The following is a 57671-nucleotide window of genomic DNA, read 5'->3' as shown; positions in this document are numbered from 1 at the left end:
TCACGTTCTGGGGCCCCACGAACCATTCGATTCGCCGCTATATGCTAGACAGGGAGATTACAAGAATAAGCGATATGAGTAAAACATTCTGTAAACAAATTATCCTCATGCACGTTGTGAAGAAACGGATCATGAAAGACGAAATGAATTTCCGAATTCCGGATGTTACCGGGAAAATTGTCGGTGCCACAGAAATGACCACGGCAGGCGGCGTTACTCTACTGGGTTACCGGGAGAAATCAGAATACGGGGGTGTTGCCGACGCAGGAGCCGTTACCCTGTACCTGTTCTCGAAGAATGCCGAAACCCAAATACCATTAGCCTCTCCGGACATTGAAACGCTGACCGGGGTCGTCCATTCTTTGAATTACAATTACACATTAGGAGACCTTGTCCCCAAAACAGAACTTGAAAAAATTGAAAAACTTTAAATCGACAAGAATATGAAATACATATCTATCATTATCTGCCTTGCCCTATTTTCCTGCCACGATGTAAAAGTAGGATATTTAGAAACAGAGGTCGCCCAATATAATCCGAACGTACTGGAGGTCACGAAATCCCAAGATGCGAATGAACCCCTACACGTGGTCTCTCCCCCCATCGAGGGTGTGGAAGGAACTCAACCCATCTACATCACAATCCGGCAGGTGACAACAACCGATGGCGACAAAGTAGCTTTTCTGAAAGAGGTTACGGTCCGAGGAAACGGTGCTTTTGACATTCCCGTTTACAACAATATCCCGGCAGGAACTTATCAAATCAGCTTACAGGTGGAAAACGAGGACCACTCAGCCATTCTCGAAGACATTTTTACCATCGTGGTGAAAGAATAAGGCACATTAAATAATCGTAGTACACAAAATCGGGGCATATCTTTTTGACAAGTATATCCCGATTTTCGATCGAAACCAATACCTTTGTACTAAAGATTGTATGAGGAATCACCAATTTTTTATAATGGCATGGGGTTACTTTTTTCATGTTGACAGATCGCTACTTCCATGAATCAAGTCAATCCCAAGTCATTATACTTATATCATGTTTCATCAAAAAGACTAAAATCTAGAATCTATACTCATTATCCCATTGCTAAACCCTCTCACAGAAATAATACAGTTTCCGGGAATAGTATTTAAAAGCAAAATATCATCAAAATCAGAATAATTCCTATATACGATAATCCCCAACAACAAATTGAAATAATAGCTTGTAATAAATCAAAAAAATCATACCTTTGTATTAAGGATTGAGCGGAGAGCCGCCATAAATCCGATTATGATGTTGAGGTTAAAATCCGACATGGTTTAGGAGTTGCGAACCAGGCTTATAGCCATTAAACCATGAAGATTGCAACACTCACGTTTGTTACACGTATATTCTTTTCAGAATTATACTTATAGCGGCGTGGGGTTGCTTTTTTCATGATGGCAGACGCAACTCCCATGAATTAAGTCAATCCCGAGCCGTTATGCCATACTCCGGATTGACTTGCTCGGTCCGGATTTTTTATTGACCGGGATATAGAAACAGGAATAGCCGGAACCTGCATTGATCCGGCTATTTCCCCTGTTGATTTTTACCCCAACATCAAATAAGACAATTTAGAATTTTCATCGTTGACTTGGTTCAGACCAACACGAAGTCCGGACTTACATTTCACAATTGCAACCAGTGAAAAGACTTCGTGCAGGAAGGGGGACGATCCATTTTCCCCCTTCCTATTTCTATTACAGTATCTTCTACAAGCATCCATCTCGACGCTCGTCCCTGATTGCTCCACGGGTAAACTAGGGATAAACTATAACAAGTGCCAAGTAATGACAAGGCAAGAACACGGCAAATACATGAGAGATTGTTCTTGCTATGTTCATGCTATGAAGATGCTGTGTTCTTGTCATAGCCTATCGATAGACAAAGGATAGTGTATTGTCCTGAAAAAAGTTTACAGTAAACTTAGTAAACCAATGTCAGAATTAAATTTTCCCCCTGTTCGTCGTCGTTATTACGCCGTGAAGACGAAATTATCAGCGGTACGAGATCGAATAATCAATGAAATGGGTTACGCGGAAGTTCTAGCCAAGTACGAGGTCAAACCCTCGACTTTTCACGTTTGGCTACACAAGTATAAATCTCGCGTTTTATCGGAAGAACAACACAAACGTTTATCTTCGCGTAATTACAAAATGTTATACCCGATGACCGATCAAGAACGCGCCGAGCTGGAGTCTTTACGTCAGGAAGTAGAGAAACAGAAAATACTAGTGGAAGCTTACGAGTTAATGCTAGAGTTAGCCAGGGAACGCCTGCATGTTGATGTAAAAAAAAACTACGAGGAGATGCTATTAGCGGGATTGTCGAGAGACAAAAAGAGCGGGGAGGTAAAGCCGTGACGGAACACCTTTGCAATTCCCTTGGCTACAGCAAGCAGGCTTATTACAAGAGCCTCCGTGCCGATCGTGGAGGCGAGGAACGCGAGCGTTACGTTCTTTCCATCGTCCAGGATATTCGCCGTGACATGCCTAACCTCGGGGTTAATAAATTGTGGAACATGCTGGGGTCTAACGGGCTTCCCGTCGGTCGGGATTGGCTTTATCGTTTACTTCACCTTCACGATTTAATGATAAAACAGAAGAAGTACCGGGTCATCACGACGGATTCCCGGGCGTGGCATCGCCAGTACCCGAACCTGGTGAAAGGGCTTCGAGTTACCCGCCCCAACCAGGTATGGGTCAGTGATATCACGTACCTGTCAACGAGTGCCGGTTTCGTGTATCTCTCGCTGGTAACCGACGCTTATTCCCGGCGGATCACGGGGTGGGAAGTTCACCCCACCCTGGACTCGTCCGGTCCCGTGAAGGCGTTGTGCCGGGCGTTGGCAACGCTACCTCCCAACTTTAGCGATAAGCTTGTTCATCACTCGGATCGGGGTGGGCAATACTGCTCCTCGCTGTACACCGGGATATTGAAAGAACACGGTATTCAAGTCAGCGTGACACAAGATGGCTCCCCTTACGATAACGGTATCGCCGAGAGAGTGAACGGGATTTTGAAACGGGAATGGTTAAACGATATGGTCTTGAGAGATATTGACCAGGCGAGAATGCAAGTGGAGAGAATCATCGGGATATACAACACCAGAAGACCACACATGGCTATCGGGTTGAAAGTTCCGGACCAGGCACACCGCGATAAAAAAGAGTTATTCGCCAGGGTCATGTATTGACGCCAAGTGTTATTGGCATCCCGGGAATTCCCGGGATGCCAATAAAAAAGTAAAACTATTACAGGAATTACAGTTTTTTGAAGTAAACTTGTAACAGAAAATAGAATTGAAAATGCTTTATACAATTTATTGAATGTCAAATCTAGTAAACCAATTTTAGGAAACTACATAGCCAACGGGATAATATAGCATGAAGTGACGGAGGGGTTCATTTCAATGTAATCAACTTATTTACAGAAACTCCCTTCCCCTTCGGGTACTCCCTCTATAAACAGAGGGAGAGCTGGGTAACTCTCCCTCTTCGGGAATTATTTCTAATCCTATAATCTGTGTAATAAAATCAAGGCGTTAGCATTTGCCTCACAACCGCATATAAGCATCAATCTCCCGGAACTGATCGGACGAATAATCCCCCAGCAAGTGTTTCGCAAAGTGGAACCACATCTTCCGTTGATAGAAAGCCTGTTGTATGCCCATAAAACCGTGAGCTTGTCCCGGTAAAATCACCAAGTCAAAATTCTTTCCCGCTTTCAACAACGCATCTGCCATACGCAAGGTGTTCGCCGGATGCACGTTATTATCCACGTCACCGGTCACCAGCATCAAATACCCTTTCAAATTCTTCGCCAGCTCGATATTCGTCGGGATTTTCGTCTCGAACTTGATCTTCTCCACGGAAATCGTGGTATCTTTCCCCGTGATGGAATCTTTCACGGTTTTCTTCTCGAAAGATTTAACCTCCCGAACCCCGTGATGCGTCTCTCCCCACCATTGGTTATAAATATTATTGTCATGATTTCCTGCCGACGAAACAGCCGCCGTGTAGAAATCGGGATAAGTACATAATGCCGCGGTAGACATGAAACCTCCACCGGAATGTCCGAAAATACCCACCTTGGACTTATCAATAAAAGAAAAACGATCAGCCAACTGTTCGATACCACACTTATCATCCGCCAACGGGTAATCCCTCAAATTATTATACCCGAACGTGTGATACCATTTATCCCGCATCGGGCTACCTCCCCGGTGACCGAAAGTTACCACCACGAAACCGACTTGTGCTAGACCAACATTATAAGCTGCCGTCACGGAAAACTCCAACGGAATCGCCTCAGTTTGCGGCCCGGGATAAACATACGAAATAATCGGGTAACGCCGGGTTGAATCGAAGTCAAAAGGCTTCCACATAAAACCGTACAAATCCGTATGCCCATCGGCAGCCTTCACAGTGAAAGGCTCCGGCATCTTCCATCCCGTCTCGTAAAGCCGGGTCAAATCGGGTGATGCCAATTCCAGAATCACTTTTCCCTTGTTATCCCGCAACACGCTCCGGGGTTCCAAGTCCGCACGGGAATAATTATCTACGAAATAACGTCCCGACTTCGAAAAATAAGCCTCATGAGTGGCCTGTTCGGGAGTCAGCACCTCCACTTGACCATTCCCGTCAATCCGGGCTTTATTCACCCGGGCATAGTAGGGACACGCTCCCTTCTCCTGCCCGTAAGCCCCGAAATAAATGGTACGTCCCACGGTATCAATCTTAACCATCTTCCCGGCCGTCCAATTTCCGGCCGTAATCGCGTTCTTCAGATTTCCCTCGCCATCGTAATGATAGAAATGCCCGTGACCTGTTCTCTCCGACCACCAGATAATATCTTCCCCCTCGTTCAACAAGGAAAGATGGAAGAAATCATTATTGAAATAAGGCTTACTAATCTCGTTAATCAACACCTTCACCTCCCCCGTTTTCAAATCCACCTTACAAAAATCGATCTCGTCACAGGTTCTCTTTTTGCGCAGGAAATAAAGACTGTTGACCTTTTTTCCCGGGGTAAACAATCTCAACGTCTGATCCGGCCATTTCTCAACCGGCACTTTGATCAATTTCTTATCGGTCGTGTCCACCAAGAATAATTCCTCGTGTTGCACCTCCTGATCCCCGGCCATCACGTACTCATACTCGTTCAACGTCGGACGGGAACTCAAATTATTAACCACATAAAGCGTTTTAATCTTTCTCCGGTCCGAGCGACGCACGTAAAAACGTTCAGAATTTTCGAACCAAGTCACCCGGGCAGACTCCCGTTTACTCGTGGTATCCGTATCATCGTATGCATAAGAATATTTCAATGTCCCATCCGTCGTGATCTGGGTTTCCACGGAATCTTTCACGGAAAGCATATACAGGTTATGACTTTTCGCGTAAACGATATAAGTACTATCCGGAGAATACGTCCCCACCAACCCGTTCGATTTCTTGGGAGTTGTATCCGGTTTCTTTCGGGCAGAATCTATTTTCACCAACCGATTGGTATAAATGTTATACTCGAAACGGAAAGTATCCACCTCGAACTTCAATGTCTTCTCATCTTCCTTAAAAGCCAATGCCCGCACGGGTAGTTCTTTGTAATTCACCGGTCCGTGGGTATACTTGCTGATCTCGGCAGTCATAAATTCCCGATCGAATAACTCCCGGTGAATCTTCGCCTTCGGGTCAACGAAATAATAACGGGTTCCATCGCCCGTTTTGTAACTATACCAAAACTTATCGCTTTCCTTCAAAAAACGAGGACTTACTTTCGTTGATCCTACCAGTTTTTCCGCGTTCCCACGCATAAAACGTTCGGCTTCTTTGTAATTAGCTTTCTGCGCGAACCCGGCCAGCACGAAAAAGCAGGGTACGAACCATAAAAAACATTTGATCATCATTTATTCCTTTAAATTTGTTCTATTGGTCTTTGTGAAAGCGAAATTAATTATATCCTTCCAAAGATTACCTTTCTATCGAAATCTTAATAAATATTTAACAGATTCAGATTATTTAAACTAATCATCTTCTACACAAACGTTTGAATATGCTACAAAACATAACCTCTGACGCCACGATTTCATTTTTTATAGCTATTTTTGCACGTGTATAAACATGCTAATATTTTCATTTACTTTAAATAAACAGGACAAGGTGATAGAAGTTTTCCCGATTGATAAAAAAGTAGAGCAACTCTTTAAAGAAGTCAGCCGAAGAATATTCCGGTTACAAAACGGAAGAAGTCTTGACAGCATGGAACGGATAGGAGCCGACACGCGGGGACAGATCGGGGCAAGTTACCTCTCTCTCAAAAATCTGGCCGGACAATACCAACCCGATTTAAGATTGGCACAACTATTGTGGGGAACAAAGAAACGAGAAGAACAAATCGTTGCCTGTTTTTTATTCCCGGTTCACGAGTTGATTACAGAAAAAATTACTCAATTATTACAATTCTGTTACAACTTCGAGATCGCGGAATATTTCGGGACATTGGTTCTTTCGAAACGGGAAAACGTGGAACAAATGGTAAATGAATATTTAAATTCCGATCATCCCAATCTTCAAGTTGCGGCACTAACCGCCATCGGCAGGAGCCGGATTGATCGAAAACTAAACTCCCCATTTACCGATAGTTACATTCTAAACATAGATCGTAACAAGTTCACGGACACGAACGTACAAAAGGTATACGATCGTGTAAGCATATGCTTGAGAGAATAGAAAAACAAGAACGTGTTAATAAAACATAAACGGACAAGGGAAAGGAGAAATTGGTTCTTTTATATCAAAATGTTTCCTACTTTTGTGCCGAATTAAAGAAAAAAAGAATTAATTAATTTCTAACATAAATTTATTGCTATGGCAAAATTAGATTTAAGTATTTATGGAATCACGGATGTGAAAGAGATCCTTCACAATCCCTCATATGAAGAATTGTACAAGGCAGAAACAGACCCGAAACTGGAAGGGTACGAAAAAGGATATTTGACCGAGCTTGGCGCAGTTAACGTGATGACCGGAATCTACACCGGACGTTCACCGAAAGATAAATTCTTTGTAAAGAACGAGGCCAGCGAGGATTCTGTATGGTGGACTTCTGACGAATACAAGAACGACAACAAACCTTGTTCGGAAGAAGCATGGGCAGATTTGAAGGCAAAAGCCGTGAAACAATTGTCCGGCAAAAAACTGTACGTGGTTGACACGTTCTGCGGGGCCAACGCGGGTACCCGTTTGAAAGTTCGTTTCATCATGGAAGTTGCATGGCAAGCTCACTTCGTGAAGAATATGTTCATCCGCCCGACAGAAGAAGAACTAGCGAACTACGGGGAACCGGATTTCGTTTCTTTCAACGCTGCAAAAGCTAAAGTTGAAAACTTCAAAGAATTAGGCTTGAACTCCGAAACAGCTACCGTTTTCAACTTGAAAACCAAAGAGCAAGTAATCTTGAACACTTGGTACGGTGGTGAGATGAAGAAAGGTATCTTCTCTATCATGAACTATCTGAACCCGTTACGCGGAATCGCATCTATGCACTGTTCTGCCAACACGGATATGGAAGGTAAGAACACCGCTATCTTCTTCGGTTTGTCAGGAACAGGTAAAACCACATTGTCAACTGACCCCAAACGTCTTTTGATCGGTGACGACGAACACGGATGGGATGATGAAGGCGTGTTCAACTACGAAGGTGGATGCTATGCTAAAGTTATCAACTTGAGCAAGGAAGCCGAACCGGACATCTATAACGCCATCAAACGTGACGCTTTGTTGGAGAATGTTACCGTGGACGCTAACGGAAAAATCGACTTCAATGATAAATCAGTTACCGAGAACACTCGTGTTTCTTACCCGATCTATCATATCAAGAACATCGTGAAACCGATCTCTAAAGGTCCGGCTGCACAACAAGTTATCTTCTTATCAGCTGATGCGTTCGGAGTATTACCTCCGGTATCAATCCTGACCCCGGAACAAACGAAATACTATTTCTTGTCCGGATTCACTGCAAAATTGGCAGGAACGGAACGCGGTATCACTGAACCGACTCCGACTTTCTCTGCTTGTTTCGGTGCTGCATTCTTGTCATTACACCCGACAAAATATGCAGAAGAACTGGTTAAGAAAATGGAGAGAACAGGAGCAAAAGCATACTTGGTAAATACCGGATGGAACGGAACCGGTAAACGTATCTCCATTAAAGATACTCGCGGAATCATCGATGCTATTTTGGATGGCTCTATCGACAAAGCCCCGACCAAAACAATCCCGTTCTTCAATTTCGAGGTTCCGACCGCATTACCGGGAGTTGATCCGAAGATCCTTGATCCTCGCGATACATACAGTAACGCAAATGACTGGGAAACGAAAGCAAAAGACTTATCAGAACGTTTCATCAAAAACTTCAAGAAGTTCGAAGGAAACGAGGCCGGAAAGGCATTGGTTGCCGCAGGTCCGAAATTATAATTCTAGGATTAGAACAGCAAAAAAGCACTTCGCAAGGAGTGCTTTTTTTTAGGACTTATACACGAGTTTACAGTAAACGAACTCCCTCCCCCCTTCGGGGTACTCCCCTTACTAATTCTAGATTTAATGATTGTAGATTTTAGATTTCCACCACACAAGGCCGACGCTTCTTAATTTTCTACTTTCAACTTTTAGTTTTTAGTTTTCTCTGGCAGAGGGAGAGTTGAAATACTCTCTATCTTCAGCAAGATTCACCAGCTCCTCCTCTGTTTATAGAGGAGGTGGCACGAAGTGACGGAGGAGTTTGAGTATGAAATATTATCATAAACAAAGCCCGACCTTGAGTGGCCGGGCTCTGAAATAGATATTTAATGCTTTGGATTTTTATCCCATATAGCCTTTCATGACACCCCGTTTGCTGTTACGCACGAACATAATGATCTCGTCACGTTCTTTGGATGCCGGCATCTCGGCCTCGATTCGTTCCACCGCATCAGAGTTGTTCAACCCGGATTGGAAAAGTATCCGGTATATATCCTGAATCTCGTTGATCTTCTCGTTCACGAATCCGCGACGGCGCAAACCGATCGAATTCACTCCCGCGTAGGACAAAGGTAATCTCCCGGCTTTCACGTAAGGAGGTACGTCCTTACCAATTAAAGAGCCACCTTGAATCATCACGTGACGACCGATATGTACGAACTGATGCACGGCAGACATTCCACCGATAATAGCGAAATCATCCACAACGACCTCTCCGGCTAACTGACAAGCATTCGTGATAATGCAATTATCCCCGATCTCGCAGTCATGCGCGATATGCACGTAGGCCATGATCAAACAATTGCTCCCGACTTTAGTTACGCCTTTAGCGGCAGTACCTCTATTTATAGTCGCACACTCCCGGATGGTCGTGTTATCACCAATCTCGACGATTGTCTTCTCTCCCTTGAATTTAAGATCCTGAGGAATGGCAGAAATAACAGCCCCCGGAAAAATCTTACAATTTTTCCCGATATGCGCTCCCTCCAGGATAGTGACATTCGAACCAATTCTTGTTCCCTCCTCAATGACAACATTCTTATCAATTGTCACGAAAGGCTCAATCACCACGTTATCCGCGATCTGAGCTTCAGGATGAACATAAGCTAACGGTTGTTTCATTCGTTTTTTTTATTTAATTACAATATAATAGTTACATTTTAAGTACAAGCTTATCACTATTTTTTCGTTTTTGCAACTTGGGCCATGAATTCACCCACTTCACAAACTAACGTTTTACCGACAAAAGCGTACCCTCTCATCGTCACGATCCCACGACGGATGGGAGCAATCTTTACCAGCTTGAAAACCAGCGTATCGCCCGGAACAACTTTATGACGGAATTTGATACCATCTATTTTCACGAAATACGTGGAGTAATTCTCCGGGTCTTCCACCTGATTCAACACCAGAATCCCCCCGCACTGCGCCATCGCCTCCACGATCAGCACACCCGGCATTACCGGTTCTTCCGGGAAGTGTCCCACGAAGAAAGGCTCGTTCATGGTAACGTTCTTGCAACCGATCACGATGTCATCCGTCACCTCGTAAATCTTGTCAACCAACAGGAAAGGAGGACGATGAGGCAACAAGGCTCTCACCTTATTCACATCCATCAACGGTTCGGCCGTCGTGTCCACGTCGGGACGAACATCTTCTCTCTCCGCCTGCGTGATGGCCTTACACATTTTCTTGGCCAAACTGGTGTTTGCTTTGTGACCCGGTCTCTCCGCGATAACACGTCCTTTGATAAAACGCCCACATAAGGACAAATCCCCGATAACATCCAGCAATTTATGACGAGCCGGTTCATTGTCAAAGTACAGGTCCAAATTATTCAAAATACCCTGCTTCACCTCGATAGAATCGTGGTTGAACAGTTTAGCCAGACGGTTCACCTCTTCTTGAGAAATTTCACGATCAACGATCACGATCGCGTTATCCAAATCCCCACCTTTAATCAGATTGTGCTGCAAAAGCATTTCCAACTCGCGCAGGAACACGAATGTCCGGCACGGGGCAATTTCTTTCGCAAAATCGGTTACTTTTTCAGAATAAGTAGCATACTGCATTTGCAAATAAGGAGAATCGTAAGCAACGACCAAATTTATATTATAGTCGGTATCCGGCAATAACGTGATTTTCGTCTGCCCGTCCTCGCTACAAAATTCCATTTGCTCTTTCACTGTAAAGTAGCGTCTATCCGCTTTTTGTTCTTCAAAACCTACTTTCTCTATCTCTTCCACGTAATATTTAGCACTACCGTCCAAGATCGGGAATTCTTCCCCGCTCAACTCGATCAGGCAGTTGTCAATTCCGCTCCCGTAAAGAGCTGCCATCGCATGCTCCATGGTGAACACGCACACGCCGTCTTTTTCAAGACAACTGGCACGATCCATTAATTTTACATATTCAGCCAAAGCTGGAATTTCAGGAGATCCCTCCAAATCCATTCGACGTATTCGATAGCCAAAGTTCTCTTCAGCTGGCTTAAAGGTCGCGGTCACCTGTTTCCCGGTATGCAAACCTTTTCCATTCAAAGAAAATTCACTCTTTAAAGTTCTTTGCTTTACTGACATTTTATTCTGATTTTAATTTATTTACTTCTTTCTCTAAATCTTTTATTTGCCCGTATAGCTCCGGTAATTTACGGAACATGACATAACATTTCTGGTATTTCGGATAATCGAATGCAGGCGATCCGCGCAGGACAGATTTTTCCGGTATGTTGGAAGTGATACCACTCTGGGCTGCAATCTGCGTCCCCGACCCGATATTCAAGTGACCGACAATTCCCACCTGCCCGCCGAACACGCAGTTCTCACCGACTTTTGTAGTCCCGGCAATCCCAGACTGGGCAGCGATAACCGTGTTACCTCCCACTACCACGTTATGTGCAATCTGGACTAAATTATCGAGTTTAACTCCTTTTTTAATAATCGTAGATCCCATGGTAGCCCGGTCGATACAAGTATTCGCACCGATCTCCACGTCGTCTTCCAGCAACACGTTACCGATCTGCGGGATTTTCTTGTAATGATCACCTTCCGGAGCGAATCCGAAACCGTCAGCTCCCAGTACCACTCCGGCATGAAGGATACAGGATTTCCCGACCACGCATCCCGTGTAAATCTTTACCCCGGCATAAATAATCGTGTTATCCCCGATAACCACACCGTCACCGATATAGGCCTGAGGATATATTTTCACGTTATTCCCGATTTTCGCACCTCTCCCTATATATGCAAATGCCCCGATGTAAGGTTTTTCCCCGATCGTGGCACTATCACTGATATAAGAAGGTTGTTCAATTCCTACTGGTTTCGGCTTCATATCATCATACATTTGCAGCAATGTTGCAATGGCATCATAAGCCGATTCCACCCGGATCAAAGTACAGGAATACTCGTGCGTGGGTTCGAATGTTTTATTCACTAACACGATCGATGCTTGCGTCGTGTAGATATAATGTTCGTATTTAGGATTAGCTAAAAAAGCCAACGTTCCCGGCTTTCCTTCCTCTATTTTAGATACGTTATTTACAGAAATCTCGGGGTCTCCATCGACAACCCCGCTTAATAGAGCTGCTATGTCCTTTGCTTTAAACTCCATAATTCAAAAAATTTCGGCAAACTTACAAATTTTATTTGGAACTATATAGAAAATGTGACAAATATGTTTCAATCCCATTATTTAAAAGCATACATATCAAGGCCTAAAGGCTTGTCTCCAACACGATTTCCATTGCCATGAAACCCCTTTCCCGGAAACGTTCGCACCGAAAAAAATATTCCGCCATCACCTATTTTCCACTGGAACTCTTTGGATTAAAAATAATTAATTGTATCTTTGCACTCGGTTATTAACAAACGAGGGGGCGATTAGTCCCCTCTTCTGTTATCTTAGATTAAAGAGTAGAATGAAAAGTACAGAGGAAATAAAAGACATTATCGAAACAATACTGCAGGGGACAGATTTGTTTCTGGTGGACTTGAAAGTATCTCCGGACAACTCGATCGAGGTCTACATCGACTCCCTGAAGGGCATTAACGTGGATTCCTGCGTAACCCTCAGCAAACAATTGGACGCAAAACTGGATCGAGATACCGAGGATTTCGAGTTAACCGTTTCGAGTGCCGGAATCGGTTATCCCTTCAAAGTAACCCAGCAATACGAAAAGAACCTGGGTAATCAAGTGGAGGTGAAACTGCAAAACGGGGGAAAACTACAGGGAATATTAAAATCCCATTCCAACACGGGAATCGTGATCGAATGTGAAGAAAAAGTGACCGTGGAAGGAAAGAAGAAGAAAAGCATCGTCAAAGTGGAGAAAGAGATTCATTTTACAGACATAAAGGAGGTTAAAGATATTGTTGTTTTCTAAATACATAAAATAAAAATGGAAGCCATTAATTTGATAGATTCATTCGCAGAATTTAAAGAGCTTAAAAATATTGACAGGGCAACCTTGATGAGAGTGTTGGAAGATATTTTCAGGAACATGCTTATCAAGCGTTACGGGACGGACGAGAATTTTGACATCATTATAAATATCGACAAGGGTGACTTGGAAATCTGGAGAAACCGCATCGTGGTAGAGGATGACGCCTTCGAAAACCCGAATACCCAAATTTCGCTGACGGAGGCAAAGAAAATCGATGCCGACTACGAGGTGGGAGAAGAGGTGACCGACGAGGTGAAATTCAAGGATTTCGGACGCCGTTCCGTGCTGGCTTTAAGACAAAACCTTTCAGCCCGGATTCTTGAACTGGAGAAAGATCACATCTTCACCAAATACAAAGAGAAAGTGGGCCAGATCGTGACCGGAGAGGTTTATCAGGTATGGAAAAAAGAGATTCTGGTTCTGGATGACGAAGGCAACGAACTGATTCTCCCGAAACAAGAGCAAATACCTAGCGATTTCTTCAAGAAAGGAGATACCATCCGGGCAGTCGTTATTCGCGTAGAAATGAGAAACGCTTCCCCGTACATTATTCTTTCCAGAACATCCCCCGTATTCCTTGAAAGATTGTTCGAGAACGAGGTACCGGAAATATTCGATGGCTTGATCACGATTAAAAACGTGGTACGTGTCCCGGGAGAACGCGCCAAAGTGGCCGTGGAATCATACGATGACCGTATCGACCCAGTGGGAGCTTGTGTCGGAATGAAAGGTTCACGTATTCACGGTATCGTTCGGGAACTGAGAAACGAAAATATAGACGTGATTAACTACACGAATAACATCCAACTATACATCACCCGTGCGTTGAACCCGGCCAAGATCAACAAGATCGAAATGGACGAGGAAAACAAGAGAGCGAACGTTTACCTGAACCCGGAGGAAGTTTCCTTGGCTATCGGTAAAGGCGGTTTGAACATCAAACTGGCCAGCCAGCTCACGGGCTACGAGATCGATGTTTATCGTGAACTTGAAACCGCAGAGGAAGAAGACGTTAACCTAGAAGAATTCTCCGACGAGATCGAACCATGGGTAATCGAGGAACTGAAACGCGTGGGTTGTGACACGGCAAAGAGCGTGTTAGAGTTAAGTGAATCAGAATTAGAGAGCAGGACTGATCTTGAGATAGAGACCATCAGGGATGTTCTCAAAATATTAAGAGCCGAATTTGAATAAGGAACGCTCAAGGTTATAATGCTTGTAAAATAAAATCTTAATATGGCAGTTAGACTAAGTAAAGTTGCTAGAGAATTTAACGTAGGTTTGTCCACGATAGTGGATTACCTGCAGGAAAAGGGGATTAAGATTTCATCTGATCCAAATGCGAAATTAACAGATGACCAGTACGCTTTGGTAGCGAAAGAGTTTTCTACCGATAGCGAGGCTAAAAAAGAATCCAATCGGGTAGATTTAAAAAATACACGGTTAAAAAAAGAAACGGTTACCATTGATAATATGAACAATGGTACGGAGGAACACGCTCCGGAATTTATATCTATAAAGGACGAGATTAAACTGGAAAATAAAATTAAGGTCGTAGATCACATCGACCTGAACAGACTGAATAAGCAACAGAAACCGGAAGAGAAGGTTGAAGAGGTAAAAGAGGTGAAGATCGAAGAAAAGAAAGAAGAGAAACCGGCAGAACCTCAGGTAAAAGAAACTCCCGTAATTGCACAAAAGCAAGAACGGGAAGAAACACAGGCTCCTGTTGCCAGACCTCCGAAAACAATCATCAAACAACCGAAAGTTGAAACCCGTCAAGAGGAAAAAGCCCCGTCTGAAGATCATTCCAACAGAGCCGACAGAGAAGTGAGCTACAAATCACCGACTCCGGCGATTAAAGACGTGAAGGTTGTCGGGACAATCGATCTGGATGCGATCAACCAGCGTACCCGGCCCCCGAAGAAGAGTAAACAGGAAAGAGAAAGGGACAAACGGGAACTCAAGAAAAAATCTTTGGTTCCTCCCAAGAATACGGATGACATCGTGATCAAGAAAAACGTCGTAATAAACGAGGTCGAGGATGATTCTGAAGAATCGGAAACTCGTAAAAAAAGGAAACGTATTCTGAAAAAAGACGAGAAAATCAACATTGAAGCTTCTAAAACCGCCAAACAGGAAGAGAGCAAGAAGAAAATAAAGAAGATAAAGAAAAAGAAAGCCAGCAAGGCTGAAATTTCTGAAGAAGACGTACAAAAACAAATCAAAGACACGTTTGCCCGTTTGGGGAACAAGGGAAAAACCAAGAGTTCCAAGCACCGGAGAGACAAGCGAGATGCCGTACACCAGAAGATGCAGGCTGAAATGGAGCAGGCAGAGTTAGAAAAGAGTATCCTTAAACTCACGGAATTCGTTACGGTTAGCGAGTTAGCAACCATGATGGATATTTCCGTGGCAGATATTATCTCGACTTGTATGTCTTTGGGCTTGTTCGTGTCCATCAACCAACGTCTAGATGCTGAAACCATTAATATCGTGGCAGAAGAATTCGGATTCGATGTCGAATTCGTGAGCGTGGATATTCAGGAGGCCATTGACGAGGATGAAGACGAACAGGAAGAACACGTGGAATCCCGTCCGCCGATCGTGACTGTTATGGGACACGTTGACCACGGTAAAACATCTTTACTGGACTATATCCGTAAAGCAAACGTGATTGCCGGAGAGGCAGGAGGAATCACCCAGCACATCGGTGCTTACAGCGTGAAACTTGCTGACGGTAGAACCGTGACCTTCCTAGATACCCCGGGACACGAGGCGTTTACGGCCATGCGTGCCAGAGGTGCCCAAGTAACGGATATTGCCATCATCATTATTGCAGCCGATGATAACGTCATGCCGCAAACCGTTGAGGCCATCAATCATGCCAGTGCTGCCGGAGTACCCATTGTATTCGCGATAAACAAAATTGATAAACCGGGAGCTAACCCCGACAAGATCCGGGAAGAACTGGCCGCCATGAACTACCTCGTAGAAGAATGGGGTGGTAAATACCAATGTCAGGAAATCTCAGCCAAGAAAGGCTTGAATGTAGAAGAACTTCTGGAGAAAGTATTACTTGAGGCAGAAATCCTAGAGTTAAAGGCTAACCCGAAACGGAAAGCGATCGGTTCAATCATCGAGTCCTCGCTGGATAAAGGACGGGGTTACGTGGCAACCGTACTCGTACAAAGCGGAACGTTACGCGTAGGAGACGTGGTACTCGCCGGACAATATTTCGGACACGTGAAAGCCATGTTCAACGAACGCGGAAGTAAAATGGAAGAGGCCGGACCATCCTGCCCGGCATTGATTCTCGGTTTGAACGGGGCTCCACAGGCCGGAGACAAATTCAACGTCATGGGTAACGAGAAAGACGCCCGTGCCTTGGCTAACAAACGGGAACAGTTACAACGCGAGCAGGGATTGCGTACCCAGAAACATATCACGCTGGACGAAATTGGCAGACGTATTGCCATCGGAAACTTCCAAGAGTTGAACATCATCGTGAAAGGAGACGTGGACGGTTCTATCGAGGCTTTGTCCGACTCTCTGATCAAGTTGTCGACCCCGGAAATCCAAGTGAACGTGATCCACAAAGCCGTGGGACAAATTTCCGAAGGCGATGTTATGTTGGCTGCCGCATCGAACGCTATCATCATCGGATTCCAAGTTCGTCCTTCGATGGGTGCCAGAAAGCTGGCAGAGAAAGAGGAAATCGACATTCGACTTTACTCTATTATCTACACGGCGATCGAGGAAATCAAATCCGCCATGGAAGGTATGTTATCCCCGGAATTCAAGGAAGAGATCACCTCGACCGTGGAAGTGCTTGAAACATTCAAGATTTCCAAGGTGGGAACGATTGCCGGATGTATCGTGAGAGACGGAAAGATTACCCGTTCTTCAAAAGTGCGCGTGATTCGGGATGGTATCGTGATCTTCACCGGAGAATTGGGATCATTGAAACGTTTCAAGGACGACGTGAAAGAAGTTTCCAAAGGATTCGAGTGTGGTTTGAACATCAATAATTACAACGATATTCAGACAGGAGATTTTGTCGAAAGTTTCGAAGAAGTGGCCGTGAAAAAAACATTATAAAAAATTTAACAATAAGCTAACATAGTTTCTCTCGATAATTTTGTACTTTGCATCACTAAATTTTAGAGAGAAATTATTTTAAAAACTAATTTAATTTATTCATGAAAAGACTATTAATTCTTACGGCAATATTAACCTTAATGGTTGGGGCTGCAAATTCACAGGTATTAAAACCAGTGAAATGGCAAATTTCTTTCAAAAAAGTAAGCGAAGGTGTTTATGACATTATCTGCAAAGCTACTATTGAAAGCGGATGGCATCTGTACGATACCAAATTACCGGAAAACGGACCTCTTCCCACAACATTCAACTTAGATGAAGACGAGACGAAAGACATTGAATTAGTAGGAGAATTTAAAGCAACTACAGAAGCTAAAACTGAAAAGAGCGAAGCCTTCAACATGGAATTGAAATATTTCGAAGGAACCGTGACTTTCGTACAACGGGTGAAACTGAAAAAAGACAAAGCTAAATTGGTAGGCTACGTAGAATACATGTCTTGCTCTGGCGGACAATGTATCCCTCCTGCCGAAGAAGAATTTGAATTCGAATTAACGAAATAATCAAAAGGCCGTCTTCGGACGGCTTTTTTTATCCCCCTTCCCCATTGATCAACTCGAAAGAATTAAAAATACATGTATCTCGACCGAATTCTCTTGTTCTGTATCATCTTCTTGTTGTTCACGTCTTGCAAAGAGAAGAAACCACCCGTTCAAACCGATTACTCGCTGGAAATTCCTCACACGTCACAAACATTGACCCTCTTGTTTTGCGGGGACATCATCCAACACCTTCCGCAAATATACAGCGCTCACGAACCATCGGAAAAAGACTACAAGTACCAGAAATGTTTCAAGTACATCGCTCCTTATTGGGCGGATGCCGATTTCGTCATTGCCAACCTGGAAACAACCCTTGGAAATAAAGACTTTTCCGGTTACCCCCGATTCTGTTCACCTTGGCAAATCGCCCGGGACCTTCATCAACTGGGAGTAACAACCTTTGTTACCGCCAACAACCATAGCTGTGACCAACTCGGGAAAGGGATCACCAATACCATCTATTATTTGGACTCATTAGGAATCCCACACACGGGAACATTCACAGATACCCTCAATTACAAAAAGAGACACCCGCTCTATCTTCAGAAAGACGGTTTCAAAATAGCATTACTCAACTACACGTACGGGACAAATGGCCTCCCCGTTCCGAAAGGTTTTGTCGTCCCGCACATTGACACGACCACCATAAAACAAGACATCCAACTAGCTCGCCGGGACACGGCCACCAACATCATTGCCTTCATGCACTGGGGGTATGAATACCATAACTTTCCGAACAAGGAACAGCGGGCATTAAGTAAATGGTTGCATGAACAAGGAGCTGATATGGTCATCGGTTCACACCCCCACGTGGTCCAGCCGATAGAATATTATACCTCGGACAAAGATACACTAGGCGTTACCGTTTTCTCTCTGGGTAACTTTATTTCCAACCAATCCCAACAAGGAACAGAAGGAGGAATATGTATTCGCGTGACTTTAACGAAACCCCGGAACCATCCTGTACGTTATCAAATGGAGCCGATTAAATTTTACATGTACCGTCCCTACGAGGAAGGGCGGCGACGTTATTACGTGGTACCGGAAAATTTGGCAGACAGTGTTATAAAAGATTTTCACCTGACGAAAAGCAAGAGTTTCTTCAAGAAAACAGATACAATACTGAAATCAACCAAAACTTTTAGTTTTTAGCTTTCCGGTTTTCACTTACATATTTATATATTTGTATGACCTTAAAATAACATGAAGATGAAACTAGCAGTAATCGCACATGACGGGAAAAAAGCAGATATGGTTGCTTTCCTGAACAGACATTATGAATTCATGCATTCGGCAAACATCGAGATCATTGCTACCGGGACTACCGGAAAACATGCACAGGATGCCGGGTTAAAAGTTGAACGCCTTCTTTCCGGTCCACTCGGGGGAGATGCCCAGATTGCAGCACAAGTGGCAGAACATAAAGTACAAATGGTCCTGTTCTTCCGTGACCCGCTTGGGAAACACCCTCACGAACCGGACGTGCAAATGTTAATGCGCGTATGTGACGTTCACAATGTTCCATTGGCAACGAACCCGGCATCTGCGGAATTGATGCTGAAAGGTTTCGAGAAACAGATGCAGAAATAGTTAATGTTTTATTAAACTTTGTGTGAAGATTTGCAAATCCGCACACAAAAAACTATGTTTGTATCGATTAAAGGTTTGTAAACCATGAGGAAACGACAGATAGCTATTATCCCGCTTATTTTTGCTAGCATGATTATGCTACTGTCGTCTATTATGCCTCATCATCACCACGGTAAATTAATCTGTTTCACGCCTACACATGAACACAGTTCGTTCATCGAAAAAGCATGTAACCACGAACATGACTCAACTCCTACCGAGGGTGAATGTGAGGTCAGATTATTATTCCAGACAAGCATTGTAAAACAACATCATGACGAGTGCAATTGTTGTCCGAATATCATTCCGGATCAACCATTCCAATCCATACTGACCCTTGCCGGGTTAGATCACTCGTTATTACTTCTCGGAGTACCAAAAGAAGTTCCACCCATATTTTACCGGGAACGTCTCCACCCGATCACGTGGAGCGTCACCTCTGCCGGCAGGGCTCCTCCTACCGTAATAGCTTAAATATAGAATTACTCGCCCGGCGTGAACCGGACAATTATTATTTATTGTTTTATTCTCAACATTAAATCACTTATTCATGAGAACAATTATTTATGCTATTACAATATTAGCGATCTCCTTATGGGGGTGCAAAAACCAAACATCACAAGATAAACACACTCACTCCGCAACGGAGACTCACGCAGGACACGACCATGAAGGACATGACCATAGCCACGAAGGACATGATCATGAACACGAGGGACATGATCACGAACATGAGGGACACGATCATGAACATGAAACCGGGGAGGAACATGCCGGTCACAGTCACGAAAGTGAAGAAACAAAACACAGTGACGAGATCATTTTCCCGAAAGCACAAGCAGCAAAAACCACTTTCGAAGTACGGGAAATTCAACCCGCCTCTTTTAACCAAGTAGTTAAAACAACGGGACAAGTGCTTGCCGCTCCCGGTGATGAGGCTGTTATCGTCGCTACCAGCAATGGCGTCGTTTCTTTCTCTTCCAACAAATTAACGGAAGGGACAAAGGTTCAAAAAGGACAATCCCTATTCCAGATTTCTTCAAAAGACATTGCGGAAGGAGATTACTACACGAAAGTAAAAGCAACTTACGAGGCAGCTAAAGCCAGCTATGACCGTGCCGAGGCTCTTGTAAAGGACAAAATCATATCTCAAAAAGAATTTGAAAGTATCAAACTGGAATTCGAGAACGCGAAAACAGCTTATGACGCCGTATCCAATAACAAAACGGCAAAAGGAGTCAGTGTAAACGCCCCGATCAACGGACACATGAAAAACATTCTTGTAAAAGAAGGAGAATACATCACGGTAGGTCAACCGATAGCAACGGTTTCTCAAAATCAGCGTTTAGTACTCCGGGCCGAAGTATCCCAAAGATACTACAATGCCATGCAATCCGTAAAGAGTGCTAATTTCAAGACTCCGTACGATAATAAAGTTTACTCCTTGGAAGACTTGAACGGACGCTTACTTTCTTTCGGAAAAACTTCCAACGAGAATTCATTCTTTATCCCCGTATCTTTCGAATTTGACAATAAAGGCGAAGTGATCCCGGAATCCTTCGTAGAAGTATATCTTATTTCAGCCCCGATTGAAAACACGTTATCCATCCCCGTATCCGCGTTAACCAACGAGATGGGAATCCACTACGTGTACGTGCAAATTGACGAGGAAGGCTACCGCAAACAAGAAGTGGCATTGGGTGCCAACAATGGTAAAGAGGTACAGATCATCAAAGGCCTGCACCCCGGAGACCGTGTCGTAACCAAAGGAGCCTACCAAGTCAAAATGGCCTCCGCATCCGGAGCAATTCCTCACGGACATAGCCATGAACACTAAAAAATTGAAAATGGAGAATTGAAAATTGAAAATGAAAGTATTCAATCACTTCATTCCTCAATCTAAAAACTAAAAGTTGAAATCTAAAATTAATCGCGGATGCTGAATAAGATTATACAATATTCATTACATAACCGGCTGGTGGTAATGATCGCGTCGATAGCTTTGCTCCTATGGGGGTCCTACACGGCGCATAAAATGGAAGTGGATGTATTCCCGGATTTGAACGCGCCCACGGTGGTAGTTATGACCGAGGCGCAAGGAATGGCTCCCGAAGAGGTGGAGCGTATGGTAACCTTCCCGATCGAAACGGCTGTCAATGGAGCCACGGACGTGAAAAGTGTACGTTCATCCTCTACAACCGGATTTTCGGTAGTCTGGGTACAATTTGATTGGGGTACCAATATTTACACGGCCCGTCAGATCGTGTCTGAAAAACTATCCACGTTGGGAGATGTTTTACCGAGTAACGTGGGGCAACCCACCCTTGGACCGCAATCTTCCATCTTGGGAGAAATGATGATTTTCGGGTTAACTGCCGACAGTACTTCTTTACAGGATTTACGGACGATTGCCGACTGGACAATCCGGCCCCGTTTGTTATCCACGGGTGGAGTTGCACAGGTAGCCGTGATCGGTGGTGACATCAAGGAATACCAGATTCTTCTTGATCCCGCACGGATGAAACATTACGGGATCAGCATGGATGAAGTATTGACCGTCGTGGATAACATGAATCAGAACTCCACGGGAGGTATTCTATACGAATATGGTAACGAGTACATCGTGCAAGGTCTTTTGGCAACAAATGACGTGGAAGAAATCGGTAAAGGTGTGGTAAAAACCGTGAACAACGTTCCGGTTCTATTATCAGACATCGCAACCGTACAAATCGGACCGAAAGAACCGAAACTGGGTCTTGCCTCCGAAAGAGCAAAACCTGCCGTACTGGTAACTATCACGAAACAACCGAACACGAACACACTGGAGTTAACCGATAAACTGGATCAGGCCATCGTGGACCTGCAAAAGACATTACCGTCTGACGTGAAAATCTCGTCCGACATATTCCGTCAATCCCGCTTTATCGAAAGTTCTATCTCTAACATACAGAAAGCACTATTCGAAGGGGCCATTTTCGTTGTTATCGTGCTTTTCTTCTTCTTAATGAACGTGCGTACCACGATTATTTCGCTAGTTGCTCTCCCCCTATCCTTACTGGTTGCCATCCTAACCCTTCATGGGCTTGGCTTGACGATTAACACGATGAGTTTAGGAGGACTTGCCATTGCCATCGGTTCACTCGTGGATGATGCCATTGTCGACGTGGAGAACGTGTACAAGCGCTTACGGGAAAATCAATTAAAGCCCGCGGAAGAAAGACTTTCCTCGCTGAAAGTCGTGTTCGAGGCTTCCCGCGAAGTACGTATGCCGATTTTGAACTCGACACTAATCATCGTGGCCTGTTTCTTGCCCTTATTCTTCCTTTCCGGAATGGAAGGACGTATGTTGATCCCGCTGGGAATCGCATTCATCGTGGCCCTGTTCGCCTCAACCGTGGTGGCATTGACTTTGACCCCGGTATTATGTAGCTATATGCTAACGACTAAAAGAGCATTGAAACAAAACGAAAAAGAACCTTTTGTATCCCGTACCTTAAAAGTATGGTATAAAAAAGCATTGGAATGGGCTCTCCGTTATAAAAAAATAGTTATCGGGACCAGTGCCGCCCTGTTAATCTTCACGATTGTCATCATGACCGGATTGGGACGTAGTTTCCTGCCCCCATTCAACGAAGGATCACTCACGATTAACATCAGTACCATGCCGGGAGTTTCCTTGGAAGAATCTGATAATATGGGACGTATGGCAGAAAAGATTCTTCTGGACATTCCGGAAATACAAACCGTGGCCCGCAAAACCGGACGTGCAGAATTGGATGAACACGCCCTTGGAGTAAACGTATCTGAAATGGAAGCTCCTTTCGAACTGGATAAACGTTCCCGGGATGAATTCTTGGCTGACGTACGTCAACGACTGGGAGAATTAAAGGGAGTGAACATCGAAATCGGTCAGCCAATCTCCCACCGTATTGACGCCATGCTTTCCGGTACAAAAGCGAATATCGCCATCAAACTATTCGGAAACGACTTGAATAAACTATATAACATCGGTGGACAAATTAAAGAGGCCATCCAGGGAATTGACGGAATTGCCGATCTAACCTTGGAACAACAAATTGAACGTCCCCAATTGCAGATCAAACCCAAACGGGATATGCTCGCTAAATACGGTATCCCTCTGCCTGAATTCTCGGAATTCATTAACGTGGCTCTTTCCGGTAAAGTCGTGTCACAAGTCTATGAAGGCGGTAAAGTGTTCGACCTCACCGTAAAAGTACATGATGATGACAAAGCTAACATGGAACAGATTGGTAATTTAATGATTGATGCCAACGGACAGAAAGTACCACTTCACTACGTGGCTGAAATCCTTCCCTTGGTAGGTCCGAATACCATCAGCCGGGAAAACGTGCAACGGAAAATCGTTGTTTCCGCCAATGTTGCCGGACGTGACTTGAACGGTGTGGTAAAAGACATCCAAAAAACAGTAGGGGAACAAATTACCCTGCCGGAAGGTTACCACGTGGAATACGGTGGACAATTCGAAAGCGAACAAGCTGCATCCCGCACGTTGTTCCTAACCTCGGTAATTTCCATATTATTGATCTTCTTATTATTGTTCAACGAGTTCCACAGTATGCCGTTATCCGGTATCATCATGTTGAACTTACCGTTGGCAATTATCGGAGGAGTACTAAGTATCTGGTTTACATCGGGAATCATCAGTATTCCGGCCATCATCGGGTTTATCTCCCTGTTCGGAATCGCTACCCGAAACGGTATATTACTCGTGTCTCACTACAATCACCTGCGCTCGGAGGGTATGTCCTTGCATGATAGCGTTGTTCATGGTTCACTTGACCGGTTGAACCCGATCTTGATGACAGCCTTGACTTCCGCTTTAGCCTTGATTCCGTTAGCCGTAGGCGGTGACCTTCCGGGTAATGAAATCCAAAGCCCCATGGCTCAGGTCATTCTAGGTGGATTATTAAGCTCTACTTTATTAAACGGTTTTGTCGTTCCGATCATGTACTTGTTACTTAATCACAAACAAAAAGAGATCGAGAACTTAGAAATGTAACCTTTTGAAAATAAAGAAATGAAAACATATAAATTGTACATACTCGGATGGATGCTTTTGGGTACTCTCACCACGAGAGCCCAAAATAGCATCGATCAAGTGCTGAAAAGCATTGAAACCAACAACAAGTCATTGCAAGCTAACACGAAAATGACCGATGCTCAAAAGTTGGAGGCCCAAACCGGAAAGTTCCTTGCCAACCCCTCGGTGGAATGGGAACAGATGTGGGGTAACCGCAACAATCCCGGTTCGGAGTACACGTTGACGGTAAAACAATCGCTGGATTTCCCAACGACCTACTCGAACAAAAACAAACTGGCAAATTTAAAAGCAAACACGATCGGTTTTCAATCCGCCGCCTATCGCCAACAATTGCTTTTAAATGCCAAACAGACTTGTATAGAGATCATCTACTTGCGGAAACAAAAGAGCCTCTTGGACGAACGATTAGCTAATGCAGAAACCATGTTCGCTCTCTACAAAAAGCGGTTTGAATCCGGTGACGCGAACCAATTGGAATTAAATAAAATCCAGTTGGAATTATTGAATGCCCAAAATCAAAGCCGCTTGAACAAAGCCGCTTTAACCGCTGCCGAAGAGCAACTTCGCAATTTTAACGGGGGGAACCCGATCACGTTTGACGCAACGGACTACCCGACGGGAGAAGAACTCATCAATTTTGACCAATTACAAGCTGCCTTCATGGAGGCTGACCCGAATTTGAAAAGCCTTACCGGAGATCAAGAGATTGCCAACCGGGAAGTGAAATTAAGTCGTTCCCTTACCTTACCGAAATTCGATGTCGGGTACAAACGCAATGCAGCCAAAGATCACGTGGCCTCTAATGGATTTATGGTAGGAGTATCTATCCCCCTGTTCGAGAACAAGAACACGGTGAAAAAAGCAAAAGCACAAGCTGAATTTGCCACGGCCTCATTGGAAGACAATCGCTTGAATTTGAAAACGAATCTTCAACAGCTTTACCAACAAGCCGAGGCATTACAGATTTCTCGCGCCGATTATGCCAAAGTATTGGAACAACAACGTAATATCGAATTACTCAACAAGGCTCTCAATGCCGGACAACTTTCCGTGATTGACTATTTCACGGAACTCACGACAATCTATGATAGTCACCAAAGTTATCTGGATGTAGAAAAAGAATATCACAGTATATTAGCTCAATTGTATCAATACAAGCTATAAGTATAAAACCTAATGCAAAGAAAAGGGACTCGTTATCGGGTCCCTTTTTGAATATCTTGTTCTCATCTCTCAAGAAACAGTTCGTCCATTTGCCTCAGAACGACTCCTTTTTCCGCCAAGCGTTCTGCACTATTGTGTCCCCCGGCATACAATCTGCAATCAAACCCCAAGGTCTCCGCAACCTCTGCATCATGTAGTGTATCACCGACCATAACCGTCTCTCCCGGGACGATCGGGAACATCCGTAACATCTCCTCCCCTCGTGCAACCTTCCCATCCGCGTAAATATTATTTGATCCGCAAACTCCCTCGAAATATTCCCGAATACCGAATCGCTCCAACATTCCGGTCAGCAAATCTTCTTGCAACGCGGATAATATATATTGTCGTATGCCTTTTTTCTTTATTCCCTCCAGCACCGGAATAATCCCGGGAGTCAGCTCCACGTTCTTCGCCAGATCATTATAAATGTTCACGAAATCCCTCGACACGGCCTCCCAGTCATCCTGCGTGAAATCAAACCCGATCGATTCATAATAAGGCTTCACGGGAAACCCGAAAATCGATCGGTATTCTTCCACCGTCAACTTCCCCAAATGCTTCCGTTCCAACATCACGTTAATCGTATCCACGCTAATTTTCACATCATCCAATAACGTCCCGTTCCAATCCCAAACCACATTCTTGTATTCCATATCATTCATTATTTCTGCATTTAAACGGCCATTACACCACGTGTAAATCTTTCTCGACAAAGGTAATCATTTCCCGTTTGAATTGAAAAACGGAGTTCGAGTAATGATCTATTCATGCAAAACGAGTATCCTGACAAATTTCATGATTTACACAATAATCATCATGTTATTATTTACTCATACAAATGTTAACTTCTACTATCTATCTCTAATTTTTTATTATTGCAATAGAAGCGGAATAGGACAGGAATGGGAGCGGAATGGGAGCGGCTTACTTTATGATAACACAATGATAGCATTTAAATAACATTATTTTACATTAATTCAAAATCAACTTTTGACAAACCTCATCAAAATTAAGTATCGCTCCCGGCTCATTTCCCATTACACGGGCCTCCAGCATGTTTACTCGTTTTCCTCGGGATGAAATGCCTCGATTCCCGTCCATCCTAACCGTTGACGAGCCACGTTCTCCGGGAATATCCGATAAACCACATCTGCCTCACTACCCAACGTTCCATCCGCATTGAATAATTCCACGTGCATCTTTGCCAAACGGGTACTTTGTTCCACGATACGGGAACGCAGGAATATTTCTCCCCGATCGGAATAAACGGTAGCACGATATTTCGTTGTTAATTCAACCGTGACTCCCGCACTTTTCACTTTAGCAAAAACATTCCAACACGCAATTTCATCCATCAAAGTTGCCTGTATTCCCCCGTGTAACACGTGAAAAAAACCTTGAAATTCAGGTCGGGGCATCCAATGACAAGTAATATATTCCCCTTCTTCATAGAATTCACAGCGCAAACCATGTTCATTGCCGGATGCACAACCGAAACAATTATATCCCTCGTGTTGCTCGTAAGCGTTGTATAGTTTTTTTCTTTCCATCTTCTGATAAAAAAAGGGACGTGGTCGCGTCCCTCATGATAAATTGTCTAATATTTTTACAAATTGCTATTAATCAGCTTAGCACAAACTTCCATTTCCTCTTTCGGGAATTGTTTCTTCGGGTTAGAGAAATTCAACTCGTTGCCTTCAACCAAAGGAACCAAGTGAATATGAGCATGTGGAACATCCAAGCCCAGCACGGCTACCCCCACACGTTGGCAGGGAACACTCTTCTTAATTGCTTTTGCCACCTTTTTGGCAAACACCATCATCCCGGCTAATTCCTCATCCGTCAAGTCAAACAAATAGTCTTCTTCTCTCTTTGGAACCACTAACGTGTGTCCCTTCTGCATGGGATTAATATCCAAGAATGCATAGTAATTTTCATCCTCAGCCACCTTGTAAGATGGAATCTCCCCGTTAATAATCATCGTGAAAATTGAAGCCATAATCTATTTTAGATTTTAAATTTTAAATTTTAGATTCTAAATTCCCAACCCCACCGACTTTCATTTTCAATTCTCCATTTTCAATTTTCAATTAAATTGAAATGTCCATGATCTCAAACTCCATCAATCCTGCCGGCACTTGCACCTCAACCTTATCCCCTAGCTTTTTACCGATCAAAGCTTTAGCGATAGGAGTGGTGATCGACAACTTACCAGCCTTGAAATCAGCCTCGCTTTCTGACACCAAAGTATAAGTCATCGTTGCCTTTGTCTTTATATTTTTGATCGTCACTTTATTCAATATCTGAACTTTTGACGTGTCGATCTGTGACTCGTCAATGATCCGGCAATTGGAAATTATATCTTGTAGCTGGGCGATTTTAGCCTCCAGCAATCCCTGGGCATCTTTCGCCGCATCATACTCTGCATTCTCGGAGATATCTCCTTTTTCGATGGCTTCTCCAATTGCCTTAGAAATCTTAGGGCGCTCTACATTCTGCAGATTGTCCAGTTCATCCTGCAATTTTTTCAGCCCTTCTTTGGTTACATAAGATACCTTCTTTGTCATAATTGTTATATTAAGATCTTGATTTGTACATAAAAAAATAAATGACACTTATCCTCCAATAAGTGCCTTTATCTAGTTAAGAATTCCATTCTCTCTGGAATCCTCACCTCCTGAAGACAAAATTAGGACCTTTTTTTGAATAAAACAATTTTTCCCCACAAATATTTTTATTTAAAAAATTCGATGCCATTTATCTGATACAGAAAAAACTATCTTTCCCACTCTACAAGCAGGAAAGGGAGGGTCACTTAAAAATCATTCGATCCCGTTTTTATCATTTCCCGGTATATAAATAGCGTCAAGGCAAGTAATCTTCCCGGATATTTTGCATCGCTGCAAACAAATTGCTCCGGGCATGAGGAGAGATCATTTCCATTTGGTCAAGCAACTTACTCACGGCATCCCGGTTCGTTGCCTTTTCATGGGGGCAATGCTTTTTTTGCTTTTTAAACTGCCGCATTTCGGCATATCGTGAAGTCTCGTCATTCGAAAGATAGATTAATGGACGAATAAGCGTGAACGTATTCTTGAACATTTCCAACCGGGCAGGCATACTGCAAATCGTTCCGTTGAACATCATGCTCATCAAAAGACTTTCCACGGCATCATCCCGGTGATGGCCCAAGGCCAGTTTCTTACAATCATGCTCTTTGGCAATATCGAAAAGCATCTTGCGCCGATGCCATGAACACACGAAACAAGCCGGTTTCTTGGGATTCACCGTCGTGTCCACCCGAATCGTCCGGTAAACATACTCCACCCCCAAACGTTCACAAAACGCTCGCAAGTAATCGCTGTCCACTTCGTAAGCGACATCCTCCACCGCGATATGAGCCGCTATGACCGTGTAATTTTGTTTCGGGTCCTTGGCGCGCATGGCCAACACTTCCAACAAGGCCAATGAATCCTTCCCGCCCGAAACTCCTACCAAAATCCGGTCCCCGTCCTCTATTAAATTATAATCATGTATCGCTTTCCCCACCTTTCGAAAGAAATCCCGGGTAAATACTTTATCTTGTTTTTCTTCTGTTATCATTCTCTTCTACGTATAATTTCCCTGCCTCTGTTGTTATGTATTTTTGGTTCCGGTCATTCGGGTTTTCCGGTATTGTTCGAGCCAGCAATCCAAGCGTAACTAACCCAGTTACATGTGACTTCCTATTTTTCGAATGATTAATTACGCCTAAATAATCTAATATTTCTTTACTAGTTCTTGGCTCCAAGCAAAAATACAATATATCTACTTGCCTTTTTCCTAAATATACCTCTCCTTTTTCTTGGACACTTTCTTGGACACTTTCTTGGACACTTTCTTGGACACTTTCACTGACACTTTCACTGACACTTTCACTGACACTTTCACTGACACTCGTGTATTCCCGATACAACTCGACATCCACGAAATCTCCTTTTTCAGTAATCAACGGTTTTGCAACCCCGGCCTCTTCGCACCATGAAAATATCCTCTTTATTCCACTGCCCCATTGTTCGATATAGTCCAACTCTTTAAACACACGGGCTATCGCCTTGTTTCTCGTTTCAGAGCGTCCTGCAAGCACGTCCTCAATCGTAATCGAACTCGGGAAACCTCCGGGGGAAACAATATTCACGATGTCATCATAAATACCGACTTTTATATCCCGCCCTAAATTAATATAGTCCCTATGTACATAAGCGTTCAATATAACTTCCCGAATCGCCTCCATCGGGATCTCGTACCGATCTTCCCGTTGTAACCCTTTAATCACTCCCGCCAAATGGAGATGGTTTTTTATAAACATCTCGACTTGATCCAATTGAGAAAAAAGGTCTCCCGAATATTCCTTCTTATCAATAAATGATCCCATGGTCGTTCCCTTAAAACGGGCACACTTCACGGTGGCATTTTCCCGTACCCCTAACAAAATTAACAAAGCTTGTGAAGGATACAAATGCCCATGTTCTTCTTGGACGAGTTTCAGACTTTTCAACTTCTCTATATCAAGGATCTTCCCCCTCGCCTCGAACCTTTTCTGCAACGGGGTCAAATCCAGACTATCAAAAGACGTGTCAAAACAGATCTCCTCGTCAAAACTTCTATTTATTCTTTGCCGCTCCAAATCGATCACGGTCTCCACGTCTGCTTTACGGTTAGAACTTCCTATCCGCACGTAAGTACCATGATTTCGCCCTTCTTTTTTCAAATAGTAAGGCAACAGATTCCCACGATAGACCTCTATTATAAACAATAACTTTCCATCCACGTTTATCGTGTAAAATTCGGGAAGAATATTCGGGTAACATAAATCATAGATAATGGATGCCACTCTATCCTGCAATTCAAAAATATCCACGTCGGGGTCAATGCCTTTTATTGTTCTGTCGTCTCCAACCCCGATAATTAATTGCCCCCCGCTAGTATTAGAGAATGCAATAACAGTTTTCGCTATTTTATCCCCTTGCGGCAGGATTTCTTTAAATTCCAAGACTTTACTCTCCCCCGCTGATATTTTATCCTGCAAACGTGTGTCCATACGGTTATGATTTACTTCTTTCATGCAAATTTAAGAATTCCACGCCACATATTGTTGCTCTCTCACAAATATTTGTAAATTTGAACCCTCAATCTAAAAACACAGCCATTATGCTAAAGAAAGTGCCGCACACCTACACCATTGTATTTTCAATCATTATCATCTGTGCTATCCTAACTTGGATCATTCCGGGTGGGGAATATGCCCGGGAAACCGTCGATGTCAATGGAGTGGAACGTACTGTAATCGTGAACGATTCATTCCACGAGGTGGCCAAAAGCCCGCAAACGTGGCAGGTGTTTTCGGCCCTTTTCAACGGATTCGAGAAACAAGCCGGAATTATCGCTTTTATCCTAATCATCGGGGGTGCTTTCTGGATCATGAATAACAGCAAGGCCATTGACGTGGGAATTTTCTCCTTCTTACGCTCCACTCAGAAACTCGAACATATCGGGATTATCCGTAAACTAGGGGTCAATAACATCATTATCACCATGGTCATGCTCCTGTTCAGTTGTTTTGGGGCGATCTTCGGGATGAGCGAGGAAACGCTGGCTTTTGTCATTATTATTGTTCCTTTGGCCATATCCATGGGTTACGATTCTCTCACGGGAGTATGTATGGTCTACGTCGCCGCCCATGTCGGGTTCGCGGGTGCTATTCTGAATCCCTTCACGATCGGCATCGCACAAGGATTATCAGACCTACCGCTATTCTCCGGGTTTGAATACCGGGTTTTCTGCTGGGCCATCCTCAACGTGATCATGATTGCTTGGGTACTACGCTACGCGGCAAAAGTCAAAAAGAATCCCAAAGCCTCTCTCGTGTACAACTTGGATAGCCATTGGAGACAGGAAAAAGTGGACAACACGCAGGAAATTGAATATAAAAGTTACACCTCATCTTGGGTAGTTTATCTTTTTATCCTCTCCGGACTTGTACTCTTCTCCTGTTATTTCCCCCGCACGACACTATCCATCGGGGAACATTCCAGTCTGACCACGTTTGTTGTTCCGGTATTAACCGTGCTATTTGCCTTGATCGGATATTTTTCTTTACGGAAATCTTTCCACTTTTTCATCTTGACGATCCTAGGGTTCACGATTCTTTTCCTAATCGTGGGAGTGATGGGCTACGGGTGGTATCTGCCCGAAATATCCGGATTATTCCTTGCCATGGGAATCCTTTCCGGTTTTGCAGCAAAAGAAAATGCAGATAGTATTGTCAAGCTCTTTATCGCGGGAGTAAAAGATATTCTTTCTGCCGCGCTGGTAGTCGGGTTGGCCGGGGGAATCATCATTGTCTTGCAGGAAGGACATATTATAGACCCAATCCTTCACTCGCTGGCAAGCCTGATGAGTGAGGCAGGACGTGTACTTTCACTAGGAATCATGTACTTGATTCAAACCATGATCAACATTATCATCCCATCGGGTTCAGCCAAAGCGGCTCTCACTATGCCGATCATGGCTCCTTTCTCCGACGTGATCGGGTTATCCCGACAAGCCACCGTGATGGCCTTCCAGTTCGGGGACGGGTTCACGAACATGATCACCCCGACTTCCGGCGTGTTGATTGGCGCTTTGGGAATTGCCCGTATTCCTTACGATATTTGGGTGAAATTTTTCTGGAGATTCATCCTGCTGCTTGTCATTATCGGTTTCGTGTTATTAATTCCCACGGCAACCATGCAGTTGAATGGGTTCTAAAATTTATAATGATCTGAATGAATAACCTTTTTATAAAAATATTTAAAATTTTAATCTCATGAAATCCTATTTATTATTACTTTTTTCTATTATTTTCACTCTCACGTGTAGCTCATGTGACGATGACGACGACAACGAGGATAAAAATATTACTCCCCACGGGATTGTTATACTTAACCCGCAAATTCTAATAGATAACGAGAGTAATTGTGAAATCATTTTTCGCGTAAACCCATCAAATTATGAAGTTTCACCCGGGAGTATTGCGCTGGATTGCGTACAATCAAACACGATAGGCCGCGGCGTGTCGGTCACGCCACCCGAAAATTTTGAACTCGTAAGTGTTCAAGCACTTGTTGACGAGGAAGAAAAAATTCACGAAGGAGAATGGGTTGCCACGGTTAAGGTAAAAGACGGACTTCCATTTGCCGAATTAACGCGAATCTTTCTTGTGCTAAATTATAATATCGAAAAAAATCAAGTTGTCAGCATCACCTCTTCTAATTATGCTGAAATTACAACAATACCCGCCATTTCTGAAAAAATGGTTTCATTTTCAAACCCAACGGTTCAAAGCTACAAATCACCCGTGAATGGCGAAGTTCTTTCGTCCCGAATCCACGTGACCCCCAACCCTTTAAACGAGACGACTAATATAAATTACGATCTTTCATTGATCCAAAACATGGAAGTCGTTTTAAAAGGAGAGTTTGCAGATTATTTCCAAGTGTCCAAGATGCAAGATGATTACGGGTTAGCATTTGACATCACCCCCATTCTATCAAATTTCGATGCATACTTCAACGAACACACCGATATAAACTCGATTCCAACGACCGCGGAAGTAACTTTGACGGATATTTTCGGGAACACGTTGGTTCATAACGTTGACGTTTCTTTCTTTCGCAACATCCAAATTATCCCGGTGACAGAAGGGTTGACCTACAACAGAGCTGACTTTGAAGGCCCAGATCTTGTACCGGAGGTGATTGTTGATATGTCAGAATATTTACCCAAAATTGGCATCACTCAGGAATTTTTAGCCGAGCATCCCAACCGAGCCTTTTCAATCGTTTGTACCGGTTACATGCCCGACGGACAAGAAGGAAACTACGGATTCGGATTTGCCGGTCATTCCATAACCGATGACGAGACCTACATGAAAACCGGGAAATTTCAAGCGACATTAGATGTCCTTTTCGATCCAGAGCATTCCTTATCGGGAAGTTACTATGCCGTCATTCGTTTCTTCATCGTGGATCCCATCACGAGAGATACGATCATCTGTGCAGACATTCGTCAGGAAATAAAACTTGTTGACTAAAATCATAACGTTAAATTGAAATCATGCAAAAAGAATGATTCTTTTTGCATGATTTCAATTTAATCAATGCAAAGACTCCACGCATAACCACAGGGCGGGTTCTTCACAAAAGAAGATGGTAGTGTCACCAACACCCCATTCCCAACTCGTTTATATGACAAATTCCCTTTATAACCCAACAACGAGATTTTAGCCCCTTTAGCCGGGTTGATACTGTACAACATAATCTGTGAAGGCGGATTCGGTTCATCCTCATCATTCAAATAAATGGCGTACACTTTTCCGTTATTCTTATGTTTCGTGTAACAAATCTTCGCCTCCTTGTAAGGAGCAACCGGCCGGGTCTCGTAAATTGCCTCCCCGTTAATCTTCATCCAAGCTCCTATCTCTTTCATGATCTTGATCCCTTCCGGCGGGATCTCCCCGTTACCATCCACACCCACGTTCAACAAGAAATTTCCTCCCTTACTGACAATATCCACGAGATAATGCACCAATTCCCGGGTAGACTTATACTTATCACCCGGCAAATATGACCATTGATTAGCCATCGTCATACACGTCTCCCACGGGTAATCCCACGGTTTCTCGGGAATCTTCTGTTCCGGAGTGCGGTAGTTCTCGTACTTCCCTCCAACCCAACGATCCACGACAATCAAGCCGGGTTGATATCCCCGGGCCATATCGACAATCCGATCCATTTTAATATCCTGTCCCCGATTCTCCGGGGCCACCCATCCCCCGTCCAGCCAGATAATATCCACATTCCCGTACCCGGTCATCAATTCCTTCACCTGATTATAAGTAAAGTCGCAGAATTTCTCCCACATCCACGGGTGATCCTTGATCTTGTAATTCACGTTACGATCGCCATGTTGCCAGCGATCCGACCAATAATAAGGGCTATTCCAATCCGGCTTTGAAAAATAGGCCCCGATCATGAAATCTCTTTCCCCGAAGGCCCGAAACAACTCCTTCACGACATCCGCATTCGGAGCCGTATGGAAAGGACATTCCTCGGAAGTAATCTTGTAATCCGTTTCCCGGGTATCCCACATACAGAACCCGTCATGGTGTTTCGTGGTAAACACGAAATACTTCATACCGGCCTCTTTTGCCAGATCAGCCCAGTATTCCGGGTTAAACTTCACCGGGTTAAACGTCTTCTTTAATCCCACGTAATTCCGGTAATACTCGTCATAAGAAATCGTCGTGTCCCGTTGAATCCAATCCACGTCTTCCGAACAAATCGTCCACGACTCGCAATACCCTTTCTGGCTATAAGGTCCCCAATGCACGAAAAAACCAAACTTCAAATCCTGCCACTGTTCTAATTTCGCTTGTACTGCCGGGTCCTGTTCTCGGTAATATTCCATTCCCTCGTACTGGGCATATAATAACATGCTCCATCCGACAAGAATCACACTCAATAATACTTTCCGCATGACTATTTTTTTTACAATTCATATATTTTACACAAACATTTGCAAATATATAAAAAAGAGTCCATGTCTAAAGTTCATCATCTTCTTACAATCAAAAAAGGGAATCCAATTTCACTTATCGGATTCCCTCTACATTTTAAAACACAAACCTTATTTCAATCGTTCGGAGACAAAAGCCTTCAATTTCTCTCCTCTCAGATTTTTAGCTATAATACGATTATTTTCATCCAACACGAAGATCGTCGGAACAGCATCAATATTGTATTTCTTTATCACGTCGCCCTGCCATCCTTTCAGATCAGAAAGATGTAACCAAGTCAACCCATCTTTCTTGATCGCCTCCACCCACTTATCCTTTTTCTCGTCCAAGGAAACACTGATCACGGACAAACCTTTATCTTTAAATTCAGCATACAGTTTCACCATATTCGGGTTCTCCATCCGACACGGCCCACACCAAGATGCCCAGAAATCAATGATCTTCAATTTCCCTTTCACACCATACAAGGCAACGTCCTCCCCCTCCGGTGTTTGTAGCGTGAAATCCGGGGCAACTGCATTTACATCAACCCCTTCCAACGCCTGAATCCGAGCTGCCACTAACCTACCGGGGCCTGTTGCTTTTGCTTTATCCGTCAAACTCGCATAACACTCCTTCAACCGATTCAAATCCAAACGTTCCATTCCAGCCGTCTGGATGTAAGCTGCAAACACGTTATCTTTATTCCTCTCCACGACCTCAGCTAAACGAGATTGTGCATCTGCCATCACTTGATCCAACTTCTTCTGCAATTCACTTGCAGTACGGTAATGTTTCGCCTCGCTAGCCTCCGCCAGTTTTGCCCGTGCAGCCTTAATCTTCTCGTTTTCCTCAGCAACGATTCCCTGATATGTTATTAACTCGCTCTGTAATTTTCCTCCTTTAATTACGCTTTTACCGGACTGGAACAGTTCCATCTCGTAAGGAGCATCTGAATCCAAAATAAAAACAAAGCCTCCGCCATATCCTTCCACGTAAATCAACGCCACGCAAGGTTCATTCATTTCTCCTTCCACCACGAACTTCCCGCCATGAATATCCCCTCGTCCCAACGTATCCACCCGGTCCACCAATTGGGTAATCACTATCATTCTGCCCGACGGCATTTCCGGTATTTTCCCGTTAATCGTAAACTTCTTTCCTTCCCCGAAAGACAATCCGGGGAAAAGGAAAAAAGCAATTATAAACAATTGACTAAATAACTTATACATATCTATTGAATCACTCTCGTTACTGTTGTAAAAATCAAATCTTTTATCTCTCCGAAACCGGTAAACGTATGTGAAGTCACGAAATCCCCCGCCTCGTCCAAAATTACCTCATGCAATTCACCCGCACCTGCCACATTCACGACAATTCCCAAGCAACGGTACGGGGAAGAATTATCCGGAAAACTAGCATCAGCATCAGACCTGAACTTCAACTTCGTAATCACGTTGCCCGCATCATACAATTCTACCGATTCTTTACTTACGGTATTAAATAAGAACACCTTACTCTCTTTCGTGTAAAAGAATTGTTCTGCATAAGCGGAAGACGTGGCAAAACAAGTATTCTGGTCAAACCCGAGTTCTCCCAAATTCACTCTCGTCACCTTGATCGGGGACTCTTCGGCCCTCATTGATTTTCCCTTATCACTAGCCTCTATATAAAAAATATAGCAGGTATCCGTCATCACGCCAATAGCTGTTGCTCCGGTCTCTTCGGACCCCGAAGTAACTCCTTGCCCCAACCATAAAATCTCCATCAATTGAGTCGTCCCGTCAACAACTTCGGACAAGCCTTCAACCGGAAAATCACTGATCTCTACCGTATTTGACTCAACAGCATTTTGCGGGTAACTCCCGTCGGAACTCGTAACATTATAACACTGGTTTTCGACAGGATCAAACGACATAAATTTCCGATTCGTTTTATCCCAAATCGTGGTAAAACCCGTTTGACTCATATAAATCTTGTCGATCACGTAATTCTGCACGTCGTTTTCAGCCAAACCGGAAAAATAATATCCACTCATTCCCGAATGATAGAATTTACCATTATCATCCACGGCTATAGCATAACGGCTTAAGGGATGGGATTCACTATAAACCAAATTATTCGGGTTAGCTCCCGGTGCAAATAACGATCTGGAGTCTTTCCGGTCTTCCAACACGAAAGGCAACATCAAAGCAACAGAATCCCGCTGAATAACATATAAATTTTCATACTTATCCTGACCATCCGTATGAGTCAGGAAAGCCACGTACGACAAAGCCTCCGCTTTTTGGAATCGTTCCCTGTTCCACAGATCCTTATAAGCATCATAACTGATAATCGGGTTCGTGGAATCCGGTTCCTCTACGGTAGATAACTTCCTGTTGTTTTCCGGGCCATTCAGGATAAACCACGCATTCACGAACGGCACTTTCGTAGTCATGGTAAAATCACGATAATGATCAACCCCCGTCCTCTTATCACTCAGCCGGAATTTAACATTATATCTGGTTGTTTTCTTCGGAGGATAAGTCAGTTCCAATTCTTTCGTGAACACGCTATCCACAACATTCTCAGAACCATCCTTGTACCCCACCGTCCATAAATACTCCACGTTATCCTCTCCTTCCACCATACTTTGGGTAAACACCGGAGAATAAGTCACCTTCAATTCTTCCCGTGCCGGCTGGCGATACTCGTATCGATACGTATTTCCTTCTTCCACGGTAATCGGTGTAGGCATAAACGTAAGCCCGTCAATCGTGTTTATATCTTTGTAGTCGTAATTTCCTTTATCATCATAACATCCGACAAGAAACCACGCGACAAATCCGACTATAAATATTAATCTTTTCATTGTTTTTCTATTTTATGAATCATAGAATAATCTTTCTCTCATATAACCGGGAACTGTTCGAACGGTAGCGGATCATCCGGGTGTTCAGCGTTATATTCGTCATAGGCATCCCGCAAACGTTGGTTCATTCCTTCCGGATCTTTTATATCCCAATAACCGAAATTGTTATAATCATCCCCTAAAGCCTCCTGCATAAATTGATTCTTGGCCATAGAATATTCTCCGATTATGTATTCAAACGTACCCCACCAAACAGGAGCCGGAGGTTCCGGGAATGTAAAATCTTTCTCTTCACCGGGATGTGAAGCATTGTATTTGTTCAAAGCCTCTGACAACGTGGCAAGATCAGTACTCCAATCAGCATACTGATCATACAATTTTCCCAAAATGGTCACCATGAACGCATACTTGTCCTCGCTAAACTCCCCGACGACACTCGCATCCCATTGAGACGGCTGCGGATAACGATTACTTAACAGCACTTGATATTCATTCTTTTCCATTGCTCCCAATTCCAATGAAGGGTCGGAATTCTCCGTATCTAAAACAATCCCGATCGTGTAATTCACCCTAGCACCCGGATTCAACACGTACACTTCCACCGTGTCTTTCAATTGCCCGGCACGGAACACGTACGAAGGCTCAAACTCCAAGAAAGTTTTTGCCACTTCATCCGTACCTTCCGCCACCACCGCCTTCAACCGGAATTCCCGGTCATAATCCACGGCATGCCCCATCATGGATAAATTCAACTGAATTTTCTTTTTCAGTAAGGAATCACCGGTGTACCATCTTAACGTGTAATAAGATCCCTCGCCCGGGACTCCGGAATACCAGATCGTATCAATTCTATACTCCTGCATAAAATCAACCGTCACTCTCATTTCATTCGTGTCATAATCGAATTGCAAACCATCCCGTTCTATCGAGTAGCCGGGAATCTCCTTTTCCTGACACGCCGCTAAAGAGAATAACAAAACACTTATAATAACATATATATTTCTCATATTCTATACTTTGCGTTTAAATGATTACTCAGCCTCACCATACGTTTTCTCATCATCCGGAACCGGAAGCACGTAAGCTGAAAAATTCTCCACGGGACAACGGTAGAAGGTTTTCATGTTATGCCTCTTCAAGAAGTAGAAATACTGCCCTTCAGCAAAGAATTCCTTTTGATACTCCTTGTTCAATTCTTCCAAACGTTGTTCCTCGGTCACATCCGTACCAACATCGTATGCCCTGGAAATACCCCTGGCGTTCTTCACCGCGTTAATATATTGTCCACATTCAGACAAAGCAACCGATTCTGCCAGTATATAGTACATTTCTGCCAAACGGATCAACGGGATTTTCTCTCCATACATTCCGCTGGCACCTAAATATTTGCGACAAAGAAAAAGATTAGCAGAAGTATGAATAAAGCCATAATTCGAACGATAACGCATATCATTCAACCCAATGCCCGAATTGGTTTCAAACACGGATGAAATATTGGTTCGAGAAATATAATACTGCGTGTCGAAAGTCGTGGCATCTTTCCAATAAGCCGCTAACTTTTCTTCCATATTATACATGGAAAGTCCGAAAATAGTCTCCCCGTACGAAGACACGTCTTCCCGGTTATCACGTACAAGCCGCAACCCGGAATCATTAATTACCTCCCGGGCATAGTTCGCTGCCTGCGTCTTATTTCCCATGTACAAATATACGCGGGCCAACATAGCCTTAACGGCATACTTGTTCATACGATGCTTGCGATAACCGATGAAAGGCTCGTCTGTAACATTCTCATAATTCATCGGATCATTCTTCAACAATTCCTCGGCAGCTTTCAAATCGGCAACAATACGTTTCATCACCTCGTTAGCTGCCATCAAGGGTGCGCTTTCCGAATTAAATTGCTCCCGGTAAGGAATACACGCTTTTGTCGAATCCTGGGAATAAATCGGTCCCCACAAACGCAACAGATCAAAATAATGAAACGCACGTAAGCCAAGAGCCTCCCCCTTCATCAGATCACGATACCCCTCCGTCACGATCACATCTCCGTTTGTCTCAAGGTATTGCAGGAAATTATTGATATTTGCGATCTCGTTATATAACTTCAACCAGATCTCGGCAATCGCATTTTTAGAACTTGTCGTTTCACCATATTTATAGATAGCAGCCCGTTCCTCATCCGTCACGGTTCCTGCCGGGTAATTATCATATCGTTGAACCAATTTCTCCACGAAATCAAACGTCATCTGTCTCCCGTATGACTTTTCCAGTACCATCATGCTATATAACCCGGTCAACGCACTCTTGAACCCGTCCTCTGAAGTAAAGAACTCTTCGGCCTCAATATCCGTTTTCGGATTCACATCAATCCAATTCTGACAGGAAGACAAGAACAACGAAACGATGCAAATTGCTGATAATAATAAGTTTTTCATCTCGTACTCCTCCTCATTTTAATTAAACAATACCGACAACGACACGTTGAACGTTCTGGCAAACGGGTAATCCAATCCCCTTTCCGTTCTGATCGATGAAATTCTACCTAGTTCCTCCATCGTAGCGTTCAGCGACATACTGGCAATCCGGCACGCTTGCAAGAATTTAAAATTCTTCGGGTCAAAACGATAACCGATTGCCAAAGACGTAAACGACAATTCATTCCGTTTCTGAGCGAAACGGCTGCTCATTCCCGTATCTTGGTTCGTCATCGTTATCGCTTTATAACGGGCATTCCGGTTATTCTCACTCCAACGGTGTGACAACGCCCGGCGATCCAAGTTATAAGCAGCACTTGAATTTTCTATTTTATCCACCAGCGTCTGGTTATACCACCATGCACCCAACTCGTACGAACAAGCCAGAGAAACACTCCAATTCTTATACGTAAATGCGGAAGAAATAGAACCTCTCAATTTCGGTTCCGTGTCACCGATGGCCACTTTATCCAGCGGATCCCAGATATAGGTTTTCTCCCCGTTGCGGGTTAAGAATACTTCTTGCCCCGTGGCCGGATCAATTCCCAAGGAAGGAACCACGAACAACTGGGTGGTAGATTTCCCTTCCTCGTAAATAGCTTCCGGACTCCCGTTCTTTTTCTCCAGATTTTTCTGATTCATAGCCTTCATCTCGTTCGAAATCTTCTTGATCACGTTACGATTATGCGAACCGTTCATTGAAATACTCCATTGAATCTGTCTTTCGTAATCCTGAATAGGCATCACGCTTAACGAAATATCATATCCCTCGTTTTCAACAGCTCCCACGTTCATGGTTTTGCTCGCAAATCCGGTAGAAGGAGCCATATTATAATCCAACAGCAACTCATCCGTGTAATTATTGTAATACGAGAAGGAAGCATTTACCCGACTATTCCATAGTCCAAGTTCCATCGCAAAACTACGATTCTTCGTCGTGGACCATCCCAAATCCGGGTTACCCATACCTTTCAACTGCGCTCCCAATATATCCGAAGACGGATAGGGGAACAACAAATCATCGTACGTGTAAGTCTCTTTCGCCTGGTAAGGGGAATAACTTTGTGATCCCGTGATACCGTATGATCCGCGTAACACCAAGTTTGAGATGAAGGTATTTTGCAACCATTTTTCCCGGTGTACATTCCAACGAGCCCCAACTGCCCAGAAAGGAGCCATACCCGTGTTCGCCCCGAATTGCGAGGAAAGATCCCCACGAATACTAAAGTCTACCGAGAAACGCATATCATACATATAACTAAGCTGCCCGATAATTCCGACCGTCCGGGAAGTCGATTCAGACCCGCTCACCCGGTCTTCCATCTCGTAAGCAAACAAAAAGTCATCCATATTATCATTCGGAAAACCCATAGCCGACAAGTCTACACTATTATTCTTGTTCTCATCCACGTTCCAACGTCCGAACAAACTTAACAAATGCTTATCCTTCGTGTAGTTATAACTTACAGAAGCATTCACGCTCCAAGAAACATTATCCCCTGTACTCTTGCTGTATGACCCTTTTCTGGTCAAATCTGTCTCTGGCAAGAAATCCGTATGATTCATGGATTTGAAAACCTCCATCCGGGAAGTACCTTTCGTGATGGACGCTCCCGCTGACACCCGGAGATTTTCCAGAACCGCACACTCGATATTAAAATTATCCACGACACTAAAATTCTCCGTGAAATCCTTATATTTCCACAACAAATTATACAACGGGTTCACAATATCCACCGTTCCTCCCCCTTCACCCGGTAACTTCTTCCGGTCCAGAAGACTGGTATAACGACCGTTCTCATCCGTTTTCCGGTAATACGGGTTTAATTTCGTGTATTGACTGAAAGAACCGTAGGGAGAATTATCCCCTCTCACGTTCGACAGGCTCAATTGATTCTGGATATTCCATTTTTTCCGACGGTATTGAAGAGATAGATTCAAACCCATGCTGTTACGCCCGGATTCCTTCATCACTCCCGGTTCTCTTGAATAATTTATTCCCAAGTTATATCTTAACGCCTCATCTCCACCTTCCATTGTCAACGTGTGGCGGTGAGTGACGGCCGTCCGCAAAGGCTCTGACAACCAGTACGTGTCAACCCCTCTTAAAATTTCTTCTTTATATTTATTGTAATAGTTCAACTGGCTTGTCGTGCTGAATACCCCGGCCATCCGCTCGTATTCCAACTTCTCTTCCGCATCCATCAAATTATAATCCGACAAATCAGGCACGGAAATACCCATATTCATACTATATGAAATATTCAACGCTCCCGGAAGGGGTTTCTTCGTTTCCACGACAAGCACCCCGTTAGAGGCTTTCGAACCGTAAATTGCCGTTGCTGCAGCATCCTTCAAAATAGTAATGGATTCCACACGTTCCGGGTCCAAGTCAACAATCCGTTGCAAGGTGGTTTCAAACCCATCCAACACGAAAAGCGGCATATTCGGGCGTTGAGAATAATCCCCCATCATCATCTCCATGCTATTGGCATCCACCCCGCCATTTCCTAGCTGCACATCACCCCGCAAGCGGAATTCCGGCATGGCATTCGGGTTCGAACCGGCATTATTATTTTCCACGATACGGAAACTCGGATCAAAAACCTGTAAAGCCTTCAACAGATTATTCGGGCTTATCTTCTTCAACTCGCTCCCTTTCACGGAAACATAACCTCCCGAGAAACTTTCCACCTTACGAGGTGCCATACCCGTCACCACCACGTCTTCGATCTCCGTGGTTTTCGCCGTCAACTTGATCTCCAGATCTTTCACATCCCCGGTCACCGTGAGCGTTTCTTCCTCGTAGCCGACGAATGAAATCAACAAGGCAGATGTTCCCTGAGGCACCTCGATAAAAAACTTCCCGTCAAAATCCGTCACCACTCCCATCCCCTTATTCTCTTTCAGGATAATACTCGCTCCCGGAAGAGGTTCTTTCGTGGACGCATCAATAACAGTCCCGTTAATCTTATAAATAGTTACTCCCTGTGTCGGTTTTTGGTACTTCAAAACCACGACACGATTCATCTGGTACTCCACGGACACGGGTTGATCCCCCAAGGCTAACATCAACACATAATCCAACTCGCTATCCTTCACATCCAAAGACACTTTCTTATTAACATCTATTTGTGAATGATTATAAAAGAACCGTACTTTAGCTACTGATGCCAGCGTATCAAGCACGTCGTTCAATTTCATATCCTTCACATTCAGCGTTACCCTCGTTTTTTTATAGTCCTGTTCCTGCCCCAAAACAGACGAAATTGGCAGTAAAGCATATAAAAAAACACAACAAATCGATTTAATAATTAAATCTCTACATAGACACTTCTTTTTTTGCATAATTTTGTATTGCTTTTAATTTAGAGAAATTAAATTAAAATTCAGAGTGGGGAAAATGTACTGCAATACATTTCCCCTTTTAATTTACTGCATCACTTGATTCAAAATCTTCTTGTATTCCTTATTCTTATTATACTTTTTCAAATAATCTTTTACCAGTTTCTCGATCACGTTAAAATCTCCATTGGATGTGATTGAATTGTACAAAAGCACGAATAATGCCGCATCCTGCAAAGACCCCTTGTAAAAAGCAGCCATATCCTTATATTGATCTTCCAAGGAAGTCAACGGCTGATAGTCCTTCCCTTGATCATGAGCCTCTTTACGACGCATATAATCTTTGTAAGGCAAGAGAAAAGCCATATACACCCGATTCCTCAGCGAAGCTTCATCCGTCCGGAGCTTGTAATCATCCAAAGCCGTCCAATAGTCCTCGGCCAGACAATCCTCCAATTTTTTCTTGTGAAAATCCGCACTCGCGTAAGGATAGGAAATCAGATTCGTCAACAAGGTCCCTTCAATTTGCGCCATCGCCATATTATACACCCGAGGATCAATCTGATCTTTTACCTCATTTATAATCTTCTCCTCATCCTTCACCTCCTGTACCGTTGCCGCGTGAAACTTCTTCGCATCAGTCCGAGTCACCAGCATGGCCGGGATATTAGTTTTATAACGACGTTCCCGCTGCAACATCTCCTTTTTATTTATAGCGGAACAGATAGCGACCGCTGCCGGGGTTCCGGAGAACTCCACCGACTCGTAACGTTTTCCATCGTAAGTCAGTTTCACATGGATAGAATCCCCCGGCTGTAAATACATCTCGATAAATGTATTCAACACCAACGTGGTCACATCGTCCAAGTCCACGGTAAACTCGATCACCTGCCCCTCCTTATACGGGAATTCCATATTAATTCCCTCTTTCTCAAGGAAATCAAAATACACTTGATCCCGCACATACCCGTAAATCTCCGCACTGATCACGGTAGCGCGTTCTTTGGCCTCTGCCGGAAAAGCAAGAATACCCATTAATCCTATAATCAAAAATATATATTTCATGTATTCCTGTTATTTTTTGTTCAAAACTTCCTTCACCTTACTGATTAACTCCTCACCTCTCAACTCCAAGGCAATCACTTTACCCTGAGGATCAATCAGAACCGTATAAGGGACTGCCGACACATTACACAATTTCACGGGAGCGGTTGCCCAAGACTTCAAGTCACTCACCTGAATCCATTTCATCTTGTTCTTCTCCACCGCATTCAACCATGCATCACGTTTCTGGTCCAAAGAAACACCCACGATCTCGAAATTCTTCCCTTTACACTCTTTGTACAGTTTCACCACGTTAGGCATTTCCCGCATACACGGACCACACCAAGACGCCCAAAAATCTATCAACACGTACTTACCTCTCAAACTACTCAATTTAAACGTTTTTCCATCCTTATCCGGTAATTCGAAATCCGGCACATCACTTCCCACCTTAAATTCAGCTAAACGAATATATTCATCCAATTGCTTCGTGTAAGGATGTTCGTTCAGGCTCGGGGAAACCACTGCACGTAATTCTTTTAATTCATCGAGAGTAACATTCGCTTTCATCTCCCAAAAGATCATAAACGGGGCTATTGCCTGATCATAATACCTACGAACTAACTCTTCCTGCAAATGCAAAGCTCTACTACCATGTTGTTTCGTACGAGCTTTAAAATCCCTATCCTTTTCCTTTTCCGACTGATTTCTATTCAACAACAGATCTATATTAGCCGAACGCAACATACTATCCACGAAATGCTTCATCTCTGCATTATAAGCACTAAAAATCTCGTTATTAACCGTTCCGGTAACAGTACAATTCAAAAAAAACTCCGAATTAGCCCGAACTTTTACATTCCCCGGCTCTACCCAAATTGGGGTAATCGGGCTCAAACAGTTCGGATCGCCACTTTTCACAAAATACATTCGCGGAACAGTCACATTCTTTATAACAAACGTATAACGATTATCCTTGACATCACAACTATCAATAACCTTGGAGGCTCCATTTATTTCCTCTTCTTCAACCAAATAAACCTTCGTTCCTTTATAAATACCATCTAACACACCTTGTATCGTACAATCTTTCGTCTCTTTTGAGACTTCATTTTGCCCGAAAAGCCCGACAAATGACATCAATAAACAGCCTAATACTAAAATTTTTTTCATACAATTTTCCTTTACGATTAAAATTACCTGATATATAATCTATTGCTTTCCATTCTACACGATAAAGATGACGTCTCTCTCAATCGCAAAACAAAAGCATCAAAATTTTCCTCTTTATTAATTACCCCCGTGTAAACAGTTTTCTTGCTTTTTTCATTCTCGAAAATAATCTCCATATCATACCAGCGCTCCAATACTTTAGCCACCTCTTCCAAAGACCGCCCCTTAAATACATATTGCCCTTTCTTCCAAGCGATATAATCATTAACATTCACGGTTCTTATATCCACGGATTCACTCTCTTTATCCCAGCGTAATTGTCGGCTTGGTAATAGATCGTAGCTCTTGTCGTCCACGTAAGCCGCCACGTGTCCTTCCACCAGTGTCACCTCCGTGTAATTCTCATCCGCGTAGGAATTCACGTTAAAGGAAGTTCCCAGCACCTCCACTTTCATCCCGTTAAGCATCACGAAAAACGGATGTTTTTCATCCCGGGCCACTTCCAGAAATATCTCTCCCTCCGCGTAAACCACCCGTTCTTTTCCCTGAAAAGCAACCGGATAGCGTAAAGAAGATTTAGCATTCATCCACACCTTTGTTCCATCTGCCAAAGTGAACGTAAAATCACACCGCGAAGGCGTTGTTAACGTGTTATATACTATTTCCGTTCCCACGGAATCCGCCCGGTCATATTGCATACGTCCCTCTTCATTCACCGAAATTCTTACCCCGTTCTCTTCTTCCAACAGTAACTCCTGATTATACAAGACCATTTCTTTCCCGTTAGAAAGCGTCAGCACCGGCAAATTTCTCTGAACCGTAACCACCCCACTCTTGGATTGTGGTTCTTCAGTTATTTCAACGTTCTCTCTCTGGCTATAATAAAACACCACGGCCAACACGGGTACGATAAAAATAGCCGCGTAACGGGATAACTTTCCTATCCAGCGTTGACGAGAATGTAGTTTCTCTCTTCTTTTAACAAAGGTATCAAACGCAGTCTGCACGTTCGCACTCTTATATTGAGCAAGTTTTTCACGCATTACCGTCTCCGAACAAATTTGCTCGAACAACTTCTTGTTATATTCGGATTCTTCCCGCCACGAATCTAATTCGGCTTGTTCCTCTTTCGTGATATTCCCAGATAAACTCTTGGAAATCAACAAGGATATTTTGAATAACATTTCTTTATCGTTCATCAGTATACAATTTATAAAATCGCATTAAACGTTCCATTATTGATATTTTAAATATTTAGATTTCCCTTTTTCACGTTGGAATTTTGCTCTTCTTTAAGGCGTTTGTAATCAGCGTTTTTCCAATTAAAATGATTTAATAGATTTCTCGTTATTAAACCACCTTTATGCTCTTAATAAAGGAACGTTTAAACCTATTTCATTCCCAGTTCTATAAATAAAACGCACGACCTCCCAAAAGGGGGGTGTCTCTTAAAAAAAAATTTTACACCTGAAAAAATAGCACTTCCGTGATGAGTATTACAACCAAAGGAATCCAATCAAACAGAGCAACTCTGCATCTTTCAACTGGGCGGTCAACTTTTTCTTCCCGTTACTTTTATGATCCTTCACGGTATCCACGGAAATATGCAAACGTTCGGCAATCTCCGACGCTTTCAACCCATCTAGGGTCATCATCATTACTAATTTACACTGAGGCGGCAGAGTCTCGATAGCTGCCATCAACCGGGCATAAACATCCTCTTCCAGCACCTTATCCCAAAAATGTTCCTCTTCATTTTGCGAGGACAAAACATCCCGGTAATATTTATCCCGGACTTTCTGTTTTCTGGAATGACTAATACATCTATTTTTCAGAGAACTGTATAAAAAATACTTGATGTCATTCTCCGTCTTGAACTTGTAGTCACTTTCCAACAAAGAAATAAACACGTCTTGCACCAAATCTTCCGCCACATCATTATCCTTCACGTAATAATTTGCCAAAGCCTTCAACGCCACGTAGTAGCATTGATACAAATATTGATAAGCCCGGTTATCCTTACGTGCCAACAAATCCAACAAAACATCTTGATCTAACATGCTTTCCTCCATGGAAAATAAGAAGAGGAAAGCGTTTCAACCTCAACATGAAACGCTTTCCCTATAATTTAAAAGAATTTATTTCTCATCCGTGTATGACTCAAGCGGATCGCAGGTACACATCAGGTTACGATCACCATAACCATCATCCACACGACCTACTTGCGGCCAGAATTTGTTCTCAGCCACCCATGCAAGCGGGTAAGCCGCCTTGCTACGCAGGTAAGCGTGAGACCACTCGTCAGCCGTCAACACTTTATGCGTGTGAGGTGCATTCTTCAAAACGTTGTCCGTCTTGTCGGCTTTACCTTCACCCACCTCGATCATTTCCTCGCGGATAGTCTTCAACGCCTCGATGAAACGATCCAACTCTTCTTTCGGCTCGCTCTCCGTCGGCTCAACCATCAAGGTCCCGTGAACGGGGAATGACAAGGTAGGAGCGTGGAAACCGAAGTCCATCAAACGTTTGGCAATATCCAACTCAGAAATTCCGTATTCTTTATTGAACATGTTGCAATCCCAGATCATCTCGTGACCTACACGACCTTTCGATCCCTTGAACAGAATCTTGAATCCTAATTTCTCGAAAGATGAAGCCAGATAGTTCGCGTTCAAAATCGCCATCTTGGTCACCATAGCCAAACCTTCGCCACCCAACATTAACAAGTAACCGTAAGTTACAGGTAACATTCCAACTGAACCGTAAGGAGCGGCAGCCACAGCGTGAATACCTTCCTCGCCTCCGGTCTTTACCATCGTGTGTGATGGTAAGAATTTCACCAAGTGAGGAGCCACGCAGATCGGGCCGACACCGGGACCACCACCACCGTGAGGCATAGCAAATGTCTTGTGCAAATTCAAGTGACAAGCGTCAGCACCGATCTCTCCCGGGCTGGTCAAACCACACTGCCCGTTCATGTTGGCACCATCCATGAATACTTGTCCGCCATTCTCGTGAACAATCTTGCACAATTCCTTGATTGATTCCTCGAAAATACCGTGAGTTGAGGGGTACGTGATCATCGCACCGATCAAATTATCCCGGTTTTCGATAGCTTTCTTGCGGAAATCTTCCACGTCGATATTTCCTTCCGGGTCAGTAGCGGTAACAAGAATCTTGAAACCTGCCATCGTACTGGAAGCCGGGTTCGTACCATGAGCGGAAGCCGGGATCAGGATCACGTTACGATGACCCTCTCCGCGAGAGATATGATATTGACGGATCACCATCAAAGCGGAATACTCTCCGGCAGCACCGGAATTCGGCATCAAACTGCATCCGGCAAATCCGGTCACCTTGCACAGCATTTCTTCGGTTTCCCGGATCATTTGCTGATAACCTTCCGCCTGAGACATCGGGGCAAACGGGTGGATAGCACCCAGTTCCGGCCACGTGATCGGCAACATCTCAACAGCAGCATTCAATTTCATCGTACAAGATCCCAAAGAAATCATGGAAGTAGCCAAAGAAATATCTCTTCTCTCCAGATTCTTCATGTAACGCATCATTCCGGTCTCGGAGTGATAGATGTTGAACACGGATTGTTGCAGAATCTCGTCGTCACGCAACATCGTCGGGTCAAGCACCGTGCGATCGTCAAGGAATTCCACGTGATCGGCAGTCTTTCCGGCAGCCTTGGCGAAAATACCGATTAACGTGTTAATTTCTTTCTCGTTGATCTTCTCGTCAGTTGACAAACCAACTACTTTACCACAACCGCAGTTGCAATAGAACAAGTTGATTTCCTGTTCCAAGGCAGCGTCACGAACGGCAGCTTGAGAAACTCCCTCCGGCAACTCGAAACGCAACGTGTCAAAGAATTTATCCACTTTCAGCTTGTAGCCTAATTTCTGGATTTCTTCGGCCAAAATCACGGCTGCAGAGTGAATGTGACGGGCAATTCTTTCCAATCCTTCCCGACCGTGATAAGCGGCATAGAATCCGGCCATCGTGGCATTCAAAGCCTTGGCAGTACAGATATTGGAAGAAGCTTTCTCCCGTTTGATATGTTGTTCACGGGTCTGCAAAGCCAAACGCAATGCATGATTTCCCTGTGCATCAATCGTCACACCGATAATACGTCCCACGATGTTACGTTTGTATTCCTCTCTCGTTGCCATGTAAGCAGCATGAGGTCCACCGTAAGACATCGGGATACCGAAACGTTGCGTTGTTCCCACAACCACGTCAGCACCCCATTCTCCCGGAGGAGTCAGCAACACGAGACTCATCATGTCAGCCACTACCGACAACAAAGCACCGTTCGCATGTACACGATCAGCAAAAGCCTTGTAATCACGGACCTCACCGTTAGCAGCCGGGTACTGGATAATAGCACCGAATACATCCGGGGTAAATTCAAACGTGTCATAATCACCATAAACCAACTCAATTCCTTGCGGGGCAGAACGGGTGATCAACACGTCCTTTGTCTGCGGGAAAATCTGGTTGTCAACAAACAATTTGTTGGCACCCGCTTTTTTCATCTCTTTACCGCGCAGACCGTACATCATCGTCATTGATTCTGCAGCAGCCGTGGCCTCGTCAAGCAGCGAACAGTTAGAAATTTCCATTCCGGTAAGTTCCACCACCATCGTTTGGAAATTCAGTAAAGCCTCCAAACGCCCTTGTGAAACTTCAGCCTGATAGGGAGTGTATGACGTGTACCAAGCCGGGTTCTCCAAAATATTCCGTTGGATCACGGCAGGGGTAATCGTGTCATAATATCCTTGACCGATAAAGGTTCTGTATAATTTATTTTTTGAAGCTACCGCCTTCATCCGGGAGATAAACTCGAACTCGGTTAGAGGAGCCGGCAAATCCAACGGTTTTTTCAAACGGATAGACTCCGGCACGGTTTGCTCGATCAACTCGTCAAGTGAACTAACACCAACCACTTTGAGCATATTTTCAATATCCTCCGGACGTGGCCCTATGTGTCTCCACAAAAATTTCTCTGTTGCCATGTAATTTATTCTAATTATTAATGATTTATATTCAATTACACCGTTTCGTCAACGATTGTGTAAAAATAGACATAATTCTCGTCCTTGCAAAAAAACACCACAAGAATATATATTCAATCATAACCGAATATTTTCCTACAAACACAAGAATTTTCAAGTACAGTTGAAAATTTTACCGGAATATTACCATGAATATACCCTTTATCCAAAGAAGATATAACATCTAGGAATTCGATTGGCTTTCTCTAGCCCTTTCCTATCCTCCCCTTTCTTTCAACCATAACAATTCTTAGCACAAATATACATCCCAATAGAAGGAGCATCCAAGCAAAAACGATGAAAATATCTTATTTATCAAGGATGAATGCAAGATGAATGCAGGATGAATGCTTCGTGGTCTCAATGAACTATCAATAAAAATACTAGGGACTCTCACGAAAAGACGGAGGAGGCTCAAGGATAGGAACACGGAGGGCAGGCATTCCCCTGTTCAAGTGAAAAACGGGTGAAATCCCGTTGAAATAACATTCAAGTCAATATTCTTCCCCGGCACGTTCTCGGAACACTTTCGCCACACTGACGCCCGTGAGCGAGGGAGTAGCGAAGGTGTACCGAAGATGAAGCGAAGGTGTTCCCTGTCTTCATCGAAAACACAACGGGATTTCACCGTGTTATATTACAAGAGGCCACTTGATCTTCATCTGAATTTCCATTCTTCCCAACCGGAAAGAAATAAAAAAACGGAGAACTGAATTTCAATTCTCCGTCTCCGCGGGTGGAAGATCGGTCTCGAACCGACGACCTTCGGAACCACAATCCGACGCTCTAACCGACTGAGCTACATCCACCATTTTGCTTTTGCGCTGCAAAGATAGAATAACTTTCTTTTTCCGCAAAGAAAAGTCCCAAAAAAATTAGCGTCCGAACTTGATTTTTCCCGTCTCGATCTCCCGTGCGGCGTAGCATAATTGCTCGTACCACTCCTCCCCGTATTTGCGAATGAGAGCATCTTTCAAAAACACGTACACCGGAATCCCCTCTTGCTCACCCTTTAAGCGGGCGCAAGCACAAATCGTCCACTGGTCATAATTCATCGCCTCGTAATTCTGGTATTGTTTCACCCGGATCGGGTACATGTGGCAAGATATAGGTTTACGGAAAGAACTCTCTCCCCGGCTCCACGCTTTTTCAATGGCACACCACGAACACCCGTTCTCCTCGATAATATACGCACACTCCCGTCCATCGATTAACGGGGTAACCGTGTCGCCCTCGATGTCGATCACTGAAAAGCCCTGTTCCTCCACGGCAGCAATTCCCTCGGGTTTCATGTAAGGTTTAATCTTCTCGTAATTTTCCCGGATCTGTTCCGCCTCCCCTTCTTCCAAAGGCGCCCCCGAGTCCCCGTCCACGCAACATATTCCTTTACAAACTGCCAAATCACAACAAAATTTCTTCTCGAAAATATCCAGACTTATAATCGTATCCCCTATCTGTATCATGTTTTAATTGAAAATTGAAAATGCAAAATTGAAAATGATCTTGCAAAGTTACAATAAAAAAGATAGAATCGTTAATCTTCCGCCACCATTACAAGCGATAGGGGACGACGATGAAAGTGATCAGTTTTTAGTGCAATGACTCGGGGACAACAAGGAATCCCAGTACACTTGCACCGGTATCTCGTTAATTAGTCAATGGGAAGTCAACGGGAAATCAACGGGAAGTCAACGGGACGGAGAGGATCAATTGTCTTTCATCTTGGCTTGATCCATGCATGAAAATTTAACGAGAGTACCCTTCAACCTACTCGAAATACACCCGCGATCCCTTACCGGGATTATATCATGGAGAATCGACCGACCGCTTAAAGAATCCCAATCCAATATTTGCTGAAAAAGTCGGTACGAAAAGTCTAAGATACAAACGAATATAAAACAATAAGAATCGATTGAATTACGGAGAAATAGTGTTATTTTTGCAATAACAATCAGTGAAAAAAATATGAATCTTGAAATATTGAGTTTTATAACTTTTTGCGTGGGCAACCTTGCGGACACATTAAAGATGAGTGCCGGAAAAGTATACGGGCTACTACGTTCTTCTGGAATCCTTACAGAATATCTGATTCCAGGATACGATGTACTTCACACGTTCAGTAAAGAATACATCGTAGAAGATCTTATTCAATATATGAAAGAAAAAGGATTGTTAGCATGAAACTGTATCACGCATCACCATATATAATTGAACTCGCAGATGTATATCACTCACGCGATCATCTAGATTTTGGCAAAGGATTTTACCTAACGTCTTTATATGACCAAGCTCGGAAATACGCCATGCGCTTTTTACTTAAAAAGCAGAAAGCTTATATTAACGAATATTTATTAGATGATGAGTTGAGTGATTTTAAAATTAAAACGTTCTGTAGTTACAACGAAGAGTGGTTAGATTACGTTGGTAAATGCCGCAAGGGGATGGGAATGGAACATTTTGATCTAGTAGAAGGAGGGATAGCAAATGACAAGGTATTTAACACCATCGACCTGTATTTTGCTGGTACTATAAGCAAAGATGATGCATTGGGAAAATTATCTTTTGAATATCCCAATCACCAATTATGTATCTTAAATCAAAAAATAATAGTTCATCATTTACATTTTATCAAAGCAACAGAAATAACAATAGGAGGAATTGAAGATGCAAGCAGATAAGACCATACTACAAATGAAATACGCCCGAATAGTTAAACTGTTTGCCGATCATCTTCATATATCATACGAAGATGCCCTTGATTTCTTTTATAATTCAGACACCTATTCTTTGATAAGCGAAGGAATAGGCGATATGCATTGTCTAAGCGATGAATATCTTGCAGATGAACTACTGATAGAATGGCAGGCGAAAGAGAATACATGTCAATCATGATAATTACAACCACACTCTGCCCAATCGTCTCGTCCCCCAGTAGAATCCATCATGGCAAAATGTAAAAATCGCCAGTTGGGAAATATATCAAAAGATGTGATGCCGTCGCGCTAGATCATCAATATCCCCTGAGACTTCCTCTACTAACCGTCTCATTTCTTCCGATTTCTTATGAATCAAATCATCTATTGTATTAATTAATTGTATCTTATCAATCACTTTTCCCAAGCTCACTCGCAATTCTCTCGTTTTCCCGACTTGCTCGGCTTGTTCCAGTTTCCGGTAACATTCTTCCAATTGACGCTGATAGATTTTCATTTCCTCTAAACGATTATTTATAACACCCATGCAAATAAAGTCGAGAATTTACAGGTAAACTACAATCAATCCTTGTAAATAACTCCCGAAATGGTGTAATTTACAACCCATAATAAACAATTATTTCGTATATTTGCCCGTATAACTGAATATAAAACAACTATGAGTACAGAGACTATACCTATGAGCAAAACACACCATGGACACAGTATAAAACGCATTCGCGATATGCTAGGGATTAAACAAGAAACCCTTGCGGCCGAGTTAAACATGACACAACAAGCATTTTCAAAATTAGAACAAAAAGAACAAATTGAAGACGAAATGCTTGATAAGATTGCAAAAATATTGCACGTTTCCACGGAGGCCCTGAAAACGATGAGCGAAGAAGCAACTATTAACTATTTTAACACGTTTACGAATAGCGAAAACGAACACTTCTTTTCTCAAAATTGTCAATACACGTTCAATCCAATAGACAAAATTGTAGAACTTTACGAACGGTTAGTCAAAGCCGAACAGGAAAAAGTCGCCCTGTTGGAAGAACAATTGAAGAAGAAGTAATAACAAGACTTTTCTTTTTCTCACTGCCAATTACAAAAATCTCAAATACACGACAAACAAAAAAGAGGTTGTGTCAAAAGGTATTTTATCCTCGAAAAACTCCTCCGTCACTTCGTGCCACCTCCTCTATAAACAGAGGAGGAGCTGGCGACTCTTCCCGAAGACAGGGAGTATTTCAACTCTCCCTCTGTTTATAGAGGGAGTACCCCGAAGGGGGGAGGGAGTTTGAAAAATGACTTTTGACACAACCTCTCCATTTTTATATTAAACTAATAACGATTTTCCCGTCATTTCCTTGGGCTGCGGAAGTCCCATAATCGCAAGAACCGTGGGGGCAACATCGGCCAACACCCCATCCCGCAGGTGATCGCACTTGGAATCGGTAACCCAGATACAAGGCACGGGATTCAGCGAGTGAGCCGTGTTCGGCGTCCCGTCCTCGTTCACCGCGTTATCGGCATTCCCGTGATCGGCAATAATCAACACGTCGTAACCGTTAGCACGCGCAGCTGCCACGGTCTTCCCAACACACTCATCCACGGTAGCCACGGCCTTCCGGATGGCCTCGTACACTCCGGTATGTCCCACCATATCCCCGTTCGCGTAATTCAAGCAAATGAAATCAACACTCTTTTCATTCAATTGCTCCACGATCTTCTCGGTCACGATAGGGGCAGACATTTCGGGTTGCAAATCGTAGGTTGCCACTTTCGGCGAAGGTACCAGAATACGGCTCTCTCCCTCGAAAGGCTCTTCCCGTCCCCCGTTCAGGAAGAACGTCACGTGAGCATATTTCTCCGTCTCGGCAATACGCAATTGTTTCAATCCTTGCTTGGAAATATATTCCCCGATCGTGTTCACCACGTTTTCTTTATCGAACAAAATATGTAATCCCTTGAATTTAGCATCATAAGGAGTCATCGTACAATAATACAACGGCATGGTCTTCATCCCGAAATCCGGCTTGTCCTCTTGCGTCAACACGATCGTCAACTCCTTGGCCCGGTCGTTACGGAAATTAAAGAAGATCACCATATCGCCCGGCTGTATCGTTCCCACGGGTTTCCCGACCTCGTCCACGCAAACGATCGGTTTGATGAACTCGTCAGTCACCCCCGCGTCGTAAGAGGCCTGCACTCCCGCCTCGGCATCCGTCACCGGAGTACCCACTCCATTTACCAACAAATCATAAGCCTCCTTGATACGCTCCCAGCGGGAATCCCGGTCCATGGCATAATAACGCCCGATCACGGAAGCAATCTTACCCGTGGATTGTTTCATGTGGTTCTGCAACTCACCGATAAAACCCTTTCCACTTTTCGGGTCCGTGTCCCGACCGTCCATAAAGCAATGAACGAAAGTATTCTCGATCCCGAACTCTTTCGACAAATCGCACAAGGCAAACACGTGATCCAGCGAACTATGTACTCCCCCGTTAGAAACCAGTCCCATGAAATGCACCTGTTTCCCGTTCTCCTTGGCATAATTAAACGCCTTCACGATCTCCGGGTTTTGGGCAATGGAATGATCCCGACAAGCCCGGTTAATCTTCACCAAATCCTGATAAACCACCCGTCCGGCTCCAATATTCAAGTGTCCCACTTCGGAATTTCCCATCTGACCGTCGGGCAAACCTACATTCTCCCCGCTCGTGTACAACAAGGCACGGGGATTATTACTCGCCAACTCCGTGATATTAGGAGTCGGAGTACTCCCGATCGCGTCCGAATGATCGTGTTTTCCAACACCCCAACCATCCAGTATCATCAATAAAACTCTTTTCATATCTATTTTATTTTTGTTATTTACTTTTCTAAATTCACGACAAAGTTAATCTTTAATATCCAGTTTAACGCCTTACTATCAAGGAAAATCAACGAAAACGTTTTAAAGTTCCCCGACCGTTTATTCCGATGGAAAGAATAAAATATTAAAATTAATAGTACTATGTATTGCATAATACTATTTTTTATTCATATCTTTGTCTGGCATTACAAAAGAACCAAGAGATGAACATTGAAAACACACAAGCTCAAATGAGGAAGGGTATCTTGGAATACTGCATTTTACTGATCATCGCGCAACAGGACGCCTACGTGCCGGACATCATCAGTAAACTGAAAGCCTCCAAGATGATCGTGGTCGAGGGGACGATATACCCTTTATTAACCCGGCTGAAGAATACCGGATTATTGTCATACCGCTGGGAAGAGTCACAGCAAGGCCCTCCCCGCAAATATTACAGCATCACGGAACAAGGACGAGATTTTCTCAAGGAACTCGAAAACTCATGGAATGAATTGACCTCTGCTGTGAACAGCATTAAAGAAAACCATAACAACTAATATCCCCCGCTCATGAAAAAAACATTTACTATTAACCTAGGCGGCAAGGTACTCAATATTGACGATGACGCACTGGAATCATTACAGCAATACATCAACGCGCTGAAAGCCCACTACTCCAAAGGAGAAGACGGGGAAGAAATCATGTACGACATCGAAAGTCGGTTGGCCGAATTATTCATAGAAAACCTGAAACAGGAAAACCGGGAATCCGTCTCGATCCCCGACGTGGAACAAGCCATTTCCATCATGGGAAAACCGGAAGACATTTTTGACGAAGAGGCTCCCCGGGAAACTGCCCAACAACAAGAGACTCGCTCGGAAAAGACTTTACCCAGAAAACTGTTCCGGGACCCGCAAGACCGCATCTTGGGAGGCGTGGCCTCCGGGCTCGCCACGTAC

47 protein-coding genes and 1 tRNA gene (2 of these 48 only partly in view) are annotated in these 57671 nt (G+C 43.7%); 23 read left to right on the top strand and 25 right to left on the bottom strand.

Translation table 11 applies throughout. The annotated features are described in order from the left end of the window. The 4 genes from R8806_RS17040 to R8806_RS17025 all read left to right on the top strand — a co-directional run. Positions 1–431, top strand: partial view of a hypothetical protein gene (locus R8806_RS17040; protein WP_124316924.1) — the 3' portion only. 220 nt of this gene lie to the left of the window's left edge; only the last 431 of its 651 coding nucleotides appear in the window; the start codon falls outside the window, past its left edge; its stop codon occupies positions 429–431. A 12-nt stretch (positions 432–443) separates the two neighbouring features. After that, positions 444–836, top strand: coding sequence for a hypothetical protein (locus R8806_RS17035; RefSeq protein ID WP_124316923.1), 393 nt, complete (start codon positions 444–446; stop codon positions 834–836). Between the two features lie 1131 nt (positions 837–1967). Further along, a complete protein-coding gene (locus tag R8806_RS17030) occupies positions 1968–2393 on the top strand; it encodes a hypothetical protein (protein WP_124318325.1) in 426 nt (141 codons plus the stop codon). Then, on the top strand, positions 2390–3226 hold the full coding sequence (locus tag R8806_RS17025) for an IS3 family transposase (RefSeq protein ID WP_164720063.1): 837 nt from the start codon (positions 2390–2392) through the stop codon (positions 3224–3226). Before R8806_RS17030 ends, R8806_RS17025 begins: the two co-directional genes overlap by 4 nt. Positions 3227–3586: 360 nt before the next feature. On the opposite strand, the gene R8806_RS17020 is transcribed toward R8806_RS17025, so the two are convergent. Beyond that, positions 3587–5938 (bottom strand): S9 family peptidase, encoded by a 2352-nt coding sequence (locus tag R8806_RS17020; protein ID WP_307720355.1) that lies wholly within the window; start codon positions 5936–5938, stop codon positions 3587–3589. Between the two features lie 214 nt (positions 5939–6152). On the opposite strand from R8806_RS17020, the gene R8806_RS17015 reads away from it, so the two are divergent. Together R8806_RS17015 and pckA are read left to right on the top strand one after the other, a co-directional pair. Then, entirely contained in the window at positions 6153–6761 is a 609-nt protein-coding gene (locus R8806_RS17015) for a hypothetical protein (RefSeq protein WP_124318291.1), read from the top strand. Positions 6762–6899: 138 nt separating this feature from the next. Next, a complete protein-coding gene (pckA, locus tag R8806_RS17010) occupies positions 6900–8507 on the top strand; it encodes a phosphoenolpyruvate carboxykinase (ATP) (RefSeq protein WP_124318292.1) in 1608 nt (535 codons plus the stop codon). A 384-nt stretch (positions 8508–8891) separates the two neighbouring features. On the opposite strand, the gene lpxA is transcribed toward pckA, so the two are convergent. Genes lpxA through lpxD form a run of 3 tightly spaced genes read right to left on the bottom strand, consistent with a single transcriptional unit; the run spans position 8892 to position 12161 of the window. Further along, positions 8892–9671: an acyl-ACP--UDP-N-acetylglucosamine O-acyltransferase gene (gene lpxA / locus R8806_RS17005; protein WP_027200407.1), complete on the bottom strand. Its 780-nt coding sequence runs from the start codon at positions 9669–9671 to the stop codon at positions 8892–8894. A 56-nt stretch (positions 9672–9727) separates the two neighbouring features. After that, positions 9728–11128 carry a bifunctional UDP-3-O-[3-hydroxymyristoyl] N-acetylglucosamine deacetylase/3-hydroxyacyl-ACP dehydratase gene (locus R8806_RS17000; protein WP_124315673.1) on the bottom strand — a complete coding sequence of 467 codons (1401 nt, stop codon included), beginning with the start codon at positions 11126–11128 and terminating at the stop codon, positions 9728–9730. A 1-nt stretch (position 11129) separates the two neighbouring features. Continuing rightward, positions 11130–12161, bottom strand: a complete 1032-nt coding sequence (lpxD, locus tag R8806_RS16995; protein WP_027200409.1) for a UDP-3-O-(3-hydroxymyristoyl)glucosamine N-acyltransferase — start codon at positions 12159–12161, stop codon at positions 11130–11132. Positions 12162–12468: 307 nt separating this feature from the next. On the opposite strand from lpxD, the gene rimP reads away from it, so the two are divergent. From rimP to R8806_RS16945, 10 genes are all read left to right on the top strand, one after another. Continuing rightward, a complete protein-coding gene (rimP, locus tag R8806_RS16990; RefSeq protein ID WP_124315674.1) occupies positions 12469–12933 on the top strand; it encodes a ribosome assembly cofactor RimP in 465 nt (154 codons plus the stop codon). Positions 12934–12948: 15 nt separating this feature from the next. Further along, complete coding sequence (gene nusA, locus R8806_RS16985) at positions 12949–14187, top strand: transcription termination factor NusA (RefSeq protein ID WP_124315675.1); 1239 nt, start codon at positions 12949–12951, stop codon at positions 14185–14187. A gap of 42 nt (positions 14188–14229) precedes the next feature. Next, entirely contained in the window at positions 14230–17094 is a 2865-nt protein-coding gene (gene infB, locus R8806_RS16980; RefSeq protein WP_124315676.1) for a translation initiation factor IF-2, read from the top strand. Positions 17095–17195: 101 nt separating this feature from the next. Next, positions 17196–17657, top strand: coding sequence for a protein-disulfide reductase DsbD domain-containing protein (locus tag R8806_RS16975; protein ID WP_229782986.1), 462 nt, complete (start codon positions 17196–17198; stop codon positions 17655–17657). A gap of 72 nt (positions 17658–17729) precedes the next feature. Continuing rightward, positions 17730–18848 (top strand): CapA family protein, encoded by a 1119-nt coding sequence (locus tag R8806_RS16970; RefSeq protein WP_124315677.1) that lies wholly within the window; start codon positions 17730–17732, stop codon positions 18846–18848. Positions 18849–18905: 57 nt separating this feature from the next. Then, complete coding sequence (locus R8806_RS16965; RefSeq protein ID WP_124315678.1) at positions 18906–19286, top strand: methylglyoxal synthase; 381 nt, start codon at positions 18906–18908, stop codon at positions 19284–19286. An 84-nt stretch (positions 19287–19370) separates the two neighbouring features. Further along, positions 19371–19799, top strand: a complete 429-nt coding sequence (locus R8806_RS16960; protein WP_124315679.1) for a DUF6769 family protein — start codon at positions 19371–19373, stop codon at positions 19797–19799. 76 nt (positions 19800–19875) lie between these two features. Further along, positions 19876–21162, top strand: coding sequence for an efflux RND transporter periplasmic adaptor subunit (locus tag R8806_RS16955; RefSeq protein ID WP_317715721.1), 1287 nt, complete (start codon positions 19876–19878; stop codon positions 21160–21162). Between the two features lie 99 nt (positions 21163–21261). Next, positions 21262–24366 (top strand): efflux RND transporter permease subunit, encoded by a 3105-nt coding sequence (locus R8806_RS16950; RefSeq protein WP_124315681.1) that lies wholly within the window; start codon positions 21262–21264, stop codon positions 24364–24366. Between the two features lie 18 nt (positions 24367–24384). After that, complete coding sequence (locus tag R8806_RS16945; protein ID WP_124315682.1) at positions 24385–25572, top strand: TolC family protein; 1188 nt, start codon at positions 24385–24387, stop codon at positions 25570–25572. Positions 25573–25634: 62 nt separating this feature from the next. On the opposite strand, the gene R8806_RS16940 is transcribed toward R8806_RS16945, so the two are convergent. The 6 genes from R8806_RS16940 to R8806_RS16915 form a co-directional block, all read right to left on the bottom strand. After that, the gene (locus R8806_RS16940; RefSeq protein WP_229782985.1) at positions 25635–26276 is read right to left on the bottom strand and encodes an HAD family hydrolase; all 642 of its coding nucleotides are present in this window, start codon (positions 26274–26276) and stop codon (positions 25635–25637) included. Between the two features lie 396 nt (positions 26277–26672). Further along, a complete protein-coding gene (locus R8806_RS16935; RefSeq protein WP_124315683.1) occupies positions 26673–27164 on the bottom strand; it encodes a PaaI family thioesterase in 492 nt (163 codons plus the stop codon). A 56-nt stretch (positions 27165–27220) separates the two neighbouring features. Then, positions 27221–27613 carry an HIT family protein gene (locus R8806_RS16930; protein ID WP_124315684.1) on the bottom strand — a complete coding sequence of 131 codons (393 nt, stop codon included), beginning with the start codon at positions 27611–27613 and terminating at the stop codon, positions 27221–27223. A 91-nt stretch (positions 27614–27704) separates the two neighbouring features. Next, entirely contained in the window at positions 27705–28181 is a 477-nt protein-coding gene (gene greA / locus R8806_RS16925) for a transcription elongation factor GreA (protein WP_124315685.1), read from the bottom strand. Between the two features lie 298 nt (positions 28182–28479). Beyond that, complete coding sequence (locus R8806_RS16920; protein ID WP_124315686.1) at positions 28480–29217, bottom strand: tRNA lysidine(34) synthetase; 738 nt, start codon at positions 29215–29217, stop codon at positions 28480–28482. Next, a complete protein-coding gene (locus tag R8806_RS16915; protein WP_183312875.1) occupies positions 29192–30694 on the bottom strand; it encodes an RNA-binding domain-containing protein in 1503 nt (500 codons plus the stop codon). The genes R8806_RS16920 and R8806_RS16915 overlap by 26 nt, the downstream gene beginning before the upstream one ends. A 110-nt stretch (positions 30695–30804) precedes the next feature. Between R8806_RS16915 and R8806_RS16910 the strand changes: the two genes are divergently transcribed. After that, positions 30805–32403 (top strand): YfcC family protein, encoded by a 1599-nt coding sequence (locus R8806_RS16910; protein ID WP_124315688.1) that lies wholly within the window; start codon positions 30805–30807, stop codon positions 32401–32403. A 58-nt stretch (positions 32404–32461) separates the two neighbouring features. Next, on the top strand, positions 32462–33727 hold the full coding sequence (locus R8806_RS16905; RefSeq protein ID WP_124315689.1) for a hypothetical protein: 1266 nt from the start codon (positions 32462–32464) through the stop codon (positions 33725–33727). Between the two features lie 59 nt (positions 33728–33786). Here the strand turns inward: R8806_RS16905 and R8806_RS16900 are convergent, their stop codons facing one another. From R8806_RS16900 to R8806_RS16840, 13 genes are all read right to left on the bottom strand, one after another. After that, positions 33787–35172 (bottom strand): alpha-L-fucosidase, encoded by a 1386-nt coding sequence (locus R8806_RS16900; RefSeq protein WP_124315690.1) that lies wholly within the window; start codon positions 35170–35172, stop codon positions 33787–33789. A 150-nt stretch (positions 35173–35322) separates the two neighbouring features. Next, positions 35323–36423 carry a redoxin domain-containing protein gene (locus R8806_RS16895; protein WP_124315691.1) on the bottom strand — a complete coding sequence of 367 codons (1101 nt, stop codon included), beginning with the start codon at positions 36421–36423 and terminating at the stop codon, positions 35323–35325. Positions 36424–36425: 2 nt separating this feature from the next. After that, entirely contained in the window at positions 36426–38045 is a 1620-nt protein-coding gene (locus tag R8806_RS16890; RefSeq protein WP_151411792.1) for a PKD-like family lipoprotein, read from the bottom strand. Positions 38046–38083: 38 nt separating this feature from the next. Then, entirely contained in the window at positions 38084–39052 is a 969-nt protein-coding gene (locus R8806_RS16885) for a DUF4843 domain-containing protein (RefSeq protein ID WP_124315693.1), read from the bottom strand. Between the two features lie 24 nt (positions 39053–39076). After that, positions 39077–40483, bottom strand: a complete 1407-nt coding sequence (locus tag R8806_RS16880; RefSeq protein WP_221230335.1) for a RagB/SusD family nutrient uptake outer membrane protein — start codon at positions 40481–40483, stop codon at positions 39077–39079. A gap of 18 nt (positions 40484–40501) precedes the next feature. Continuing rightward, positions 40502–43780 (bottom strand): SusC/RagA family TonB-linked outer membrane protein, encoded by a 3279-nt coding sequence (locus R8806_RS16875; RefSeq protein ID WP_229782984.1) that lies wholly within the window; start codon positions 43778–43780, stop codon positions 40502–40504. A gap of 174 nt (positions 43781–43954) precedes the next feature. Beyond that, positions 43955–44932 (bottom strand): hypothetical protein, encoded by a 978-nt coding sequence (locus R8806_RS16870; RefSeq protein ID WP_124316880.1) that lies wholly within the window; start codon positions 44930–44932, stop codon positions 43955–43957. A gap of 9 nt (positions 44933–44941) precedes the next feature. Then, on the bottom strand, positions 44942–46084 hold the full coding sequence (locus R8806_RS16865) for a TlpA disulfide reductase family protein (protein ID WP_229782983.1): 1143 nt from the start codon (positions 46082–46084) through the stop codon (positions 44942–44944). 23 nt (positions 46085–46107) lie between these two features. Next, complete coding sequence (locus R8806_RS16860; RefSeq protein WP_124316879.1) at positions 46108–47283, bottom strand: FecR family protein; 1176 nt, start codon at positions 47281–47283, stop codon at positions 46108–46110. A gap of 297 nt (positions 47284–47580) precedes the next feature. Next, the gene (locus R8806_RS16855) at positions 47581–48144 is read right to left on the bottom strand and encodes an RNA polymerase sigma-70 factor (RefSeq protein ID WP_229782982.1); all 564 of its coding nucleotides are present in this window, start codon (positions 48142–48144) and stop codon (positions 47581–47583) included. Between the two features lie 78 nt (positions 48145–48222). Then, positions 48223–51111: an aminomethyl-transferring glycine dehydrogenase gene (gene gcvP, locus R8806_RS16850; protein WP_124316877.1), complete on the bottom strand. Its 2889-nt coding sequence runs from the start codon at positions 51109–51111 to the stop codon at positions 48223–48225. A gap of 773 nt (positions 51112–51884) precedes the next feature. After that, a tRNA-His gene (locus R8806_RS16845) sits at positions 51885–51960 on the bottom strand. A 65-nt stretch (positions 51961–52025) separates the two neighbouring features. Continuing rightward, entirely contained in the window at positions 52026–52613 is a 588-nt protein-coding gene (locus R8806_RS16840; RefSeq protein WP_124316876.1) for a DUF3109 family protein, read from the bottom strand. A 502-nt stretch (positions 52614–53115) separates the two neighbouring features. On the opposite strand from R8806_RS16840, the gene R8806_RS16835 reads away from it, so the two are divergent. Together R8806_RS16835 and R8806_RS16830 are read left to right on the top strand one after the other, a co-directional pair. Beyond that, complete coding sequence (locus R8806_RS16835; protein WP_118303900.1) at positions 53116–53331, top strand: DUF3791 domain-containing protein; 216 nt, start codon at positions 53116–53118, stop codon at positions 53329–53331. Further along, positions 53328–53828, top strand: a complete 501-nt coding sequence (locus tag R8806_RS16830) for a DUF3990 domain-containing protein (protein ID WP_124316875.1) — start codon at positions 53328–53330, stop codon at positions 53826–53828. The genes R8806_RS16835 and R8806_RS16830 overlap by 4 nt, the downstream gene beginning before the upstream one ends. A 301-nt stretch (positions 53829–54129) precedes the next feature. Here R8806_RS16830 and R8806_RS16820 read toward each other — a convergent pair whose 3' ends face one another. Beyond that, positions 54130–54360: a hypothetical protein gene (locus R8806_RS16820; protein WP_087421480.1), complete on the bottom strand. Its 231-nt coding sequence runs from the start codon at positions 54358–54360 to the stop codon at positions 54130–54132. Positions 54361–54522: 162 nt separating this feature from the next. On the opposite strand from R8806_RS16820, the gene R8806_RS16815 reads away from it, so the two are divergent. Next, a complete protein-coding gene (locus R8806_RS16815; RefSeq protein WP_087421479.1) occupies positions 54523–54924 on the top strand; it encodes a helix-turn-helix domain-containing protein in 402 nt (133 codons plus the stop codon). A gap of 264 nt (positions 54925–55188) precedes the next feature. Here the strand turns inward: R8806_RS16815 and gpmI are convergent, their stop codons facing one another. Beyond that, entirely contained in the window at positions 55189–56709 is a 1521-nt protein-coding gene (gpmI, locus tag R8806_RS16810) for a 2,3-bisphosphoglycerate-independent phosphoglycerate mutase (protein WP_183312874.1), read from the bottom strand. Positions 56710–56933: 224 nt separating this feature from the next. On the opposite strand from gpmI, the gene R8806_RS16805 reads away from it, so the two are divergent. Both R8806_RS16805 and R8806_RS16800 read left to right on the top strand, forming a co-directional pair. Beyond that, positions 56934–57269, top strand: a complete 336-nt coding sequence (locus R8806_RS16805; protein ID WP_118303890.1) for a PadR family transcriptional regulator — start codon at positions 56934–56936, stop codon at positions 57267–57269. Between the two features lie 12 nt (positions 57270–57281). Beyond that, a protein-coding gene (locus tag R8806_RS16800; protein ID WP_124317372.1) for a PspC domain-containing protein crosses the window boundary here: on the top strand, positions 57282–57671 show its beginning. The gene runs 687 nt beyond the window's last position; the window shows 390 of its 1077 coding nt (coding positions 1–390); it begins with the start codon at positions 57282–57284; its stop codon lies beyond the right edge, outside the window.

Source organism: Butyricimonas faecihominis (assembly GCF_033096445.1).
Lineage (GTDB): Bacteria > Bacteroidota > Bacteroidia > Bacteroidales > Marinifilaceae > Butyricimonas > Butyricimonas faecihominis.
This window is presented reverse-complemented; position numbering and strand designations above follow the sequence as displayed.

Excerpts from the sequence above, each read along its gene's own strand:
- R8806_RS16885 (WP_124315693.1), bottom strand. The coding sequence starts at position 39,052 with ATGAGAAATATATATGTTATTATAAGTGTTTTGTTATTCTCTTTAGCG.
- R8806_RS16815 (WP_087421479.1), top strand. The coding sequence starts at position 54,523 with ATGAGTACAGAGACTATACCTATGAGCAAAACACACCATGGACACAGT.
- R8806_RS16975 (WP_229782986.1), top strand. The coding sequence starts at position 17,196 with ATGAAAAGACTATTAATTCTTACGGCAATATTAACCTTAATGGTTGGG.
- R8806_RS16835 (WP_118303900.1), top strand. The coding sequence starts at position 53,116 with ATGAATCTTGAAATATTGAGTTTTATAACTTTTTGCGTGGGCAACCTT.
- gpmI (WP_183312874.1), bottom strand. The coding sequence starts at position 56,709 with ATGAAAAGAGTTTTATTGATGATACTGGATGGTTGGGGTGTTGGAAAA.
- lpxA (WP_027200407.1), bottom strand. The coding sequence starts at position 9,671 with ATGAAACAACCGTTAGCTTATGTTCATCCTGAAGCTCAGATCGCGGAT.
- R8806_RS17015 (WP_124318291.1), top strand. The coding sequence starts at position 6,153 with ATGCTAATATTTTCATTTACTTTAAATAAACAGGACAAGGTGATAGAA.
- R8806_RS16895 (WP_124315691.1), bottom strand. The coding sequence starts at position 36,423 with ATGTATAAGTTATTTAGTCAATTGTTTATAATTGCTTTTTTCCTTTTC.
- R8806_RS17020 (WP_307720355.1), bottom strand. The coding sequence starts at position 5,938 with ATGATGATCAAATGTTTTTTATGGTTCGTACCCTGCTTTTTCGTGCTG.
- greA (WP_124315685.1), bottom strand. The coding sequence starts at position 28,181 with ATGACAAAGAAGGTATCTTATGTAACCAAAGAAGGGCTGAAAAAATTG.
- R8806_RS17000 (WP_124315673.1), bottom strand. The coding sequence starts at position 11,128 with ATGTCAGTAAAGCAAAGAACTTTAAAGAGTGAATTTTCTTTGAATGGA.
- R8806_RS16945 (WP_124315682.1), top strand. The coding sequence starts at position 24,385 with ATGAAAACATATAAATTGTACATACTCGGATGGATGCTTTTGGGTACT.
- R8806_RS16910 (WP_124315688.1), top strand. The coding sequence starts at position 30,805 with ATGCTAAAGAAAGTGCCGCACACCTACACCATTGTATTTTCAATCATT.
- R8806_RS16820 (WP_087421480.1), bottom strand. The coding sequence starts at position 54,360 with ATGAAAATCTATCAGCGTCAATTGGAAGAATGTTACCGGAAACTGGAA.
- R8806_RS16935 (WP_124315683.1), bottom strand. The coding sequence starts at position 27,164 with ATGGAAAGAAAAAAACTATACAACGCTTACGAGCAACACGAGGGATAT.
- R8806_RS16890 (WP_151411792.1), bottom strand. The coding sequence starts at position 38,045 with ATGAAAAGATTAATATTTATAGTCGGATTTGTCGCGTGGTTTCTTGTC.
- R8806_RS16955 (WP_317715721.1), top strand. The coding sequence starts at position 19,876 with ATGAGAACAATTATTTATGCTATTACAATATTAGCGATCTCCTTATGG.
- R8806_RS16905 (WP_124315689.1), top strand. The coding sequence starts at position 32,462 with ATGAAATCCTATTTATTATTACTTTTTTCTATTATTTTCACTCTCACG.
- lpxD (WP_027200409.1), bottom strand. The coding sequence starts at position 12,161 with ATGGAGTTTAAAGCAAAGGACATAGCAGCTCTATTAAGCGGGGTTGTC.
- R8806_RS16970 (WP_124315677.1), top strand. The coding sequence starts at position 17,730 with ATGTATCTCGACCGAATTCTCTTGTTCTGTATCATCTTCTTGTTGTTC.
- rimP (WP_124315674.1), top strand. The coding sequence starts at position 12,469 with ATGAAAAGTACAGAGGAAATAAAAGACATTATCGAAACAATACTGCAG.
- R8806_RS16840 (WP_124316876.1), bottom strand. The coding sequence starts at position 52,613 with ATGATACAGATAGGGGATACGATTATAAGTCTGGATATTTTCGAGAAG.
- R8806_RS16805 (WP_118303890.1), top strand. The coding sequence starts at position 56,934 with ATGAACATTGAAAACACACAAGCTCAAATGAGGAAGGGTATCTTGGAA.
- R8806_RS16940 (WP_229782985.1), bottom strand. The coding sequence starts at position 26,276 with ATGAATGATATGGAATACAAGAATGTGGTTTGGGATTGGAACGGGACG.
- R8806_RS16960 (WP_124315679.1), top strand. The coding sequence starts at position 19,371 with ATGAGGAAACGACAGATAGCTATTATCCCGCTTATTTTTGCTAGCATG.
- R8806_RS17030 (WP_124318325.1), top strand. The coding sequence starts at position 1,968 with ATGTCAGAATTAAATTTTCCCCCTGTTCGTCGTCGTTATTACGCCGTG.
- infB (WP_124315676.1), top strand. The coding sequence starts at position 14,230 with ATGGCAGTTAGACTAAGTAAAGTTGCTAGAGAATTTAACGTAGGTTTG.
- R8806_RS16855 (WP_229782982.1), bottom strand. The coding sequence starts at position 48,144 with ATGTTAGATCAAGATGTTTTGTTGGATTTGTTGGCACGTAAGGATAAC.
- R8806_RS17035 (WP_124316923.1), top strand. The coding sequence starts at position 444 with ATGAAATACATATCTATCATTATCTGCCTTGCCCTATTTTCCTGCCAC.
- pckA (WP_124318292.1), top strand. The coding sequence starts at position 6,900 with ATGGCAAAATTAGATTTAAGTATTTATGGAATCACGGATGTGAAAGAG.
- R8806_RS16920 (WP_124315686.1), bottom strand. The coding sequence starts at position 29,217 with ATGATAACAGAAGAAAAACAAGATAAAGTATTTACCCGGGATTTCTTT.
- R8806_RS16915 (WP_183312875.1), bottom strand. The coding sequence starts at position 30,694 with ATGGACACACGTTTGCAGGATAAAATATCAGCGGGGGAGAGTAAAGTC.
- R8806_RS16860 (WP_124316879.1), bottom strand. The coding sequence starts at position 47,283 with ATGAACGATAAAGAAATGTTATTCAAAATATCCTTGTTGATTTCCAAG.
- R8806_RS16930 (WP_124315684.1), bottom strand. The coding sequence starts at position 27,613 with ATGGCTTCAATTTTCACGATGATTATTAACGGGGAGATTCCATCTTAC.
- R8806_RS16865 (WP_229782983.1), bottom strand. The coding sequence starts at position 46,084 with ATGAAAAAAATTTTAGTATTAGGCTGTTTATTGATGTCATTTGTCGGG.
- R8806_RS16870 (WP_124316880.1), bottom strand. The coding sequence starts at position 44,932 with ATGAAATATATATTTTTGATTATAGGATTAATGGGTATTCTTGCTTTT.
- gcvP (WP_124316877.1), bottom strand. The coding sequence starts at position 51,111 with ATGGCAACAGAGAAATTTTTGTGGAGACACATAGGGCCACGTCCGGAG.
- R8806_RS16965 (WP_124315678.1), top strand. The coding sequence starts at position 18,906 with ATGAAACTAGCAGTAATCGCACATGACGGGAAAAAAGCAGATATGGTT.
- nusA (WP_124315675.1), top strand. The coding sequence starts at position 12,949 with ATGGAAGCCATTAATTTGATAGATTCATTCGCAGAATTTAAAGAGCTT.
- R8806_RS16950 (WP_124315681.1), top strand. The coding sequence starts at position 21,262 with ATGCTGAATAAGATTATACAATATTCATTACATAACCGGCTGGTGGTA.
- R8806_RS16830 (WP_124316875.1), top strand. The coding sequence starts at position 53,328 with ATGAAACTGTATCACGCATCACCATATATAATTGAACTCGCAGATGTA.
- R8806_RS16900 (WP_124315690.1), bottom strand. The coding sequence starts at position 35,172 with ATGCGGAAAGTATTATTGAGTGTGATTCTTGTCGGATGGAGCATGTTA.
- R8806_RS16880 (WP_221230335.1), bottom strand. The coding sequence starts at position 40,483 with ATGAAAAACTTATTATTATCAGCAATTTGCATCGTTTCGTTGTTCTTG.